The sequence below is a fragment of the Tenacibaculum jejuense genome (genome assembly GCF_900198195.1).
Lineage (GTDB): Bacteria > Bacteroidota > Bacteroidia > Flavobacteriales > Flavobacteriaceae > Polaribacter > Polaribacter jejuensis.
In genome coordinates this window covers 1,880,344-1,938,014 of record NZ_LT899436.1, presented here as the reverse complement: position 1 = coordinate 1,938,014, position 57,671 = coordinate 1,880,344, and the positions used below count along the sequence as shown (strand labels likewise).

Genomic DNA, 57,671 nt, shown 5'->3' with positions numbered 1-57,671 from the left:
TATACGGTAATAAGTTGTGATGGTGAACTTTGTGCATATCTGGTGATACTATGATGTAACTTAATATTTTATCTAACTTTCTTGGCATTTTTAAATTAGCATGGTTAAATTGAGTAAATACTAAAGATAATGATTGATAAAGCATGATAATATAAAATGGTGTACCAACTAAAAAAACACCTAGTAATGTAAATGCAAAACGAATTACACTCTCTATCGGATGATGCCTATTTGCTGTAGTAGTATCAACTTTGTGATCTGAATGATGAACTAAATGTACCATCCATAAAGGCTTTACTTTGTGTTCAACTAAATGAGCTAAATACGCTCCAAAAAAATCTAAGCATAAAACACCCAAAGTAATATAAGCCCATAAAGGCATTTCTGGTAACCAATTTATCAATCCGAATTGATTTTCATCTACCCAAAATGACGTTTGTAATAATAAAAATGCTAATGCAAAATTGATAATCACTGTAGTTCCTGTAAAAAATAAATTAGGCCAAGCATGCTTTAATTTATTATACTTAAAATTAAATAATGGTATCCCACTTTCTAAAATCCAAAAAAAAGAAATTCCGCCGACCAATAACATACTTCTATGTAATGTTGGCATATTTTCAAAATAACTTTTTATAACCTCCATAAATAACTCTGTAATTGTTTGATATAACAATGTTAGTAAAAAAATTAGGTTACAAAATTTACCTCTGTTAAGAAAAACTACGAAATTGACAATTTTCTTTGCTAAAAACTACAATATACTCACAAATACAAGTGTAAAACTAATAGAATCTTAAATTCTTCGTAGTGCAAAATGTGATCTAAAGTATTTTGTTTCTCCTAAATTATTGGTATATTCTACTAAGTACCAATAATCATTTGAAGGCAATCTTTTACCATTGTACATTCCGTTCCAAGAAGGTGACGATGGAGTTAAACGAGCTAATTCTTTTCCAAACCTATCATAGATATAAACAATATAATCGCACGAATTAAGCATTTCTAATGACCAACTGTCGTTATATCCATCATTATTTGGTGTAAAAAAGGTCTTCGTTTTAAAACATTCTATTTCATCAGGAACACATATTATATTCAAATCTGGTAGCGTTGTATTACAACCTGTATCAACATCTCTAATAAACACATTTTCGTAAATCCCTGACTTTAAACTAGAAATTACAAGATCTCCAGAGTTATTAGACTGAATCCTTAAATTTTCATTATTTCCTTCAAACTCAAAAGACACCTCAAAAAACTGATTGACAGATAGATTAGAAAATACGATTGAACCATCGTTAACTTTACAAGATGAAGAATTTGTTGCGTAAACAGACGGAGAAAAAGATATGGTATTTAAATCTACAGCTATTATTTCATCAGTACATGAATTAGCTATATCTGTTATTTCTATATTTTGATATCTGCCAGGTTCTAATGCTGAAAGTGTAATTTCTCCTACCGAATTTGAGTTATAATTATTATCAACTCGCACTCCTTCTTTTAAATAAGAAATATTATATAAGGTGTTTGATAATAATCTTGATATTGAAATAGTTCCATCTGCTACTGCACATGAAGTAGGGTTTGTTTTTTCAAATTCAATTTGAAAATTTGCTTGTTCTATTTCAATATTTCCTAACATTTTAGAACAACTAGCACCTCGTTGATTCACTTCTACGCTTTCATAATTACCAGATGATAAACCTATTAACTCAATTTCTCCCTGTGAATTAGATTGCTCTTCTATTGTAATATTATTAGTATTAAAACTGTAATTAATTACATAAAAAGTATTTGGTGTTAAATTTGCAATTTCTATTTGTCCATCGTTTAAACCACAAAAGGACTCATTCGAAGAAGTTACAGTCGCATTTAATTCAGTAGTTGTTAACTCCATAAGTCCCAAACCATCTGAACAAGGTGTGGTTGTACCAATGATCATGATATACTCATATCTTCCTGATGTTAATCCTGTTAAAAATACTTCTCCAGCAGAATTTGCTGTATAATTATTACGAACTAGAACACTATTCAAATAATAATCTACTACATAGGTTTCATTAGGTGTTAGTTTTGATATTTCAATAACACCATCAGCAGTACCACACGAAGTTGGATCAGTTTTATTATATTCTGGAATAAAATCAGCATTAAGTATTTCAATAGGATCTAAAGTACTTACACAAGTAAAACCTATTCGACTTATTTCGATATTTTCATATTTACCTGCTGACAGTCCCGCAATTTCAATTTCTCCTTGTGAATTCGATTGCTGTTGAATTGTCGTTGCGACACTATTTAAACTGTAAGATATATTATAATTAGTATTCGCTAACAATTCAGAAATAGTAAAACTTCCGTCATTTAAACCACATAGTGAAGTATTTTCAAAAGAACTTTTATACTCTTTTTTATCACCTAACTCTAAAATCCAAACTGCTCCTTTTCTTCCTCCATTTTCTCGATCTCTATATGCACCTACAGCAAAAGAAATATTTCCAGAAGTATTATTAAGTACAGATACAGAACCTCCGAAAAAATCTCCATCTTCTAAATTCCCTGTGAAGCAATTTTCTCCATAAGTATATAAAAAATCTTCTGAGACTGTTCCATCTCTATTTAATTCTATAATATAAAAACCACCTGTTTGAGTAAATGAAATATTATTTCGTTCGCGCAATGCACCAACTATTATTTCTATTTTTCCATCATTATCAATATCAGTAACTCCATCTATAGACTCACCAAACAATGCATTTGCTGATACTGTATTAGACAAACCTCCATTTAAATTAGAAATCTTTGTGTGATTTTTTACTGTTCCATCTGTATTTAGAAAAAGAATATAAAAACCTCCAGAATTAACTAATTGATCATCATCTCGGTAAGCTCCAACTGCAATATCGCTAACTCCGTCACCATCTAAATCACCAATGTTAGCGACAGAACCTCCAAAGAAATCTTCAAATTGTAATGTTCCAGAAAAATTACCTTGTGTACTACTAATCTTTTGAAAATCTTTTACAGTTAAATCAGCATTCATAAATAAAATCCAAACTGCTCCTCTTCTCGATCCTCCATCTCCATCTCTCCTAGATCCAACTGCTAAATCTTGTATTCCATCACCATCTAAATCACCAATATTTTCTATATCTGTTCCAAAAATTGCATCTCCATTGATAAAACCTAAAAAATTACCTTGCGTATCACTAATCTTCCTATGCGAATTAACAGTTCCATCATTATTAAGACTTAAAATCCAAACAGCACCATGCCAAAATCCACCATCGCCATCATAATCTGCGCCAACAGCTAATTCTATTAATCCGTCATTATTTATGTCTCCTAGATAAGATACAGCTCCTCCAAATCTATCATCATTATCTAAAACACCTGTAAAACCTCCGGAAGTATTACTAATTTTTGTGTGAGAAATTACTTGATTGTCTGTATCTAAAAATAAAATCCAAACAGCTCCTCTACTAGAACCTCCATCGTCATCTCCAAATGCACCAACTGCAATATCATTAACACCATTTCCATCTAAATCACCAATATTATCAATTGATATTCCCCAAGAATCGTCGATATCCAACATTCCTGTAAAGCCTCCGTTAACTTCATTTATTTTCTGAAACTTTGAAACAGAATATCCTTGAGCCTTTAATAAAATAGCATGTACGAGTAATAGTAAAAAAAGTATTTTTTTAATTTTCATAGCATTTATAAAATTCATGTAATATGTGACAAAGAGTAAACTTAAGATTGAGGTAATCTCTTTTTTAATTCCTCAAGAATCCTGTAAGTAGCAGGACAAACTTCTGTGTTCTTAATGGTAAGATTTGCCAATTGGATAAACTTTTTTCTATTGGTGTGTGGATATTCTGCGCAAGCTTTCGGACGAACATCGTAAATGAAACAAGAATTATCATTTAAATCTAAAAAAGGACAAGGTGAAGTTTGTAATACATGAAAATCATCTTCGTCGATACGCAAATATTGAGCAACAAAATCAGCTACTTTCATTTTTAAATGTTTCGCTATGCGTTCAATATCTTTATAAGTAAACATCGGACTCGTAGTTTTACAACAATTTCCACAGTTTAAACAATCTGTTCGTTCAAATTCTTCTTCATGAATCTCTCGAACAACTAAATCTAGACGTTTAGGAGTACGCTTTTTTAATTTCTGAAAGTATTTTTTATTCTCCTGTAGCTTTTCTTGAGCTAATTCTCTAAGATTTTCAAGGTCTTTATCCATATTGCAAAACTACAGTAATATGACCAGAAATGAGCCAAATAAACCAATAAAATTATGTAATTTTGCTACTCGATTTAAAAGAAATAAGTCAACTAATGAGCATACAATCGTTACTAGAAGCGAAGGTTAAAGAAGGGTTTGAAAAATTATACGAAACTGAAATTCCATCTGTAGAATTTCAAGCAACCCGAAAAGATTTTGAAGGAGATATAACTGTAGTAGTTTTCCCTTTATTACGATACAAAAAAGGAAATCCGGTTCAAATTGGAAACGACTTAGGTGATTACTTGGTAGAAAACGTACAAGAAGTATCTAGTTTTAATGTTGTAAAAGGATTTTTAAACTTAGTTATTGATGATAGTTTTTACATCAATTTCTTTAACGAAATCGCGACTAACGAAAGGTATGGCTTTGTAACTTCTAGTACAGATGCTAGAATGGTTGAATATTCTTCGCCAAACACTAATAAACCTTTACACTTAGGCCACGTTCGTAACGTGTTATTAGGATATTCAGTTTCTGAAATCTTAAAAGCTGCCGGTCATAAAGTTTACAAAACTCAAATCATTAACGATAGAGGAATTCATATTTGTAAATCGATGTTGGCTTGGAAACGTTTTGGTAACGGAGAAACTCCAGCGTCTACAGGTTTAAAAGGAGACAAATTAGTTGGAAATTACTACGTAAAATTCGATCAAGAATACAAAAAGGAAATCAGTGATTTAGTTGCTGACGGAATGAGTGAAGATGATGCTAAAAAACAAGCTCCTATTTTCTTAGAAGCTCAAGAAATGTTACGTAAATGGGAATCTGGTGATGAAGAAACTGTAGCACTTTGGAAAACAATGAATGGTTGGGTGTATGAAGGTTTTGATGTAACATATAAAAATATTGGTGTCGATTTTGATAAATTATATTACGAAAGTGATACCTATTTATTAGGAAAAGATATTATTGAACAAGGATTGAAAGATGGAGTATTCTTTAAAAAAGAAGATGGCTCTGTTTGGTGTGATTTAACTGAAGATGGTTTAGATGAAAAATTGGTATTACGTTCGGATGGAACTGCGGTATACATGACTCAAGATATTGGAACTGCAATTCAACGTGCTAAAGATTTCACTGATTTAAACGGAATGGTTTATACAGTTGGTAACGAACAAGATTATCACTTTAAAGTACTTTTCTTAATCTTAAAAAAGTTAGGTTACAATTGGGCTGATCAATTATATCATTTAAGTTACGGAATGGTTGATTTACCATCTGGAAAGATGAAATCGCGTGAAGGAACTGTTGTTGATGCAGATGACTTAATGGATGAAATGACAAATACAGCTCGTGAAATTTCTCAAGAATTAGGGAAATTAGAAGGATATTCAAACGAAGAAAAAGAATCATTATATCGAATTATCGGACTAGGAGCTTTAAAATACTTCATTTTAAAAGTAGATCCAAAAAAACGAATTTTATTCGATCCGCAAGCTTCTGTAGATTTCCAAGGAAATACAGGTCCGTTTGTACAGTATACTTTTGCTAGAATTCAATCTATCTTAAGAAAAGCAGATTTTGATCATTCTAAAACTGTCTCAGGAATTGATTTACACGAGAAAGAAAAGGAATTAATCAAACAATTAGAGTTATATCCTGAAGTAATTCAGCAAGCAGCAAAGAATTACTCTCCTGCGGTAATTGCTAATTACACATATGATTTAGTTAAAGAATTCAATTCTTTCTATCAAAATGTGTCTATTCTTGGAGAAGAAAATGAAGATAAAAAGATTTTTAGAGTTCAATTAGCAAAAAAAGTAGCAGATACTATTGCTTCTGCATTCCGTTTGTTAGGTATTGATGTTCCTGAAAGAATGTAAAAACTATGTATTTATGAAAAAAAGTTTTTTCCTTATGCTATGTTTTGTTTCAATATCTCTATTGAGTCAAAATAAATTAGGTTCTTCTGGTAGATATAAATTAGGCGCGTTACATCTTAAAAATGGCACCGTTCTTACTGGTGAAATTAAAATTATCAAACACCATAGAATTGTACTGAAAAAGGAAGATGAAAAAAAAGGTTTTGACCATACTCTTGTCAAGAGTATAGTTTTTAATGATTCTACGAAATATCATTACAAAAAAAGCGATAAAGTAAACTTATTATTAAAAAAAGAAGTTAGTGGTCCTGTAGAACTTTACTCTTTAGCTTCCTATTTTGCTGGTTTCTCCGATGGGTCTATGGCTTCTATGAGCATGCATTATTATCTTGGTAAAGAAGGTAACGATTTAATAGATAAAGTACCAAGAAACATAGAAGGTAGACGTTTCCGAAAATTTATTAGCAAATATGCTTCTAATTGCGAAAAACTTTTAGAAAAAGTTCAGAGCAAGAAAAGTATAAGGTCTAATTTTGACTCTAATATTATTAAAATAATACATTTTTTTAATACTAATTGTAATAATAAAACAAACAACAAGTAAAAATAAATAACATGAAATACGACATTATAGTAATTGGATCTGGTCCTGGAGGTTATGTAACTGCCATTAGAGCTTCTCAATTAGGTTTTAAAACCGCTGTAGTTGAAAAGGAAAGTTTAGGTGGTATTTGTTTAAACTGGGGATGTATTCCAACTAAAGCTTTATTAAAATCTGCACAAGTTTATGATTACTTAAAACATGTTGATGAATATGGTTTAAAGGCTGAAGCTATTGACAAAGACTTTGATGCTGTAATAAAAAGAAGTCGTGGTGTTGCTGATGGAATGAGCAAAGGTGTTCAATTCTTAATGAAGAAAAACAAAATCGATGTCATTGACGGTTTTGGAAAAATTAAAACTGGTAAAAAAGTAGATGTTACTGCTGAAGATGGAACTGTAACTGAATATTCTGCAGATCATATTATTATTGCAACTGGAGCTCGTTCTCGTCAATTACCAAGTTTACCACAAGATGGTAAAAAAGTAATTGGATATAGAGAAGCGATGACATTACCTCAACAACCAAAATCTATGATTGTTGTTGGTTCTGGTGCAATTGGAGTTGAGTTTGCTCACTTCTATAATGCAATGGGTACAGAAGTAACTATTGTTGAATATATGCCAAATATTGTTCCTGTTGAAGATAAAGATGTTTCTAAACAAATGGAGCGTTCTTTCAAAAAATCAGGAATTAAAGTAATGACAAATTCTTCTGTTGAGTCTGTAGATACATCTGGTGATGGAGTAAAAGCTACAGTTAAAACTAAAAAAGGAGAACAAGTTTTAGAAGCTGATATTGTTTTATCTGCTGTTGGTATTAAAACAAACATTGAAAACATCGGATTAGAAGATGTTGGAATTGTTACAGATAGAGATAAAATCTTAGTAAACGATTGGTACCAAACTAATATTCCTGGTTATTATGCTATTGGAGATGTAACTCCTGGTCCAGCTTTAGCACACGTTGCTTCTGCTGAAGGAATTACTTGTGTTGAAAAAATCGCTGGTTTACACACAGAAACTATCGATTACGGAAATATTCCTGGATGTACATATGCAACTCCAGAAATTGCTTCTGTTGGTTTAACTGAAGAAAAAGCGAAAGAGCAAGGTTACGATATTAAAGTTGGTAAATTCCCATTCTCTGCTTCTGGTAAAGCAAAAGCTGCTGGAACTCCTGAAGGTTTCGTAAAAGTAATCTTCGACGCTAAATACGGAGAGTGGTTAGGTTGTCATATGATTGGTGCTGGTGTTACTGATATGATTGCTGAAGCTGTTTTAGGTAGAAAATTAGAAACTACTGGCCATGAAGTATTGAAAGCAGTTCACCCTCACCCAACAATGAGTGAAGCTGTTATGGAAGCTGTTGCTGATGCTTATGATGAAGTAATTCACTTATAAGAACAAAACATAAACAATAAAAAAAGTCGAAACTCAATAGTTTCGACTTTTTTTATTTATGAATATAATCTATAGTTTTAAAATCTGTAAGTTAATCCAAGAACAATACTTGATAAATTCAAGTCAAAAACAAAAGTACTTACACCACTTATAAAATCTGATTCTGATTTAGTATACACATAACCTAAAGATCCAACAGAGGCATTTATTGAAAAAGACTTTGATATAAAGTAGTTTAGTCCTGGTGAAATATTAATTCCATACTGATTTTCATCTGAAAGTACTCCTGATTCATAACTAACATTATTGAAAAATAAATCGGCTCCTATTAGAAATGAAAATCTTTTCTGTGGAGTAAAATAATAATCTCCTCCTAATCGAAAACCAAACTCTTGCTTTTTTTCTTGCTGACCTAAAAATGAATTTTCTACAAAAGAAGAACTAAATACTACACCTAAATCTAATGCTATTTTATCTGACACAAAATATCCTACAGATGGTGCAAAAATAAACGCTTCTGAACTCCTACCAGAATCTGATAAAAACGAAACCCCATAACTTACTCTTCCTGAAATATAAACATCATTTTTTTGAAACCCTTCTACTTTATTTTCTTCTTGAGCTTTTACACTAAAAATACATATAGTAAAAGCCAATACAGCAATTATATTTTTTTTCATAAGAATTTATTTGAATTAAAAAGCAAAAGTATTAAAACATCAGATGTTTTAATACTTTTTAAAATTAATTTTTCATGAATTAATTCGATATGTTCCCTAGTTGAAAATGCAACGTTTTACACCTCCAAAACTATATCTGCATGAAATATCTCCAGGTCCTAAATACGGATGTCCTTCATAACAATCTCTATTTGTTCTGCAAGTTCTTCCTCCTGGATTGCTGAAACCTCCTTTAACTTCTTTTTGCTCTGTATTAGTAAGTGACTTACCTAAACTTTGAATATTTTTTAACATTGTACTTAATTTAACTGATTAATAATTCGATACACAAACTCTTTGATTGTATGGATCCATATACACACAAGAATAATCTCCTGTTGGATTTGAATGTGGACCAAATACAAATTGACAATCTGCTGCGGTTCTACAAGGAGATGCAAATCCTCCTTGAATGTTTAACTGCTCTTTCTTAGTTAAACTTTTTCCTATGTTTTGAATTTGTTTTAACATAAAGGTTAATAAATTTAAAATTGATTAATGGAAATTATTTAAAGAAATAACAGTCGAAACTTCAAAGAGGAACAATACCTTAATTTTGTGGCTTAACGTAAGTGTTTTTGTGGACTAGTGTTTGTAGATGTAAATCCAATTCAAGAAAATTGAAAAATCGTACTCATTAAAATTATTCGAAAGTTAAATTACTTTAAATAATCAAATGTGTTTACCATTTTATATTTCGGACTTCTACTTATAAAGTCTCTAAAGAACGCAGTATGACTAGCTCCCATTAAAATAAAAACTCGATCTTCTTTTGTTAATTTAACTCTATTCAAATTTGAATACATTCTTAAGTTTCTTTGATAGTATTTTGCTGCTTCATCTGCACCTTCAAAACCTTTTTTAGTTCCTGCATGTGTTAACATATCTGCATTCACAGTAATTAAAAAATCTAAGTATAAATCGTGATTAGAGAATTTTAATTGATTTAATAAACTTAAATTATCTCTATCTACTTTAAGGTTTGTGTGAAATGGAATTGGGTTTTGGTAATATTTATACAACATTTCCTTATCAATTTCATTGTTTATTTCACCAGCAATCTTATAATTATAACTCATTTTATGATCTATTCCGTAAATTCTTTTAGTACCAGATAATCTTCCTAATTCATAAGCTAACAACTCTACTTCGTTTGGATTTTTAAATTTCATGTTCGGATTCTTTACATATTCCTTATATAAGGCTTGTAATTTTTCATCGTATTCTGGTCTTGTTTCAACTAAAATAACTGTTGGTTTAAATTTAGCGAGCATCGCTGCTATTTTGTGTACTGCTTTTTGATTTTCTTTATCATTTTCATCAAACTCAGTTTTATTTTCATCTGAAGTTTCTCCCATATGAAAGGTTCCAAAGTTTAATACTTCTATTTTTTGAACATTACTTTCTAAACCTTTTCTATCTGCGTTGAACTTTATTTCTTGACTAAATCCTAATGTTCCTAATAATATTTGTCCTATGGTTAAAATTTTAATTAATTTCATTATTTCTATGTTTTTATTGATTTATAATTTGTTCTAATGTTGTTATTTTAAAATCTACAGAAGCTTTAGCTAAAAAATTTAAAATGGGTAAGTGTCCTGCTCCTATCAGTACAAAAACTTTATCTTCTCCTGGTGTGTTAATGTTAAGTAAGTTTTGAAATATTCTTAAATTTCTACTGTACCACCATATCGCTCTATCAGCTCCGTAATAATCATTTTTTTCACGTTCTCCCATCTTAAAATCACCGATCAAATAATGTCCATGACTTTGATTTATGACATCATCATTATTTAACACTCTAAAAAATTCTAATAAACTTACCTCTGTTTTTAACTTGTCTTCTTTTTCATATAAACTGAAATATGTTTTATCAATATTCATTTCTCTTTTTAGCATTTTCTCATCTGCTTTATCAATGAAATACGCTTGTTTTGCCTCATGTTCTTTCTTTGATAAATCACTTTTAAAATTTCTTGCAGAAGCATCTACAGCGTATATTTTTTTGTGTCCTAGCAATTTTCCCAGTCGAAAACCTATCTGATAAATTTCATTCGATTTCAGTTTAAAATTTCCTTTTATGTAAGCGTTATATAACGAGTCTAGCTTTTTTTGTTTAGAAGCCCTCCACTCTACAGCGATTTTTGTTGGCGCGAATTTTTTAATCGTTCTTAACAGCTCTTTTAATTCTTTTTGTTTTTCTTCGGAAAAAATATTTACTGCATGTTTCTGTTTGTATGTATCTAACCCTGGATTTGCAAAATGGAATGATCCTAAAATGAATACATCTGAAGTTTTGATTTCTTTAAAATGTTCTTGTATTAATTTTTTCTGACTAAAGATTGTTTGACCTAGTAAGCAGATTGTGATTGTAATAATTCTAATACTCATAAAGTCTGTTTTTAAAATTCAACACTCCAAAAGTATTTTCAATCTGACCGATATTATTAAAAATTCCATTAAGTACTTTTTCTGTAGTATCAACTCCTAGTTTTTTTACACTTTCAATTTCGTTGTATAGTTTTTGGGGTTTGTCCTAAAAAACAGGAATTAGATGCTAAACTAACTTTACAGCGTAACTTTAATAGCTACATTTGAAGTATGGAAATAAAGAATCAGTTTAAATATCACTTTCTGTTTGGTTTTGTTCTTATTTTTATGAACGTCTTCAGAAAGTATGTAACGCTTGGTCATGAGACATTTATAAAGCAGTTTAATATTTTCGGTGTTGTTTTAACTACCACTTATTTCATTACTTTTTTTAGTGTTTACATTTTAAATATTAAAGTAATTTGTCCGAAGACTTTAGCCAGAAAGAACCTTACTTATTTCTTTTTAGCACAAATTTCTTTATTCTTTGTTTTTCCAGCAATACGTTATTTTTTAGAAGAAGTCGTTTTATATGCAATTACAGGATTTCATAATTATTCAGAACAAAGTCGTGCTTTTTGGTACTATGTTTTTGATAATTCATATTACAGTTTAAAAGTTATTCTTTTTAGTACGTTTACCTATTTACTTTTTGTGTTTTTAAAGAATAAAGATAAAATTTACCTACTGGAATTAGAACAACAAAAAGCAGAATTAGGCGCTTTAAAAAACCAATTAGAGCCTCACTTCTTATTCAATACACTTAATGTATTTTATTCTGAACTAGCAGAAACACAACCAAAAACGGCTAAAGGAATTCATAAATTATCAGAATTGTTACGTTATTTAACTTACGAAGCACAGAAAGACTACATGCCATTACATCGTGAAATTAAGTTTATTAAAGATTATATGTATTTCTATGAAAAACGTTTTGAAGATAATTTATTTGTCAACCTATTTATTAAAGGAGACGTTGGAAATCAAGAAATTCCTTCACTCATGCTAATTCATTTTATTGAAAATATTTTTAAGCACGGAATAGTTAATGATCCAAGTTTTCCGGCAGAAATCAATATTGAAGTAACAGAAAATCATTTGAATTTAAAAACTAAAAATAAAATTGCTTTCGTAAAACATTATAGCTCTAAGGGAATTGGTAGAGAAAATTTAAAAAAACGTTTATCGCTTTTATTTGACAATAATTATATTTTTGATTTCATTGAAAATGATGTAGAATATAGTACACATTTACAAATCCCTTTAAAAAAGTAACTATGATGAAAAAGTTAAGATGTTTATTAGTTGATGATGAAGCTCCTGCAATTCGATTATTAGAATCGTATGTAAAGAAAGTTCCTTTTTTAGAGTTAGTTGCTGCTACTACAAATCCTATAGAGGCTTTAGGAATTATTGAAAAAGAAGAATTAGATGTGATATTTCTAGATATTCAAATGCCAACAATAACAGGAATACAGTTATCTAAAATCATAAAAGATAAAATTAATGTAATATTCACAACTGCTTACCCGCAGTTTGCCATAGAAAGTTATGAGTTAAATGCAGTTGATTATCTTTTAAAACCATTTGAATTTGAACGTTTTTATAATGCTATTTTAAAAGTAAAACCAAAGGAAGTTCAAAATACAATAACAAATAATGATGAGTTTACCTTTATAAAAACTGATGGAAAAAATAACTTTGAACGAATTTATACGAAAGATATTATTTATGTTGAAAGCCTAAAAAATTATGTTTCTATTCATACTAAAGAAAACCAAATCATTACTTATAATACGTTAAAACATTTTGAAAATGAGCTTTCTTCAAAACAATTTGTAAAAGTTCACAAATCATATATTGTAGCTTTAGCGCATGTAATTAAAACTGATTCTTTAACTGTTTATTTATCTAACGGAAATAATCTTCCTATTGGAGATACTTACAAAAAACAATTCTTCGATCGAATTAATAAGTTCATATTATAAAAAGAGGTAATACATACCATATACTACCTCTTTTAAAACAAGTTGAGTTTAAACAAATCTAAAAAATTCGGTTTTATAATTTTTGTTCCATTATGACATAATAAAAAGCTATACTTAATGGAGAATCAACGGTTATAAATCCAGATGAAGTTAACTCTGCAGAAATTTCATTAGGAAACTTTTTTCTCAATTTAGCTATTGCATCGTCTATTGCTTTATTTATATTAAAAGAATTGTAAGCATAACCTACGGTTTGATTATCATTAACTGCTGCTTCTATCAGTAATTTAATATTTGGTGTTTTATCTAGAATCTCCATGACATCATAAACTAATATTCTTTCTGTTCCATTTGATGTTTGAAATTGGACATAATCTAAATCTGTAGAATAAGGAACAGTTTTCTGCACTACATAAGGAAAATATCCAACTGAAGTAGAAGTAGTTCCTACAATCATATATATAGGTGGATAAATCGTAGCCATAGATGGAATAATTTCTATGTTAGAATAACCATCTTCATGTCCTTTAGCTACCATAGTAACTTTATTATCTTTTCCAATTCTGTATGCATACACAGATTCTGGATATAAAATTTGAGAATTCATTTTTTTTATTTGTCGGTTAATTAATTATTATCGAGATCTTTTTTTGAATTTTATAGCATCTAACTCTCTATCATATTGCTTATTATAAATTTGAAACATTTGTAATGTTTTTAGAAAAAAAAGGAGTTATCTGTATTTTTTTTGCATTTAAGCGATAAAAAAAAGAGTACAAGTGTATTTCGGCATCATTCTTGTTAACATATATTTAACTAAAAACTATTACAATGGAAGTATCAACTACTATTAATCTAGAGGGGGATATTGCTATGAACGGTTAAGAAAAAGAATGAGAAAATTAAAAACCGAAACATGTTGAATGTTTCGGTTTTTTAATGAGCAAAATTTACAAATAAAAAAAGCCACATCATACAATGTGGCCTTTTAGCAATCTTCAAATAACGATCTTATATCTACCTTCTACTTCTTACAACTCTAGATCTTGAAGTATTTCCTTTTGATCTATTAGAACTTACACTTCTCGTAACTTTAGTTTTTGTTCTTGTAGAGTTTCCTCTATTTTTATATCTCGTATTTTGAGTTCTTTTTACTCTGCTAGCTGTTCTAGTTTTAGTATAATTTCTTGCTTTCTTAGGTTGAGCTTTTCTTGTAACACTTTTATATGTTCTATCTTTAGAATTAGATCTATTTGCTATAGAACTTCTATTTCTTGTATTAACTTGAGTTCTATTTCTAGAAATGTTTCTAGTTGTTGCTCTATCTCTAGAAACTGTTCTTGTATTTCTAGCTAATGAACGAGATTTATTTGTAGTTCTATTTATATTTCTAGCTACTCTAGAACTATTTCTGTTGATTCTACTGTAATTACGATCATTTCTCTGATACATAGTTCTTCTATTATCTCTTGATCTGTATCTTACATTTCTAGCGCTTGCTACTCTTCTTCCTCTATTGAAATTTCTAACTGTTACACCTGGTCTGCAATAGTTTCTGTTTCTATAAGATCTCGCATAATACCCATTGTAATAATTATTTCTATATACTGAATAAGAAAATCTGTATGGTGCATAAAATCTTCTGTAAGGACGATTATAAACTACACATCTATCTACTACAGGAACTGAAAAATATCTGTGATAAGGCCTGTAAACATAATATCTGTTGTAATTATTGATGTAACCTGAACAGTTTAAAAAATCTCCGTAACTATTATAATTTACAAACAATCCTCCTACTCTAGATACTCGACCCCAATGGTTATATCTAATAAAAACATCTCCTGCTTGAGTAATTCTTCCATAATGATCGTAAAAAATCGGAATATCTTCAATTTGTACTACTGCTCCATAATCATCATACTGTACAAAAGGATCATAATTATAACCTGAATTAAAGCTAATATTAACTCCTGGTCCATTAACATTTACATTAACTCCTCCTCTTGAACCATTTAAATAAAAATCAAATTGTCCATCTGGATAAACAGCAAACTCGACTCCGCTTTCTGAAAAAATGAATGACTTTCCATAATTATAATAACGTGCAGTTGCATTTGTAGTTGTCTCTGATGCTTTAGCTGAAAAAGTAGCTAACAAAATTCCCGTAAGTAGTAAAACAAATTTTTTCATACTATCTGATTTTAGATGCATATCATTATTTTGATATACACTTACATAATACCAAGTAGCGTGCCAAAAATTTTAAACCAAATGATTTTTACTCAAAATATCTCTAAGATTACACACAATAATTAGGTGCTTTTAAAGATCCATTAAAGTATGTATTCTTAGCTTTTTTTCTTTAAGAGAAAGAAACCTAACAATAATATTACTAAACCTATAAAGATATATACAAGCAAATAATTCGATTGAGGTTCAATACCATTACTATTTCCAATAACAATTAAAGGTGCCCAATAATATGGTGAAGCCTCTGAATCTGAATTCGATTGTAAATAATTAAGTTTAGCTTCTCTTAAGGCAATTGATTTAGTTTTCCCTTTACTTAAATTTTCATAAAAGTTAGCTATTATTTCTGTTGTAGCTTTATCATTTGTACTCCATAAAGATGGAATTACTGCTTTTGCTCCTGTACTAAAAAAACTTCTTGCTAAGCTCATTACTCCTTCTCCTCTACTAATTTTTCCTAATGAAGTATTACAAGCACTTAGTACGACTAAATCTGCATTATTACTAATAGAATTTAATTCTTGTAAGTTTACTTTCTGATCGTTAAAAGCAATCCAAGGATTTTTGTCATCAGAAGCATCCGCATGTGTTGCTAAGTGAATAATTTTATAATCTTTAGCATTTTTTATAAAACTATCTTTTGAAGCTTTATCCTTTTTTAGAAGATCACCACTGTAAAATTTCTCTCCAAGTTCAATTTCTTTTCCACTGTTTTTAAGTGAAGCTAAATCCTCTGTAAAATTTTCTGGAGCTATTCCTAAAAACTGCTTAGTCGCATCTCTTACTATATTTTCATTTTCTTTCAAGAAGGTTAGTGAATAGTCGTAAGAAATTTCATTATTTTCTATGAAATATTTTATAGTATCTGAGTTAATTACTAGAGCTTCAAAAGGAATAAAATTGATGATGTGGTCTCCCAATACAGTAATTTTTTTATTTCCTAACTCATTCTGAATTTCATTAGGTATTAATGTATTATAAATTGAATTTGATACTTCTTTGTACGAAGTTATATCTTCTGTAGTCGTAAAAGGTTTTTCTAATTTTTCTCTTAATAACTGAACATTAGAGATTAACTTTTCCACTGCTTTAATTTTTAATACCTTTTTCTGTTCTTTAGAAAGAAAGATTAAATAGGTATCTGGAATTTCACCCGTTAGTCTTTCAGCCATTACATAATGTAAAATAATTTCATCTTCATTTAATTGTACATCATCTAATGGACGAATTTTTGTTTGGATTGGATTTTTAAAGTAATTCTTTACACTAACTGAAGTGGTATCTTTTTTTAATTCATTTTGTTTTCTAACATCTTCAATTAATAGTAAAGCTTTATTTTTTTCTGCATAATAAAATGCTCTTTCTACATCTTTAGATTGATAACAAGCTTCTAAAGCAAGAATATAAATTTCAGACGCTAAATCTCTAAGTAATAACTTTGTACTAAAAGACAAATCTTCTTTTAGCATAAGGTTTACTAGTCGATCACTAGTAATTGCTTTATCTAAAATTAATTTTGTTATTTCTTTAGATGGTTTTTCTGCTGCCCAACGATCCCAATTTTCTATTTGACTTCTAAATAATTCTAGTAAAACTTCTTTATCTTGAACTTGTATCAATTGCTGATCTGAAATTGCATCTGTCTCTTTTATTTGTTTAATGTTTAAACAATGAGATAACGATTTTAAAAAGTAGCTTTGTGCTGTTTTATAATCTTTACTTAAAGATGCATTAATTCCTAAACCTATATATGTTCTAATTAAAAAATTCTGGTTAGCTTCTTTAAATTCTAGAGATTTTTCAAAATACATTTTAGACTTCTTTAAATCTATTTTCTCGTAAGTAAATCCTAGATTTAAATAAAATAATTGAGATTGATTAGGATCATTTAACCTTTTCAAAACTTTATCTGCTTTATCATAATACAGAAATGTTTTATCGGAATCTGTACCATACAAAGAATATAATCCTGCTAAATTATTATAAATTGTAAACTCAGCTTGATCTTGTTTCTCTGCAAGTAAATTGTATAATGAATCTGCCGTATGAAGGTGATTAATAGCTTTTTTTCCTGCTTCTTTGTTTCTAATGTTTTTATACGCTTTTGCTACATCTAAATGCGTATTAATTATATCTACTTTGTTGTTTGAATTAAAGTTATTTAATGCTTCTTCATAATTCAAACTCGCTAAAAAATAATCTTTAGCTTCAAAATAGCGTACTGCTAACCTTAAATAAGATTGCGCTAAATTTCGTTTTGCGTTTGCATTAAAGTCATCACAATTATCAAATTGTAAAACTTTCTTATAACCTTCTATTGCTTTTTTAAACGCTTTATTTTTTTTGTTGTAGAAACCTGCATTATAGTAACTCTTTTTTAGAGAACATGAATCTAAAGGTTTCACTTTCAATTTAGAAGCTATTGCTAGTTCATTGAAAAATACTGATTTGTTAAGATCTTTCTTATATATTTTTTTAGCTAATTCATGACTTTCATCACCTAACTGTTTAAAGTTGTTGTTCTTTTCATAGGTTTTAAATAAGGTATCGAATAAGCTTAATTTTTCTTCAATGGTAGATGATAATGAAATTATTGAATCAAATTCTTTCGATATTTCTTGACCAAAACTAATTTTATTTAAGAATAGAAAATAAAAGAAGAGTATCATAAGGATACTCTTCTGTATTTGCATTGTATTTCTATTACTTTTTAATTTTATTTCATTTATCATCATTCTGCTTTCTATTTGTTAGATATTACATTCAGAATTCTAAATATCTTATTTTTTTATTGATTAAAAAGTAAACTTATCAATTTTATTGATATTTCGACACATCAATATCTTCACAAGATCTAATATTTGGAACATAATTGTATTCTTCTGGTCCTTTTGGCCCATCATCATCTGAATCTTCAGTATTACTATTACTACCGCTTCCTACATTACCGTTATTATTATCTCTTAATTTCGATTCCGAAGCTACAATTAAGTTCTTAAGTCTATCTTTACCTTTTCCTCTATTTGGAATATACCAAGTGTCTACATCTTGACAAGTATCTAAAGTTACAAATATACTTCCTCTGTAATATTCATTCATACTCTGATAAAATGCTAATTTATCTGTCCCAGACCAGTATAAAGGATAAACTACATAAACTTTACTAAAAAAAATATCGCCTTCCAATTTATTGAAATCTACAAAACCTTTATTTGAAAGTTTTCCTTGTCCAGTTTTAACTTTTAAATCATAAATAATTTGATCTAAACTGATTACATCTTCAGGTAACTCAGTTATCAAATTCTCTTCTGCAACATCTTCTAACATGTCGCTTTCCGATTTATCAGTACAACTAATGGTTAATGAAAATAATAGGAGGTAAAAGAACAAATAACTAATAATGTTTCTCATAATGGTATTTAAAGTTTAATCATTTTTATTGTTGTATTAGAATTTCTTCGCAAGAATTATAGTAGTCTGCTTGAATAGGAACAGTAGGAGTCGGTAATTGTGGACCATCTTCATCTTCATCTTTTGTATTTCCATTCACACCTGAATTAGAAGCTACAATTAAGTTTTTTGATCTATCTCCTGTAGGATTTATAGGATCAAACCTAGATTGAATAGGTATATACCAAGTTTCGATATGATCACAATTGTTTGGTTCAGATTTTATTCCATACCCATACTTTGCGAACATTGTTTGTATAAATCTAAAGTAATCTATTGGCGTCCAATCTTTTGGATATACTATAAAAATCTTCCTAAAACTGTCTGCGCTAAAATCAAATACATATGAACTTGAACCTTCATTAAACATTTGATTCAGTTTAGGTTTTATTCCTAATTCTTTTTGTTGTCTAGCAATAATGTCTTTTAAATCTTCTACATTATCTGGTAAATCAGACAATTGGTATTCATTTATAACAACATCAGAATTTTCTCTGTCATCTACAGTAATTTCATCGGAACAACTCACAAAAAAAGTCAATATCATAAAAATTATTCCTGAAGCGTATACTTTATTCCCCATAATTACTTGTATATTCCATTATCACCTGACAATCCTAAAATAACCTCTTCACAAGAGTGGTAGTAACGTTCTTTAAATCCTGGAGGTAATTGAGGGTTATCTTCATCTGACTCTGCATTATTACCACTTCCACCACCACTTAAGCCTGAATTTGAAGCTACAATTAAATTCTTTGCTCTATCTTTTATTCCACCAATACGTATATTTATATCTACAGTTACAGGAATATACCAAGTTTCAACATTTATACAACTATTAGGTATAACAAAGATTGAACCTCCAAAATCTCTTGTTTTACTTTGATAAAACAAAAGTCTATCTATAGCAGTCCATTCTTCTGGATATAATACAAAAACTTGTTTATAAGAAATAGGTTCTGAATTTTCTTCGATAGGTTGATCTGGAACTTCTTCATTCTCAGGTTGATCTGGGCTACTTACTTGTCGGTTACTTGTTGGTGTTTTTCCTAATTCTTCAGCAAGATCATTGATAACTTTTTGCAAACTTATTGCGTTATCAGGTAATTCTAATGCAATATTTTGTGATTGTTCATCAATTACTAATTCCTTTTCATTAGAACAGCTTATATTTGACAATAGGAATATTGCTGTTACAATTTGTACAGTTATTTTTTTCATGTTATTTTGTTTTTCTTATAGTTCCCCGTAAACTAAGAAAGTTACCGCAAAAGTATAAAATTAATAATAATGTCATTTTTATTAGGATGCAAGAAAACCCATCTGATATTATAAAAGAAATTACCGTAGGAAATAGAGCCGTTATTCGTAAGCTATACAGTACTATTTTTCCAAAAATTAAAAGTTATGTATTGAAAAATAATGGTAATGTAGAAGATGCAGAAGATATTTTTCAAAAAGTATTAATTCAAATTATAGCTCGTTATAAGACCAAACCTTTTGTTATAAAAAGTACGCTTGACGGTTTTTTGTACATCGCTGCAGCAAATTTGTGGAAGCGCGAATTAAATAAACGAAAAAACAGAGTAACAAATACAAATGTTTTTGAACTATTAAGTGAAGAAGAAGATTTAACCCTTTCTGTACTAGAACAAGAAAAATGGGAATTGTTTCAAGAAATGCTAAATGCTATTTCAGGTAATTGTAAAACATTGCTACAGTTATTTTTTAAAAAGACTCCCTATAAAAAAATAGTTTCTCAGCTTGGTTACAAATCTGATAATGTAGTGCGACAACGTATATTTAATTGTAAATCTCAACTTGCCAAAGCCATTCAAAATGACACTAGGTATAAAGAATTAAAAGAATTATGAAAGATTTTTTAAAAGAAATTGATCGATATTTAGATGATGAAATGAATGCTGATGAAAAAGCAACTTTTGAAAATCAACTTACCGTAGATAAGAACTTAAATGAAGCGTTTCTTTTTGAGAAAGAAATGAGATTAATTTATGATGATCAAGATTGGTTATTTAACGGTAAAGCTACTCTAAGAAATCAAAGAGCTAAAGACATACAAGATTATTTAAAAAGCGATGAAATTAAGCATGTTACATCTGCTATAAAAGAAGTTATTGAAGACCAAAAAGATGTGAAAACCTCACAGAATCGAAAATGGTATGTACCTTTAAGTATAGCGGCTTCTATAATTGTTGTAATTTCTATGTCATATTCGATTTTCTTTACTTCTTCTGAAGATAATTCTATTCTTTTTGACACATATTATAACGAAGCAATAACTGCTTTACCTTCTACCATAAATCGTAATGAAACCAACAATGCTCTTCAAAAAGGACAAACCTTTTTTGATGAAAAAAATTATACTGAAGCTATTAATTCATTGTTAGCTTATCAGAAAAATAATACAGAAGTTATTAATCCCATTGCTTATTCTCTTTGTGGTTTTTCTTATTTAGCTTTACAAGATTTGAAAAAATCTGAAGAGCAGTTTTTATTATTAAAAAACTCTAATACTTTACAAGCAAAAAAAGCAGATTGGTATTTGGCCTTAACATATTTAAAAGGCAATAAAACCAAAAAATTAAAAGAAGTATTAAAAAAAATAACATCAGATTCTAAAAACTATAATTTTAATACTGCTAAAATACTTTTGGATAAGCTTGAATAGGTATTCTAAATTATCTTTTATGATGTATTAGATTTTAATTTTTTAGAATTGTCCACATAAAAAAACTCAGGAAAATTTCCTGAGTTTTTTTATGTATTTGTGAAATAATCACAACTAAATTCCCCTAATTTAAATTATCGTAATATATCTTCAACTATAAGATTTACTAAATAGTTTTCTTTTTAGTTGAAGTTCTATTTTTAAATATTGTTCACTTACATTTTGATTTATTGTAATCCAATAACTTCTTTTGAAATCGTAATTCATGACCCAAATTCGGTTCTAAATCACATAATATGTTTTTTATTTTTTCTAAGAACAATTTAATGGTTTTGTAGCTTTTCATAATAGATTTATTAAGGTTACTATGTTTTTATACATCTGTTTTTCTGTACACAAGTAGTAATTCTATTGTAAATGTATTGGATCTCTACTTCTTTTAGATGAATGACTTTACCAATAGTACTTTATAATTTCCTAAAGGATTTTTTGTGATGTATTATTTACTTTTTAGTACCCTTTTATTTTTCTAAAACACAAAAGAAATCTAGTGTTTGTTCTGAATAAGAATGTAAAGTGTAATCTTCTGAATTCATATCAATAACTTCTGACTTGTATTGCTCTAGAAGCTTTTTTCTATTCATTCTATTCAATAATTCGTACGGAATTTTTAGTATCCAAGCAGGTAATTTTTCGTGTAAATTGAAAATATCTAACTTCAAAATTTTTAATACAGAAGTCTCATTATTTTTATAATACACATCTGTTTTACTATTTCCTACAATTCCTTTTATTGAGATAGTAGTGAACACTTTACTTAAAACTCCTTTCAACTCTTCATACTTATACTCTCTGTAATGCCAAGGATTTCTAACAATGGTTTTATCTGCATTTGGTGTAGTTATTATCGAAAACTGTGCTTGCGATGCAACATTATCTGTTGGTGGTGGTGTACTAACAAAACAAAAAAGTCCTAAATTATATCAAAATATTCCTAATCCTTTTAGCAGTACTTCTACTATCAAATATTTTTTACCTCATGATATTAATAGTGCTTACATGATTTTCACAAATACTGTTGGTAAGATTATTTCTAAAATAAATTTAGAAGATCGTGGGGAAGTAGAATTAAATATTAATAGCGATAAATTACCTGTTGGTGTTTATCATAACACACTTATTATAAACAATAAAAAAGTAGACAGCAAGCGAATGATTATTAAGTAACTTGTTCAATTACGTAGTTTTTTTCAAACGAAAAGCATCGCAAAATCGCGATGCTTTTCTATTTAAAAAAGAAACAACTAAAATTATAATGCTGTTATTACCATACTAAATATTTGTAAAACAAAACCAAGTAATAGCAACATTAAACCATATTGTGACATTACAAAAATTTTGGTTTCTTCATTTTCTTCTAATGTAGAAGCTGCTTTAAGAGCATCGTGTAATTTTTTATTTGGTACTCCATACTTCGAAATGAGTAATACTCCTAACATTTGTATAATTATAGCTACTATACTAAAAATCATATTTTATTTGCAAAATTACTTTGAAATGATAGTGTAATGCATAGAGTAAATTATTTTGAATTTATTTAAAATTACTCTAAAATAGGTTCTTTTATTTTCTATAAAAAAAGCATCAATTCAAAAATGAATTGATGCTTTTTCGCATTTATAAATTTAAATAATTACATCTTCAGAATTATAAACTCTGATCTTCTGTTCAACTGATGTTCTGCTTCTGAACATGGTACACCATTAGTACACTTATTAATAAGTCTACTCTCACCATAACCTTTAGCACTTTCTATTCTATTGGTAGCAATGCCTTGACTAATTAAATATTCTCGGGTAGACTTTGCTCTTCTGTCAGATAACGCTAAATTATATTCGTCTGTATTTCTAGAATCTGTATGCGATTCAATTTTAATGACCATTTTAGGATACTGAGTCATTAGAACTACAATTTTATTTAACTCAATAGCAGCATCGTTTCTGATGTAAGATTTATCAAGATCAAAATAAATAATTCCAATTTTTATCTTCAATAAACCTCCTTCTTCAACTATTAATTTGTCAACAGTTTGTAAACCTAGAGCAACCACTGTTTCTCCTGTGATTTTATCTGTAAGTAATGGTTTGTTCTTTTCACCGTAACCTGTTTTTTCTGCTAACACTTTATACTTTGTATCACAATTTAACACTTTATTGAATCGATAGGCTCCATTTAAACCTGTTGTAGTTGTTTCTAACTTCTCTCCTGTTTCGCTGTATAAAGTTACTGTTACATTTGCTATTCTTTCTCCAGTTACTTCATTTGAAACGAAACCTCTTACAATTTGATCACATTTTGGTTTTTCTTCTTTAATAGGAACCCTTACGAAAGAGTAAATATCATCATCTCCTTTTCCTGTAGTTCGATTAGAAGAAACAAAACCTCTATTTAAATCTTCTTTTATAATGAATGAAAAATCATCTAATTTACTGTTTAGAGGTGATCCTAGATTTTTAGGATTATTAAATGTTTTATCATTTATTTTACTTTCATACACATCTAAACCTCCTAAACCTAAATGACCATCTGATGCAAAATATAATGCTCGGTCTGTTATGAAAGGAAACATTTCTCTTCCTGCTGTATTGATTTTTTCTCCTAAATTTCTAGGTTTTGAATATCTAGTAGATGAGATACTATCATTTTCTTCATCTTCAAAAACATCAACAACAAAAATATCAGTTCCTCCGATAGATCCAGGCATGTCAGAAACAAAGTACAGTAGTTTACCATCGCTACTTAATGTAGGATGACCAACAGAATACTCATCACTATTAAAAGGTAATTCTTTTATATTTCTCCACTCTTCTTCATCTTCTTCATTTTTTACTAGATCTGCACTGTATAATTTCAAATGGTTTGTTCCTTTTTTATCTCTCTTCAGTTTACCATCATAATTATTTCTAGTAAAATATACTCTTTTATGATCTGGTGTAAATGTTAGAATAGCTTCGTGATATCTTGTATTTATTGTTGAAGAAAAATCTTCAGTATTATCAATATCAGATTCAATTGCGTTAAGTTCTCCAACATATACATTCAGGAAAGGTTGTTCATTCCAATGATAAATTCTTGTATGATAATTAGAAGAATCAACAGCAGAAGAAAATACTAATTTGTCCTTGTAATACATTGGTCCGAAATCTGAATACTCGGTATTTATAGATAAATTATGCAATACAAATTGAGGTTGAATATTTAAAACATCTTCAATTGTTTGATCTATTTGATCATAATATTCTGATCGATCATCTAACTTTTTAGTCTTTTTTGCAAACTCTTTCATCCAGCGTTTGGCTTCATTATATCTTCCGATACCTTCTAAACTATGTGCATATCTAAAAATATACTCTGGGTTGATGTTTGGATAATAAGTTGAAATTAATTTATCGTAAACTCTATATGCATTTTCCATATCTGTGTTGAAGAAATATGCATCACCAGTTCTTTTTAAAACACGTAAATAATTATCGTCTTTCTTATCTTTTTTTCTATTTAAGCTATTCAGCTCTGTTTCGTAAGCTTGTGCTGCTTCTTTGTACCACATTCTTTTGAATAACTTATCAGCTTTAGGAGTAGAACTCTCTATTTCTAAGCTATCTGAAACAAAATTTTGTGCATATGAGAAGTTAAGTACACTTAAAACGAATATTAGTATAATTGATTTTTTCATTGCCATAAACTTTAAAAGAAACGTGGTGATTTTAATTGCTTTTCTTTGGTCTTTAATTCAAACCTTAACATGATTTCATGTGTTCCAGAATTAAAATCTCCAAGTCGAGTTGTGGTTAAATCGTAAGCATATCCTAGTAATAATTTAGGTGTTAATTGTAGTCCTAATAAACCACTAAAGGAATCATCCCAACGATATGCTGCTCCTAATCTCAACTTTTCATAAATTAAAAAGTTAGCAGAAATATCAACAATTGCAGGAGCTCCAACAACAAATTTACCTAAGAAAGCTGGCTTAAATTTCACATTATCACTTAAATCGAAAACTTTTCCTGCGATAAAGAAGTAGTGTAATCTTTCGGCACTTACATCAAAGTTTGTACTACTAAAGGTATCACGATCAAAATGTTTATTGGTTAAAAAGTTAGGAACTGAAATACCAATATACGATTTATCGTTTCTCCAATATAATCCTGCACCAAAAGTGGGCAGGAATTTATTGTTAATTGATCCAACATCTGGATTATTTTGGAAGCCATCAAATAAATCTACATTTAATAATCTTCCTCCTCCTTTTAATCCAAAAGATAATCTACTTTCATTATTCAAACGAATTGTATATGATAAGTTGGCATCTAGATATAATTCTCTAGATGGCCCAAGCTTATCGTGAACAAACGCAAGTCCTAATCCAAGGTTATTACCAATTGGAGACTCTATTGTTAATGATTGTGTTTGAGGAGCTCCGTCTATTCCAACCCATTGAGTTCTATGTAAACCAACCACAGTTAAGTGACCTCTAGAACCAGCATAAGCAGAATTTACAGATAGCGTATTAAACATATAATTAGTGTACTGTGGGTCTTGCTGTGCTTCAGCACTAAAAGCACTGAAGACTAGAAACAAGACTAATACTATTTTAAATTTCAAGTACATTTTCAATTTTTATTTTTAGTTTTTATCTGATTTTGATCTTATCTTACAATATATAACCAACCTACTCTAGCTTCAGAACCGTCGCCTAAATCTAATACATAATAGTATGTTCCGATTGGTAATCTTTCATCTTTATTGATTACCGCTCTTCCGTTAGATATTCCGTTAAAGCTGTTATCATAACCTTGCTTTTCATAAACTATATTACCCCATCTGTTATAAATTTCTAATTTATTATTAGGGAAATTGTTTATACAATCTATGTAGAACACATCATTTTCTCCGTTTCCGTTTGGTGAGAATTTGTTATGAATAGTTAAACATATTGGTGTAATTGTCGCACTGTTACTATCGTTATTTGGATTTCCATCGATTTGATCTAAAGATTGTAAAGATGCTGTATTCTCATAATCGTTTACATCTAAAACTCTTACTTCAATCTCTAGTAATTCAATTGCTCCTGAAGGAACAGATGGAATTGTCCAAACTCCTGCAGCTGGATCATAACTACCTGCTGTGGCTACTGAAGTTATATACTCATATCCACTTGGTAAAGCTTCTGAAATTACTACTGATGTAGCATCTAAACTTCCTTGATTCGTTACAGATATTGTAAAGTTAATCACATCGTTTATTGCTGGTTCAGCAGTATCTACATCTTTACTAACTGCTATATCGGCTGTTGGTGTGTTAATCGTAATTGACGATTCATCGTTTTCACTTTGATCACCATCATCATTGTTAGGTGTACTATTAGGATCGAACTGATCACTTGCTACGATTTGCGCAATATTAAGATATTCTCCTGCTTGTAATGTTGGCATATTCACAGTTGCATCATATGTAATTGTTAATCCTGTTAACGGTACATTTAATGCAGACCAGCTTATAGTATTTCCTGTTAATACTCCTCCATTACTGATATTTGTAATATTACTATATCCTATCGGAACAATATCTTCAAGAGCTACACCTGTTGCCATATTTGGTCCTGCATTATTAATTTGAAGTGTAAATGTAATTACATCTCCAACATTTGCATCTACATTACTTACAGATTTGATTAATTCTAAATCAGAAATTCCAACTTGAACTGTGAAACTTGCTTCATCATCATCTGCAATTCCATCACCTAAATCATCAACTGTGTTATCTGCTGAAGGATCACTATCAGGATCGATTTGATCTGCTGCTGTAATTTCAGTTTCGTTTGTAAATTCTCCAGGCACATCTGCTGGTGTATTTACAATAACATCAATAAATAATGTTTGTGATCCATTAGCTGGAATATCATCTACAGTCCATAATCCTGTAACAGGATCATAAGTTCCAGATGTTGCACTAAATTGTTGATAAACAAAACCAGATGGTAATAAATCTAGTACTTCTACATTTGTAGCATTATCTGGACCTGCATTACTTACATTGATTTGGAAACGTAAAGCATCTCCTGGCTGTGCACTAATAATACCTCCTACAGTAGTTTTATTAATCGAAAGATCTGCAACTGTTTGAACTGGTACTGTAACTGCCTCTGCATAATCATCTTCAGTAGTTACACCATTTCCTGGTGTTGAATCGCTATCTACAACATTAGATGCTGAAACTTCTGCTGTATTTAAATATACTCCTGTTGGGTTTACTCTTACATCTATTAACAATGTTTCTACATCTCCAGTAGCTAAATTACCAACAGTCCAAACTCCAGTAGTTTCATTATAAGTTCCTGTTGAAGAACTAAATGTTTGGAAATCGTATCCTGAAGGTAATAAATCAGTTACTTCAACTCCTGTGGCAGTTTGTGGACCATCATTTCTAACTGTTAATACAAAAGTAATTTCATCACCTACTAACGGAGTTGTATCTCCATCTACAACAGCTTTTGTTAATGATAAATCTGCCATTGAAATTATTGGTGTAGTTATTGCACTATCTTCATCATCTTCACTTTGATCTCCATCATCATTGTTTGGAGTAGAATCAACATCAGCAACATCTGAAGCACTTATTTGCGCTATATTCAGATAATCACCTGCAGGATTTACAAGAACGTCAATCAATAACGTTTCTGAAGTTCCGCTCGCTATATTTCCTACTGTCCAAATACCTGTTGCTTCATTATAAGTTCCTTCTGTAGAACTAAATAATACAAAGTCATATCCTGAAGGTAATAAATCAGTTACTTCAACTCCTGTAGCATCTTGTGGACCATCATTTGTTACTGTAATCTGGAATGTTATTTCAGAACCTACTAATGGAGTAGTATCTCCATCAACAACAATCTTTGTTAATGATAAATCTGCTATTGAAATTACTGGTGTAACAATTGCATTATCTTCATCATCTTCACTTTGATCTCCGTCATCGTTGTTTGGAACAGAATCTATATCAAATACATCTGAAGCTGTAACTTCTGCAATATTTAAATAATCTCCTGTTGCATTTACTAAAACATCAATTAATAGTGTTTGTGATTCTCCTGATGGAATATTACCTACTTCCCAAATACCAGTGGTTTCGTTATATAAACCAGCTGTAGAACTATATAATACAAAGTCGTAACCAGATGGTAATAAATCTCTAACTTCAACTCCTGTTGCATCTTGAGGTCCATCATTAAATACTCTAATTTCAAAAGTAATTTCTGAACCTACTAACGGAGTTGTATCTCCATCAACAACAATCTTAGTTAATGATAAATCTGCTTGATTAATTACAGGTGTTACAGTTGTTTCATCATCATCATTGATTCCATCTCCATAATCATCTGCAGCTGCATCACTTGTTGGATCACTATCTGGATCAAACTGATCACTAGCGCTAATCTCTGCATTATTCGTATAACTTATTCCTGCTCCTGGGGCATTAACCGTAGCTGTATAACTTACAATAATACTTCCATTGTTGTTTGGAACACTTAAACCTGTCCAGTCTATGGTTGTACCACTTGCTATACCGCCGTCGTTAATCACTCCAATAGTATACCCGTTCGGTACTACATCACGAAGTGCAACTCCGGTTGCTGGGTCTGGACCTGCATTGGTAACCGTTAATGTGAAGGTAACTACATCTCCTACATTTGGGGTACTATCACTGATAACCTTAACAATACTTAAATCTGATTGTTCTGGAACTACTGCAATACTATCCTCATCATCATCTGCAATACCATCACCATTATCATCTGTATTAGCATCACTTGTTGGATCACTATCTGGATCAAATTGATCGCTCGAGGTAATCTCGGCTACATTTAAATATTCATTCGCTGTTCCTGTTGGCGCATCAACTACTGCTTCAAAAGTTAACGTAATTGAACCTGAATTTGGAACACTTAAACCTGTCCAAGTAACTGTGTTTCCGCCACTGATAACTCCAGTAACTCCTCCAACTGTATTTGGATTAGTTAATCCGCTATATCCTGCTGGTACAACATCAACAACACTTACTCCTGTGGCATTGCTTGTTCCTGCATTACTGATCACTAAGCTAAAAGTAACTGTATCACCAACATTCGGTGTGCTATCACTTACTAACTTCTCTAAACTTAAATCTGATTGCTGTGGGGTAATTAATGAAGAAACTTCATCGTCCTCACTCTGATCTCCATCATCGTTATCTGGTGTACTGTTTGGATCAAACTGATCACTCGCCGTAATCTCTGCAACGTTGTTGTAACTTACTCCTGCTCCTGGCGCTAAAACGGTAGCCGTGTAGGTAACAGATAATGTGTTACTTCCTCCTGTAGCTGATACGGATAAACCTGACCAGTTTATAGTGTTACCTGTCTGTACTCCTCCATTATTTATAGTAACTACTTGTAATCCGTTTGGAACCGTATCTGCAACAGATACACCTGTAGCATCACTTGTACCATTGTTAGTAATCGTAACAGTATAAGTAATTACATCCCCTACATTTGGTGAACTAACACTTGGTGATTTTGATAACTCTAAGTCAGCCTGACCTGGAACAACACTCGCATTATCTTCATCATCTTCACTCTGGTCGCCATCATCATTGTTTGGACTACTATTTGGATCAAACTGATCGCTTCCGGTTACTTGAACTACATTGGTATACTCGCCTGCTGCTCCTGTTGGAGCATTTACAGTAACTTGGTACGTTAGATTTAATCCTGTTAATGGAATCGTAAGTCCGCTCCAGTTGATAGTCGTAGCTCCTGCGTTATAAATTCCGCCATTGTCTATACTACCTGGTACAATGCTATAACCTACTGGTAAAACATCGGCAACACTTACTCCTGTGGCTACATCTGTACCTGCGTTACTTAAAGCAACTGTGAACGTAAGAACATCACCTACTTCTACATTGTTTCCATTATTATCTGTAAAACTCTTCGCTAAACTTAAATCTGATTGCTGTGGAGTGATGTTGAAATTCGTCTCATCATCCTCACTCTGATCACCATCATCATTATTTGGACTACTATTTGGATCAAACTGATCACTCGCTGTAATCTCTGCAACATTTAAATATTGGGTTGGATCTGCTGGACTGACTGGGGCTAACACTGTAGCTTCATAAGTAACGGTGATTAATCCTCCACTTGGAATACTTAAATTACTCCACGTAGCTACATTTCCAGCTGCTGTTCCGCCATTGTTAACCGTACCTAAAGTATATCCAGCCACTGGTAAAGTATCAACGATCTCTACCCCTGTGGCATCACTTGGTCCTGCATTGGTTATTGTTAATTCAAAGACTAAAACATCACCTACATTTGGGGTAGCACTTCCGCTTGCTAAGCCTTTACTAACACTTAAATCAGCTTGCTCTACAACTGGAGTAACACTAGTCTCATCATCATCTGGTAAACCATCGGTTTTATCGTCAACTCCTGAATTGGCTGTTGGATCACTATCTGGATCAAATTGATCACTAGCGCTAATCTCTGCATTATTCGTATAACTTATTCCTGCTCCTGGAGCATTGACCGTAGCTGTATAACTTACACTAATACTTCCATTGTTGTTTGGAACACTTAAACCTGTCCAGTCTATGGTTGTACCACTTGCTATACCGCTATCGTTAATCACTCCAATAGTATATCCGTTTGGTACTACATCACGAAGTGCAACTCCGGTAGCTGGGTCTGGACCTGCATTGGTAACCGTTAATGTGAAGGTAACTACATCGCCTACATTTGGGGTACTATCACTGATAACCTTAACAATACTTAAATCTGATTGTTCTGGAACTACTGCAATACTATCCTCATCATCATCTGCAATGCCATCTCCATTATCATCTGTATTGGCATCACTTGTTGGATCACTATCTGGATCAAATTGATCACTCGAGGTAATCTCGGCTACATTTAAATATTCATTCGCTGTTCCTGTTGGCGCATCAACTACTGCTTCAAAAGTTAACGTAATTGAACCTGAATTTGGAACACTTAAACCTGTCCAAGTAACTGTGTTTCCGCCACTGATAACTCCAGTAACTCCTCCAACTGTATTTGGATTAGTTAATCCGCTATATCCTGCTGGTACAACATCAACAACACTTACTCCTGTGGCATTGCTTGTTCCTGCATTACTGATCACTAAGCTAAAAGTAACTGTATCACCAACATTCGGTGTGCTATCACTTACTAACTTCTCTAAACTTAAATCTGATTGCTGTGGGGTAATTAATGAAGAAACTTCATCGTCCTCACTCTGATCTCCATCATCGTTATCTGGTGTACTGTTTGGATCAAACTGATCACTCGCCGTAATCTCTGCAACGTTGTTGTAACTTACTCCTGCTCCTGGCGCTAAAACGGTAGCCGTGTAGGTAACAGATAATGTGTTACTTCCTCCTGTAGCTGATACGGATAAACCTGACCAAGTAATTACATTACCTGTCTGTGTTCCGCCGTTATTAACTGTAACTATTTGTAATCCGTTTGGAACCGTATCTGCAACAGATACACCTGTAGCATCACTTGTACCATTGTTAGTAATCGTAACAGTATAAGTAATTACATCCCCTACATTTGGTGAACTAACACTTGGTGATTTTGATAACTCTAAGTCAGCCTGACCTGGAACAACACTCGCATTATCTTCATCATCTTCACTCTGGTCGCCATCATCATTGTTTGGACTACTATTTGGATCAAACTGATCGCTTCCGGTTACTTGAGCTACATTGGTATACTCACCTGCTGCTCCTGTTGGAGCATTTACAGTAACTTGGTACGTTAGATTTAATCCTGTTAATGGAATCGTAAGTCCGCTCCAGTTGATAGTCGTAGCTCCTGCGTTATAAATTCCGCCATTGTCTATACTACCTGCTACAATGCTATATCCTACTGGTAAAACATCAGCAGCACTTACTCCTGTGGCTACATCTGTACCTGCGTTACTTAAAGCAACTGTGAACGTAAGAACATCACCTACTTCTACATTGTTTCCATTATTATCTGTAAAACTCTTCGCTAAACTTAAATCTGATTGCTGTGGAGTGATGTTGAAATTCGTCTCATCATCCTCACTCTGATCACCATCATCATTATTTGGACTACTATTTGGATCAAACTGATCACTCGCTGTAATCTCTGCAACATTTAAATATTGGGTTGGATCTGCTGGACTGACTGGGGCTAACACTGTAGCTTCATAAGTAACGGTGATTAATCCTCCACTTGGAATACTTAAATTACTCCACGTAGCTACATTTCCAGCTGCTGTTCCGCCATTGTTAACCGTACCTAAAGTATATCCAGCCACTGGTAAAGTATCAACGATCTCTACCCCTGTGGCATCACTTGGTCCTGCATTGGTTATTGTTAATTCAAAGACTAAAACATCACCTACATTTGGGGTAGCACTTCCGCTTGCTAAGCCTTTACTAACACTTAAATCAGCTTGCTCTACAACTGGAGTAACACTAGTCTCATCATCATCTGGTAAACCATCGGTTTTATCGTCAACTCCTGAATTGGCTGTTGGATCACTATCTGGATCAAATTGATCACTAGCGCTAATCTCTGCATTATTCGTATAACTTATTCCTGCTCCTGGAGCATTGACCGTAGCTGTATAACTTACACTAATACTTCCATTGTTGTTTGGAACACTTAAACCTGTCCAGTCTATGGTTGTACCACTTGCTATACCGCTATCGTTAATCACTCCAATAGTATATCCGTTTGGTACTACATCACGAAGTGCAACTCCGGTAGCTGGGTCTGGACCTGCATTGGTAACCGTTAATGTGAAGGTAACTACATCGCCTACATTTGGGGTACTATCACTGATAACCTTAACAATACTTAAATCTGATTGTTCTGGAACTACTGCAATACTATCCTCATCATCATCTGCAATGCCATCTCCATTATCATCTGTATTGGCATCACTTGTTGGATCACTATCTGGATCAAATTGATCACTCGAGGTAATCTCGGCTACATTTAAATATTCATTCGCTGTTCCTGTTGGCGCATCAACTACTGCTTCAAAAGTTAACGTAATTGAACCTGAATTTGGAACACTTAAACCTGTCCAAGTAACTGTGTTTCCGCCACTGATAACTCCAGTAACTCCTACTTATTTATTAGTTTTTTCCGCTATAACTCTGCTTCAAAAGTTAACGTAATTGAACCTGAATTTGGAACACTTAAACCTGTCAGTAATGTGTTTCCGCCACTGATAACTCCAGTAACCTCCATGTATTTGATTAGTTAATCCGCTATATCCTGCTGGTACAACATCACAACACTTACTCTGTGGCATTGCTTGTTCCTGCATTACTGATCACTAAGCTAAAAGTAACTGTATCACCAACATTCGGTGTGCTATCACTTACTAACTTCTCTAAACTTAAATCTGATTGCTGTGGGGTAATTAATGAAGAAACTTCATCGTCCTCACTCTGATCTCCATCATCGTTATCTGGTGTACTGTTTGGATCAAACTGATCACTCGCCGTAATCTCTGCAACGTTGTTGTAACTTACTCCTGCTCCTGGCGCTAAAACGGTAGCCGTGTAGGTAACAGATAATGTGTTACTTCCTCCTGTAGCTGATACGGATAAACCTGACCAGTTTATAGTTACCTGTCTGTATCCTCCATTATTATAGTAACTACTTGTAATCCGTTTGGAACCGTATCTGCAACAGATACACCTGTAGCATCACTTGTACCATTGTTAGTAATCGTAACAGTATAAGTAATTACATCCCCTACATTTGGTGAACTAACACTTGGTGATTTTGATAACTCTAAGTCAGCCTGACCTGGAACAACACTCGCATTATCTTCATCATCTTCACTCTGGTCGCCATCATCATTGTTTGGACTACTATTTGGATCAAACTGATCGCTTCCGGTTACTTGAACTACATTGGTATACTCGCCTGCTGCTCCTGTTGGAGCATTTACAGTAACTTGGTACGTTAGATTTAATCCTGTTAATGGAATCGTAAGTCCGCTCCAGTTGATAGTCGTAGCTCCTGCGTTATAAATTCCGCCATTGTCTATACTACCTGGTACAATGCTATAACCTACTGGTAAAACATCGGCAACACTTACTCCTGTGGCTACATCTGTACCTGCGTTACTTAAAGCAACTGTGAACGTAAGAACATCACCTACTTCTACATTGTTTCCATTATTATCTGTAAAACTCTTCGCTAAACTTAAATCTGATTGCTGTGGAGTGATGTTGAAATTCGTCTCATCATCCTCACTCTGATCACCATCATCATTATTTGGACTACTATTTGGATCAAACTGATCACTCGCTGTAATCTCTGCAACATTTAAATATTGGGTTGGATCTGCTGGACTGACTGGGGCTAACACTGTAGCTTCATAAGTAACGGTGATTAATCCTCCACTTGGAATACTTAAATTACTCCACGTAGCTACATTTCCAGCTGCTGTTCCGCCATTGTTAACCGTACCTAAAGTATATCCAGCCACTGGTAAAGTATCAACGATCTCTACCCCTGTGGCATCACTTGGTCCTGCATTGGTTATTGTTAATTCAAAGACTAAAACATCACCTACATTTGGGGTAGCACTTCCGCTTGCTAAGCCTTTACTAACACTTAAATCAGCTTGCTCTACAACTGGAGTAACACTAGTCTCATCATCATCTGGTAAACCATCGGTTTTATCGTCAACTCCTGAATTGGCTGTTGGATCACTATCTGGATCAAATTGATCACTAGCGCTAATCTCTGCATTATTCGTATAACTTATTCCTGCTCCTGGAGCATTGACCGTAGCTGTATAACTTACACTAATACTTCCATTGTTGTTTGGAACACTTAAACCTGTCCAGTCTATGGTTGTACCACTTGCTATACCGCTATCGTTAATCACTCCAATAGTATATCCGTTTGGTACTACATCACGAAGTGCAACTCCGGTAGCTGGGTCTGGACCTGCATTGGTAACCGTTAATGTGAAGGTAACTACATCGCCTACATTTGGGGTACTATCACTGATAACCTTAACAATACTTAAATCTGATTGTTCTGGAACTACTGCAATACTATCCTCATCATCATCTGCAATGCCATCTCCATTATCATCTGTATTGGCATCACTTGTTGGATCACTATCTGGATCAAATTGATCACTCGAGGTAATCTCGGCTACATTTAAATATTCATTCGCTGTTCCTGTTGGCGCATCAACTACTGCTTCAAAAGTTAACGTAATTGAACCTGAATTTGGAACACTTAAACCTGTCCAAGTAACTGTGTTTCCGCCACTGATAACTCCAGTAACTCCTCCAACTGTATTTGGATTAGTTAATCCGCTATATCCTGCTGGTACAACATCAACAACACTTACTCCTGTGGCATTGCTTGTTCCTGCATTACTGATCACTAAGCTAAAAGTAACTGTATCACCAACATTCGGTGTGCTATCACTTACTAACTTCTCTAAACTTAAATCTGATTGCTGTGGGGTAATTAATGAAGAAACTTCATCGTCCTCACTCTGATCTCCATCATCGTTATCTGGTGTACTGTTTGGATCAAACTGATCACTCGCCGTAATCTCTGCAACGTTGTTGTAACTTACTCCTGCTCCTGGCGCTAAAACGGTAGCCGTGTAGGTAACAGATAATGTGTTACTTCCTCCTGTAGCTGATACGGATAAACCTGACCAAGTAATTACATTACCTGTCTGTGTTCCGCCGTTATTAACTGTAACTATTTGTAATCCGTTTGGAACCGTATCTGCAACAGATACACCTGTAGCATCACTTGTACCATTGTTAGTAATCGTAACAGTATAAGTAATTACATCCCCTACATTTGGTGAACTAACACTTGGTGATTTTGATAACTCTAAGTCAGCCTGACCTGGAACAACACTCGCATTATCTTCATCATCTTCACTCTGGTCGCCATCATCATTGTTTGGACTACTATTTGGATCAAACTGATCGCTTCCGGTTACTTGAGCTACATTGGTATACTCACCTGCTGCTCCTGTTGGAGCATTTACAGTAACTTGGTACGTTAGATTTAATCCTGTTAATGGAATCGTAAGTCCGCTCCAGTTGATAGTCGTAGCTCCTGCGTTATAAATTCCGCCATTGTCTATACTACCTGCTACAATGCTATATCCTACTGGTAAAACATCAGCAGCACTTACTCCTGTGGCTACATCTGTACCTGCGTTACTTAAAGCAACTGTGAACGTAAGAACATCACCTACTTCTACATTGTTTCCATTATTATCTGTAAAACTCTTCGCTAAACTTAAATCTGATTGCTGTGGAGTGATGTTGAAATTCGTCTCATCATCCTCACTCTGATCACCATCATCATTATTTGGACTACTATTTGGATCAAACTGATCACTCGCTGTAATCTCTGCAACATTTAAATATTGGGTTGGATCTGCTGGACTGACTGGGGCTAACACTGTAGCTTCATAAGTAACGGTGATTAATCCTCCACTTGGAATACTTAAATTACTCCACGTAGCTACATTTCCAGCTGCTGTTCCGCCATTGTTAACCGTACCTAAAGTATATCCAGCCACTGGTAAAGTATCAACGATCTCTACCCCTGTGGCATCACTTGGTCCTGCATTGGTTATTGTTAATTCAAAGACTAAAACATCACCTACATTTGGGGTAGCACTTCCGCTTGCTAAGCCTTTACTAACACTTAAATCAGCTTGCTCTACAACTGGAGTAACACTAGTCTCATCATCATCTGGTAAACCATCGGTTTTATCGTCAACTCCTGAATTGGCTGTTGGATCACTATCTGGATCAAATTGATCACTAGCGCTAATCTCTGCATTATTCGTATAACTTATTCCTGCTCCTGGAGCATTGACCGTAGCTGTATAACTTACACTAATACTTCCATTGTTGTTTGGAACACTTAAACCTGTCCAGTCTATGGTTGTACCACTTGCTATACCGCTATCGTTAATCACTCCAATAGTATATCCGTTTGGTACTACATCACGAAGTGCAACTCCGGTAGCTGGGTCTGGACCTGCATTGGTAACCGTTAATGTGAAGGTAACTACATCGCCTACATTTGGGGTACTATCACTGATAACCTTAACAATACTTAAATCTGATTGTTCTGGAACTACTGCAATACTATCCTCATCATCATCTGCAATGCCATCTCCATTATCATCTGTATTGGCATCACTTGTTGGATCACTATCTGGATCAAATTGATCACTCGAGGTAATCTCGGCTACATTTAAATATTCATTCGCTGTTCCTGTTGGCGCATCAACTACTGCTTCAAAAGTTAACGTAATTGAACCTGAATTTGGAACACTTAAACCTGTCCAAGTAACTGTGTTTCCGCCACTGATAACTCCAGTAACTCCTCCAACTGTATTTGGATTAGTTAATCCGCTATATCCTGCTGGTACAACATCAACAACACTTACTCCTGTGGCATTGCTTGTTCCTGCATTACTGATCACTAAGCTAAAAGTAACTGTATCACCAACATTCGGTGTGCTATCACTTACTAACTTCTCTAAACTTAAATCTGATTGCTGTGGGGTAATTAATGAAGAAACTTCATCGTCCTCACTCTGATCTCCATCATCGTTATCTGGTGTACTGTTTGGATCAAACTGATCACTCGCCGTAATCTCTGCAACGTTGTTGTAACTTACTCCTGCTCCTGGCGCTAAAACGGTAGCCGTGTAGGTAACAGATAATGTGTTACTTCCTCCTGTAGCTGATACGGATAAACCTGACCAAGTAATTACATTACCTGTCTGTGTTCCGCCGTTATTAACTGTAACTATTTGTAATCCGTTTGGAACCGTATCTGCAACAGATACACCTGTAGCATCACTTGTACCATTGTTAGTAATCGTAACAGTATAAGTAATTACATCGCCTACATTTGGTGAACTAACACTTGGTGATTTTGATAACTCTAAGTCAGCTTGACCTGGAACAACACTCGCATTATCTTCATCGTCCTCACTCTGATCGCCATCATCATTGTTTGGTGTACTATTTGGATCAAACTGATCGCTTCCGGTTACTTGAGCTACATTGGTATACTCACCTGCTGCTCCTGTTGGAGCATTTACAGTAACTTGGTACGTTAGATTTAATCCTGTTAATGGAATCGTAAGTCCGCTCCAGTTGATAGTCGTAGCTCCTGCGTTATAAATTCCGCCATTGTCTATACTACCTGCTACAATGCTATATCCTACTGGTAAAACATCAGCAGCACTTACTCCTGTGGCTACATCTGTACCTGCGTTACTTAAAGCAACTGTGAACGTAAGAACATCACCTACTTCTACATTGTTTCCATTATTATCTGTAAAACTCTTCGCTAAACTTAAATCTGATTGCTGTGGAGTGATGTTGAAATTCGTCTCATCATCCTCGCTCTGATCACCATCATCATTATTTGGACTACTATTTGGATCAAACTGATCGCTCGCTGTAATCTCTGCAACATTTAAATATTGGGTTGGATCTGCTGGACTGACTGGGGCTAACACTGTAGCTTCATAAGTAACGGTGATTAATCCTCCACTTGGAATACTTAAATTACTCCACGTAGCTACATTTCCAGCTGCTGTTCCGCCATTGTTAACCGTACCTAAAGTATATCCAGCCACTGGTAAAGTATCAACGATCTCTACCCCTGTGGCATCACTTGGTCCTGCATTGGTTATTGTTAATTCAAAGACTAAAACATCACCTACATTTGGGGTAGCACTTCCGCTTGCTAAGCCTTTACTAACACTTAAATCAGCTTGCTCTACAACTGGAGTAACACTAGTCTCATCATCATCTGGTAAACCATCGGTTTTATCGTCAACTCCTGAATTTACTGTTGGATCACTATCTGGATCAAATTGATCACTAGCGCTAATCTCTGCATTATTCGTATAACTTATTCCTGCTCCTGGAGCATTGACCGTAGCTGTATAACTTACACTAATACTTCCATTGTTGTTTGGAACACTTAAACCTGTCCAGTCTATGGTTGTACCACTTGCTATACCGCTATCGTTAATCACTCCAATAGTATATCCGTTTGGTACTACATCACGAAGTGCAACTCCGGTAGCTGGGTCTGGACCTGCATTGGTAACCGTTAATGTGAAGGTAACTACATCGCCTACATTTGGGGTACTATCACTGATAACCTTAACAATACTTAAATCTGATTGTTCTGGAACTACTGCAATACTATCCTCATCATCATCTGCAATGCCATCTCCATTATCATCTGTATTGGCATCACTTGTTGGATCACTATCTGGATCAAATTGATCACTCGAGGTAATCTCAGCTACATTTAAATATTCATTCGCTGCTCCTGTTGGCGCATCAACTACTGCTTCAAAAGTTAACGTAATTGAACCTGTATTTGGAACACTTAAACCTGTCCAAGTAACTGTGTTTCCGCCACTGATAACTCCAGTAACTCCTCCAACTGTGTTTGGATTAGTTAATCCGCTATATCCTGCTGGTACAACATCAACAACACTTACTCCTGTGGCATTGCTTGTTCCTGCATTACTGATCACTAAGCTAAAGGTAACTGTATCACCAACATTCGGTGTACTATCACTTACTAACTTCTCTAAACTTAAATCTGATTGCTGTGGGGTAATTAATGAAGAAACTTCATCGTCCTCACTCTGATCTCCATCATCGTTATCTGGTGTACTGTTTGGATCAAACTGATCACTCGCCGTAATCTCTGCAACGTTGTTGTAACTTACTCCTGCTCCTGGCGCTAAAACGGTAGCCGTGTAGGTAACAGATAATGTGTTACTTCCTCCTGTAGCTGATACGGATAAACCTGACCAAGTAATTACATTACCTGTCTGTGTTCCGCCGTTATTAACTGTAACTATTTGTAATCCGTTTGGAACCGTATCTGCAACAGATACACCTGTAGCATCACTTGTACCATTGTTAGTAATCGTAACAGTATAAGTAATTACATCGCCTACATTTGGTGAACTAACACTTGGTGATTTTGATAACTCTAAGTCAGCTTGACCTGGAACAACACTCGCATTATCTTCATCGTCCTCACTCTGATCGCCATCATCATTGTTTGGTGTACTATTTGGATCAAACTGATCGCTTCCGGTTACTTGAGCTACATTGGTATACTCACCTGCTGCTCCTGTTGGAGCATTTACAGTAACTTGGTACGTTAGATTTAATCCTGTTAATGGAATCGTAAGTCCGCTCCAGTTGATAGTCGTAGCTCCTGCGTTATAAATTCCGCCATTGTCTATACTACCTGCTACAATGCTATATCCTACTGGTAAAACATCAGCAGCACTTACTCCTGTGGCTACATCTGTACCTGCGTTACTTAAAGCAACTGTGAACGTAAGAACATCACCTACTTCTACATTGTTTCCATTATTATCTGTAAAACTCTTCGCTAAACTTAAATCTGATTGCTGTGGAGTGATGTTGAAATTCGTCTCATCATCCTCGCTCTGATCACCATCATCATTATTTGGACTACTATTTGGATCAAACTGATCGCTCGCTGTAATCTCTGCAACATTTAAATATTGGGTTGGATCTGCTGGACTGACTGGGGCTAACACTGTAGCTTCATAAGTAACGGTGATTAATCCTCCACTTGGAATACTTAAATTACTCCACGTAGCTACATTTCCAGCTGCTGTTCCGCCATTGTTAACCGTACCTAAAGTATATCCAGCCACTGGTAAAGTATCAACGATCTCTACCCCTGTGGCATCACTTGGTCCTGCATTGGTTATTGTTAATTCAAAGACTAAAACATCACCTACATTTGGGGTAGCACTTCCGCTTGCTAAGCCTTTACTAACACTTAAATCAGCTTGCTCTACAACTGGAGTAACACTAGTCTCATCATCATCTGGTAAACCATCGGTTTTATCGTCAACTCCTGAATTTACTGTTGGATCACTATCTGGATCAAATTGATCACTAGCGCTAATCTCTGCATTATTCGTATAACTTATTCCTGCTCCTGGAGCATTGACCGTAGCTGTATAACTTACACTAATACTTCCATTGTTGTTTGGAACACTTAAACCTGTCCAGTCTATGGTTGTACCACTTGCTATACCGCTATCGTTAATCACTCCAATAGTATATCCGTTTGGTACTACATCACGAAGTGCAACTCCGGTAGCTGGGTCTGGACCTGCATTGGTAACCGTTAATGTGAAGGTAACTACATCGCCTACATTTGGGGTACTATCACTGATAACCTTAACAATACTTAAATCTGATTGTTCTGGAACTACTGCAATACTATCCTCATCATCATCTGCAATGCCATCTCCATTATCATCTGTATTGGCATCACTTGTTGGATCACTATCTGGATCAAATTGATCACTCGAGGTAATCTCAGCTACATTTAAATATTCATTCGCTGCTCCTGTTGGCGCATCAACTACTGCTTCAAAAGTTAACGTAATTGAACCTGTATTTGGAACACTTAAACCTGTCCAAGTAACTGTGTTTCCGCCACTGATAACTCCAGTAACTCCTCCAACTGTGTTTGGATTAGTTAATCCGCTATATCCTGCTGGTACAACATCAACAACACTTACTCCTGTGGCATTGCTTGTTCCTGCATTACTGATCACTAAGCTAAAGGTAACTGTATCACCAACATTCGGTGTACTATCACTTACTAACTTCTCTAAACTTAAATCTGATTGCTGTGGAGTTGGGATAGTTAAAGCATCTTCATCTGGTTCACTTTGATCACCATCATCGTTATTTGGTGTACTTCCATTATCATTTTGATCTGCATCAGTAACTTGAACCACGTTTTTATATTCATCTGGAACTCCAGTTGGCGCATTTATAATAGCATCGTATGTTAGTACAATACTACTTCCTGAAGCTATAGTCAAATTATTCCATGTTATTGTTTTTCTATCAAAACTGGCAATACCACTATTAGATATTGTTCCTGTTTGTAATTCATAACCAGGTGGTAATAAATCTTGAATCTGAACTCCTGTAGCTGTAGATAATCCACCTGCATTAGAAACTTCTATTTCAAAAGTAACTGTACTACCAACCGTTGTTGATGTTAAAACAGGGTTTGTTCTTTTATCAACTGATAAAGCTATCTCATCTAATGTAAATGTAGCATCATCTTGATCATCTTCTGCTGCTATTGAATTTCCTGGTGTGCTATCTGGATCTGGTAAATCTGAAGCTGTTACTTGAGCAGAATTCACATATATACCAGTAGAATTTACTGTAGCGTCAAATGTTAATACAGTATTTCCTCCGTTAGGAATACTTAAGCCACTCCATGTAATAATTCCAGAACCAGCATTGTAAGTACCTCCTGATGAAATTGTTCCAGGTGTTAATGTATATCCTGATGGTAAAATATCTTGTACTTCTACTCCAGTTGCATCTCCTGTTGTTGCTGCACTTGCAACATTATCCACTTGAATCGTAAACGTAACTGTATCTCCTGCATTTCCTGATGTTGGTGCAACTGATTTTGTTAATTCTAAATCAGCTTGCTCTAAGGTAATAGCTGCATCATCTTGATCATCTTCAGTTGCAACCTTATTTCCCGGTGTACTATCTGGATCTGCTTGATCTGCAGCCATTACTTGAACTGAATTTGTATATTCATTTGCAGCTCCTGTTGGTGCATTCACAATGGCGTCAAAAGTTAATACAACCGAATTCGCTCCAACTGGTACACTAGCTAAGCTCCAAGAGATTTCATCTCCTGTACCGTTTAAGGTACCACTACTACTAATAGCTGTTATATTACTGTAACCAACAGGTATAATATCTTCAATAACTACATTTGTAGCTATATCTGGACCATCATTACTAACATTTATTGTAAATGTTACTGTATTTCCAACACTTACATCTGTTGGAGAAACTAATTTTTCTAAAGATAAATCTGCTGATTGAATTGTTATAGTTTCATCATCTTGATCATCTTCTGCGATAATATTATTATTCGGTGTACTATCTGGATCAAACTGATCACTAGCTGTAATTTGTGCTACATTTGTATATTCACCTGCTGCTCCAGTTGGCGCATTTACGGTGACATCGTATGTTAAATTTATCGTACTTCCATTTGCAATATTTAATCCTGACCAAGTAACAGTTTTACTTCCTAAATCGAACGTTCCTCCATTACTAACCGTACCTGGAACTAAGTCAAAACCTACAGGTAAAATATCTTGAACATTAACTCCTGTTGCATTTGCATTAGTAGACGATGAATTATCATTAAATACAGCTACTGTAAAAGTTATAACATCTCCTACATTAACTGAGGTTAAACTTGCAGACTTGTTTAATTCTAAATCAGCATTAGCTTTTATTTCTATGGTAACACGATCACTAACTGGTGTACAAGTACCATTATTTACTGTCCATTCAAAAACATATATTCCTACTCCAGCTCCTGTTACTGCTGTATTTGGATTGTCATTATCAATAAAATTTACCGTTGAAGGCCCAGATACTTGCGTCCAAGTTCCAGTTCCAGAAGAAGCTGGAGTAGCTCCAAGTGTTAAACTTGAAAACTCAGCAATACACTGATCTGGTCCTGCTTCTGCAACAAGAGGATCTGAAACTACTTCTATAGTTACCGTATCTTCAAATGAACAACCATCATCACCTGTAGTAGTAGTTCTCCATCTAAACTCATAAGTTCCAGTTACTAAACCTAGAACAATACTATTAGGATTATTTGGTGCTGTTATTGTTGGACTGTTTGGTCCTGAAACTAAACTCCATGTTCCAATACCAGATGAAACAGGTGTTGCTCCCAAATTTGTTTGAGTAGCATCACATAATACTTGATCTGGCCCTGCTTCTGCTTCTGTAGGAGGAACATCGTTAAATGTTATTGTTACACTATCTGGTTGTGGTTCACAAGCAGAAGGATTAGTGAATGGTCCATTAGAAACAGTCCATGTAAGAACATATGTCCCTACTTCTATGTTTGATAATGTTGTATTTGGATTATTCGGGCTATCTATAGTTGTTGAAGAACCTGCTGGTGCACTAGTTATAGACCATGCTCCAAGTCCTACTGTTGGGAAAGTTGCATTAGTTTGAAAATCTAACTGACACGCATTTGGCTGGTCTGGTCCTGCTTCAATTGGTGTTGGAGCTTCAAAAACTTCTATCCTCATTACATCAGCTAACTTCACACAATTTCCGTTAGAAAAAGTCCATTCAACTACATAAATACCTGGAGTACTTAATCCACTTATTGTGGTTGTAGGCGAAGTTGGTGAATCTACAACAGCTGTATTACCTGATGGACCAAATGTGATTATCCATTCTGCAGTAGTACCATCTGCTGGCGGTGTATTTCCTGCCATTGTTGCCGTGGTGGTATCTGCATTACATATATCTTGATCGGGACCTGCATCTGGGTCAAAGCTTGGTGTTCCACTAACTATTACTTGAACTGTATCGTTAGTACTTGGACAACCTCCACCAGAAGCAAAAGTATGTGCATCTGTTGTATATTGAAATACATATGTTCCAGGACCTGAAGTAGAAATATCTACATTAGCTACTGGTCCATTAGGTGATGGAGACTGTGAAATTACTTCTCCTGCTGGTCCAGACACTTTAGTCCAAGTACCTGTAGAATTTTCATTTCCTTCTAAAAATATACTTGTTACATCACATAAATTTTGATCTGGCCCTGTATTTGCACTTGTGTAAACTTCAACTATTACATCATCGAAAGACTCAGGACAAAGAGGGTTATTAATACCTTTAATAGTCCATCTAAAAGTATATGTTCCTGTTATTAAACCAGTAACATTTGTATTTGGGTTACTCGCATCTGCTATATTAGGACTATTAGGCGCTCCTGCAAGTAATGACCAAGTACCTATTTCTGTACCGGAATTAAAAGTATTTCCCCCAAGTGTTACATTTGATAAGTTACAAACATTTTGGTCTGATCCAGCATTTGCTGTTGTAGGTGGAATTCCTACATCTATTGTAATTTGATCAGAATCAGTTGAACAACTTCCTGCTTCTACTGTCCATTCAAAAACATATGTTCCATTGCTTATAAAACTAACAGTAGCTGTTGGATCATTTATATCACTAAATGAAAAACCTCCAGGACCCGATACATATGACCATGTTCCTGTAGCTCCCGATGAAGTAGTAGCTGTCATTACTGTAGAGCTAGCACAAATAGACTGATCTGGTGCTGCTGATGCTGAAGCTGGGACTGCAATAACTACATCTACATCATCCATAGTTGCGGTACATGTACCAGAATCATCGGTTATTGTCCATGTAAAAGTATAAGCTCCATCTGAAGGAACAGTGGCCGTGGCATTAGGATCATTTGCATTAGGCGCAAAAGATACACCAGCAGCAGATGAAGCTGTCCATGTACCAGTTGTACCGATATCTGCTGCATTAGCACCTAAATTAAATGATAAAGTTCCAGATGACAAACATTGATCTGGACCAGCATCTGCGGGTGTTGGTGCTGAATCTGCTGTAGTATTTACTGTTATATTATTAGAGGTAGGTGTAGCACATCCAGAAGGCCCTGGATTTGTGTAGTCTATTGTCCAAGTAAAAATATATGAACTAGAAGGACTAGTTAAACCTGTAATTACAGCATTAGGGTCATTAATGTCTGAAAATGTCACAGTACTTGGATTACCAGGATCTGCCGTCCATGTTCCAATTTCTCCCGCTCCTGGTTCATTTGCTGCCATAAAAACTGGAGCTCCAAAACAAACGTTTTGATCAGGTCCTGTAGCTGCAGCTGTTAAGGAACCACTAGAAACATTGACTGTTACGGTGTCTGGTGTGATTGGACATGCCGAACCACCACCTTGAAAAGTATATTGAAATTCGTATGTACCTGGAATTAAACCAGAAACATTTGCAGTTGTGACAAAAGGGTCTGCGATTGTTGCTGTATTTGGACCACTAATTTGACTCCAAATTGGAGTACCTGCAGTAGGTATATTACCTATTAAACTTGTAGATGCAGTACCACACGATTCACTAAAGTCTAAACCTGCATTTGGTGAATTTGTATTTGCTGAAACTGTTATGTTAATAGTATCAAATCCATCTGTACATCCACTAGATAATTGTCCTCCTTCTCTTCTAACAAATTCTAAAACATAAGTACCTTCTTCTACTAAATCTACATTAAGGTTGGTTCCTCCTGCATTTGAGAGGGCGTTTGGGAATGGTCCTAAAGGTGAATCAGCTGGTCCACTTACAATTCTATATTGATTAAAACCTGTTCCTGTAGATGCAATTGGTATATCAAAATTAGTTTGCCCACAGGTTCCGAATATATCATTACCACTGTTTACAGTAACTGTTCTAGATGAACCTCTAAAAATAACTCTGTATTCTCTAAATGAATCACATCCTGTAACTGAATTTACTAACCTATATCTAAAAGTATAAGGATCTCCTGCTGGAGATAAATTGCTTATTACCGTAGTTGGACTTGTTGGTGATTGAATTGAACCACCTGGTAATGCTGTACCTCCAGTTTGCGTCCAAGAAACAGTTTCTCCAGCAAATTGTGGTTGCGCTCCTTCTAATGTTATTTCATTGATACCTGTATCACATATAAAATAATTTAATCGAGATCCAGATACGTCAGTTACATCTTGTGTTGCAGCCGGTACTGTTATAGTTACTGTATCTTCAGCAGTTGAACAAGGACCTCCTACGCTCCATCTTAACACATAAGTTCCTTCTCTTAAACCACTAATACCTGTATCTGCGTCATTAATATCTGCAAAATTTGGAATACTTGGTCCACTAACAAAACTCCAAGATCCAACCTGACCATTTAAACTACAACCTCCAAAAGTTGCATCTAAATTTGTTCCTGTAGTAGTTGTATAACAATTACTCAATGTTTGATCGAAACCAGCGTCTACGGGTTGAACTCCACCATAATTGGTTACTTGGATATCAGATTGTGATCTACAAAATAACCCCGGTGCATATTCTCTTTCTATAATCCAAGAAAGTGTAGATGTACCACAACTGGTTGCTGGCATTGTTAATGTTGTTGTTTCTGAATTTGGAAAATCTATAGTTACACCAGCAGGGTTTGATGCTGATGTGATTTCCCATCTTCCTGTTTCTCCCGCAACCAAAGGCGCATTACCTGAAACGGAAACATTCCCCATACTATCTGGACAAAATTCTATGTCCATTCCTCCATTGGCTTGTGTTAGGGGTTCAACAATAACTTCTACTTCTTGAGTTAATGGTGTACAGTTGGCGGAAAAACTAAAACGATACGTATTTCCTCCTACCATTCCAAAAACTGCAGAAGTAGGATCGTTAACATCATCGATGATAACAGACGGACCTGCAATTTGTGTCCAAGTTGTTTGATCTGGTGGTGTTAAAGCTTGCCCAGTAAAATTAAACGGTGAACCTTCACAGATTCTAAAATTAAGATCTCCCGCATTAATTGTACATGTTTGAGCTTCCGCATTGAATTGTATTAATGTATTTACTAATACAAACAATAGGAACACCTTTACTCTTAAAGCACTGATAATGGAGTACTTTTTTTTCATAAAAAATGACTTATTTAGGTTAGTTAAAAACTATTTAAAAGGATAAAAACGAAGATGAGTTGTAAAATTACTTTACCAGAATACAAACACTACAAAAAAAACCGTTACTAAATGCTTCTTTAGAATGCTAAATTTAGATTAGAAGAAATTGGCTGGCTCGGGGAAACTTACATGTGAATTTCTAAATCTTTGTATTATGTGATTTGAACTAGAGCGTAATTTAATTCATATACGTTATTATACTTTATACTGATTATTATAAATAACAGTAGTTAGAAATTCGAAATGTTTGGTTAAGTTGTTATTCTTAAATGAGGTTTAACAACAGTATAAATATAAAAACTTTTAACAATTATTAACACATAAACTATTTTTTTTACAAAAAAAAGTAGTTCTGAATCAAAAAATTTAGTGATTACAACTTCTACAGGAGAATAATTTTTATCAATATAACACAACGTTAACATTTGTCTTGTATATGATATTTGTTTTTCTATTGGGAAAATTAAAAATGTTAATATTATCTAAGATTAAATCCTCTTAAATTATCAGTCTTGGTACTTTTGGGTACTAAAAGTGTATTAAAAAATATTTCGAGATTAAAGTTATTATACACAATAAATATAAGTACTATTCAGAAAGAACTCTTTTAAATAAAATTTCTAAGTTTAAATATTCTTTTCTCTTTGCATAATCTTTCTTTCTTAAAAAACTATAAGATTTAATTTCTCCCAATCCTTCCTTTTCGAAATAGTTTAAAAATTGTAATAATGAATTATAATCGCCTCTGATAGTAATTGGATAGATTTGGCATTTAATACCGTTATCTATTACTTCTGTATAATTTTTAAATGTTACAATTTCAACAGCGTGTAGCTCTCTGTAGAAATTTATCTTTTTTAACAAGATTTGTTGAAATGAATTGTTCAATAGAACATTTTCACTTTTAAGTATAGAATCTATATACTTTTCCTCTTGTTTTAAACCTAATAAATTTGCGCTAATGTTATCGGCAGATTGTTTTTCTTTTTTTAAGTTATTATATTTTTCTTTAAGTTCTAATGTATTACTAAAACTAAGTATATATAATAATGGTAAGGAAATTACAAAACCAATTAACAGTAGTATGTTTTTCTTTTTAAAACTCATTACTCAATTAGAATTAAAATATGAAAATTAGAATTCTTTTTTCTTTTGGCTTTCTCTGTCGTTAATTCTAATAATTGTTTTACCCAGTCTTTCTTTTCAAGATTATCTATCCAACTTGTAAACTCTATATAATTATTGAATACTCCTTTAACTTCAATCTCTTTTATTTTGAAGCTTGTTTCTTTTCCTTTTTTTAATACTCTATTTAAAGGTTGATATATTAATTCGCTTAAAAGTATTGATTTTGGTATTTCACTAACAATTTGATCTGAATATTTGGCCACAGAAAATGCAGAAGAGTTTTGTAATTCTGAAAGTAACTTCCTCTTCTTTTTAACATTAGATTTTAGATCGATTAACTTACGCTTACCATCTTTTTTAATTTCTAGTTGTTGCGTTAATCTGTTTACTTCTGTATTGTAATTATTGAAATAAATAAAGTTCAATAGTACCAAAAAGAAAATGATTCCTAAAATTATTTTATAGCCTAAATTAAATTTCTTCTTTTCTAAATATGCTGTAAAATATTCTTGTTTATAACTAACTTCTTTATTTAGATAGAAATATACTATGGCACTTAAACTTAATATGTATTGATTATTAATTTGTAATCCATTGATTTTGTAATCTTCATTAGTAAACTTTTTAGTAGCAACTGAAGTTACAGCACTATTTGCTAATGTAAGTTTAGTATTTGAAGTTGATATTTCTCCATTTTCAATAATAGAAACTAAGGAACTGAAAGCTGTATTACCTAATAGTACATCTAAAACATTTATATTGATATTCGCAAACTCTTTAATTACTGAAGCTACATAACTTTCACGCACAACAGACAAATATGTTCCTGTATTTGTAGGAAGTATCCTTTTGTAAAATTCTTTGGAAGGTAAAGATGGAAAAGCCCTTTTAAAAATAATTTCTTCAAGCTCGTTTTTTGTTTCGATCGATTTAGATAAAACTTGCTTATTATTTAAAACAAGTATCGTGTGACGGATACTAGATTCTTTTAAAAATTGTAACAGTTCATCTTGATTAAAAAAACGTCTTGAATCTTTTATTTCTAACTTTTGCTTTTTCTTTTCTAGCTGCAAATGAATATAAATTTCATTCCCATCCGAATCAAAAGAATATTCAACCGCAGATAATATATTTCCAAAAAACAAACGATCTTTCATCGTTACTTTATTATAGTAGGTTTAATTAATACCGATAACTTTTTCTTGGAATCGATTCTTGTTTTTTTACTGAAAAGCCATTTTATTACAGGAATTCTAGCTAAAAAAGGAACACCAGAACCAGAATCGTTCTTCAAATTTTCTTCTAAACCGCCTAGAATAACAATATCTTGATCTTTTACTCTGACAATAGAAGTAAATTCTCTTGAATTTATACCCGGAGGTGCTTCATCATCTATTCTATCACTTTCATTAAAACTAGACTGAAGTACATTAATACTTAAAGTAATTTGTTTATCTCCTGCTACCATGGGTCTTATAGAAATAGATAAATCTGCATCTATAGGAACATAATTTCTAATCTCTGTAGTTTGCGGATTTTGTGTACCAATAATATCTCTTCTTACTACAGCATAGTAAGATCTTGCACCATTAGATAAAACTGCCTCATGACCATTTAAGGTAGCTAATTTAGGAGTTGATCTTATTTTTATGTTACCGTTAGTTTCCATTGCTTGAATTTTAGCATAAAAATTTGGTACTACTCTACCAACATTTAAAGAACCAAAACCATTAAAACCTCCTATAATTTTATTTAAAGTATTTGCTCCTAAAGTAAATTCTGAAGAAGGAAATAACTTACCACTACTATTCACAGGTGCGTCTCCTAAACCAAACTCAACTCCAGTATCTACTGTAGATGTTTTGTTGACCTCTAATATCATTACTTCAATAAGAATTACAGGAATAGGTTTATCTATTTTTTTTATAAACTTTCGAAACTTGTCAATTTTTTGGGTATCTCCAGCTACAATAAAACTATTGAGTTCAGTATCAACTTTAATATCTAAATCTGTTAATAGTCCTTTAGGAACTATATTTAATAATGCCTCTACTTTATTATTGTAATCGGAAAAAGGTGCCTGACTCCTTTGATTCACCTGCCTCCTATTCTGATTAAAGCCTTGGGAAACTGTATTTCTATTGTTAAACGAATTTGGAGAATTAAAAGAATTATTTCCGTTTATAATGCCTCCTTGATTCCCGAAACCTCCGATATTACCAGAACCCGAAAACGAATTGAAATTATTATTGTTATTTCTGTTGGTAGAAGGAGTAGTCATAATTTCTATAGAACGATGCATTAAAGGAATTGTAACATAGCTTTTAATAGCTTCTTTCTTACTTCCTGAAAAATAATAAATATTGTTCTCCTTCTTGAAAGTTAATGTGCTATTATCTTCAAGTATTCTAGTTAATAATTGATCGTATGTTATTTCTTTGGCTTTAAATGTAACTTTAGATAAACCTGATAAAGCCGTATCTGTATACATATCAATATTTAATTGAAGCCCGATGTCTTTAATTATAGAACCAACATCTGTATTATCAAAATCGACTTCTAGAATTTGTTTTATAGAATCTTTAACCTTGAAATAAAAGTTTGAACTTCTATATCGTGTTGGTCTTTGAATTTGTTGTTGATTTTTTCCATTTCTAGTTGAGCTATTTACTTGAGCTGTTTCCAAAGATTCAAATAAATAATAGCCATCTTTGGTTTTTGTAACAGTTAAATTATTTGTGTAGGCTATTTTATCAATGGCTCCTTCTAGAGGTTTATTTTTTATGTATGCTGTTATTTTTTTTGATCCAGAACCAATACCATACAACATATTTTTACCTGTAACTTCCGTAATTCTTCTTAATGCAGTTGATAAACTATCATTTTTTAAGTCAATAGAAAACAAATTACTATTTAAATCATATTCTATTGGAATTACTCGCTTTTTTATAACTACTTTTTTTTCAAACTTTCGAATCGAAATAATATTACCAATTGCATCAAAAGTAAGTGAATATTCACTACATAAATGCAGTAAAACATCTTTTATAGTTACGTTTACAAAGTTATTCGATACTCTGTAATTACTTAACTTTGTACTAATACTAAAATTTACTTTCTTTTTTTCTGCTATAGTATTTAACAATGTAGGTAAGTCTACATCATTAATATTATAATCTACTGTTTCTGCTAATGCCGGTATTACTCTTGTTAAACTATCTAACTTCCTCTCTAATACTTTAATTCTATCATCTTTAACCTGTGCAAAAAATGATATGTGTATTAAAGTTAATAGAATAAAAACTATACTCCTTTTCAACTTCAATTATCTTATAGTTAATATATTAATTTCCTCTAAAGTTTCGTACTCAGAATTTTTTCCTATTACAGACCATTCATAATCTCCAGTCGTTAAATCTTCGCTAAATGATCTTCTTGTAATAATTGTATCTAACACTATTTGATTTGCATTTAAAAAATTAGGTGTTGCAATTTTTAAGTGATATTCATCTGCACCTTCTAACTCTTCCCAAGAGAAAACAACAGGTCCTTTATCTAGTTCGTTACCTGTTTTGGGGGCCAAAACTTGTACTATTTTATCACTAATATTTTCAACAAAAATTGCTTCGCAACTTAGCAATGTTATCGAAAATATAATTAATACTACTATCTTTTTCATAAGGTCTTTATTAAATCGGGTATAAAAGTATAAAATAATTTCTTTTTTATAATTTTGTATTTGTAAAATATAATGGTATTGATATGAAATTGAAATTTTTAAAGAAGAAAACTGATGCTTTTAACCTACAGGAATTATTAGTTGTTATGGTTATTGTTGGAATACTAGTTTTAATTGCTCTTCCTAATTTAATGAAACAAGTTACTAAGTCTAAGAGTATGGAAGCTAAAATTCAACTTACACATTTACATGGGTTACAAAAAGACTACTATTATATCAATTCTAAATACTCTAATAATTTTAATGATATAGATTTTGAAGCTCCTAACGCGAATGGTTCAGGGAATAATGTATATTATAGTTATGAGATTATTGAAGCATCTAAAAATTCATTTAAAGCTAGAGCTACTGCTATTGAAGATTTTGACGGTGATGGTGTAAAAAACGTATGGGAAATAGACCAAAATAAAAACTTAAAAGAAATAGTTAGAGATTAACCTATTACCGTACTTAAATTAAACATAGGAATATACATTGCGATTAATATCGTAGCAATAATTACGCCTAAAAATAAAATAATTACTGGCTCTAAAACAGAACTAAGCATTTTAGATCGATACTCAATATCTTTGGTATATTGTTCTGTAAGTCGTTGAAAAATCACATGGTTTTGGTTTGTTTCTTCAGCAACTTTAATTAAAGCTCCCATTTTACTGTCAAATATGTTATGATTACTAATACTTTCTGATAAAGATTTACCCAATAAAATATCTTTCTCTATTGTTTTCAAAGCTTGTTGTAAAGGATAAAAAGTAATCATTTTTTGAGTCAGTTGAATTCCATTTAATAAAGGAACTTTAGCACCTATTAATAATGTTATAGCCTGTGTGAATTGAGCTATTTTCACTTTCCTGAAAAATTCTCCTACAAATGGCGTTTTTAATACCATAAGAGAGGACATTTTCTTATACCATGTTTTTTTTGAAAATGCCCTACGGAAAATTAGAAAACCTAATAATAAGATTAATAGAATCCAATAATAATCTCTAAAGAAATTTGAAGCACTAATTATTTTACTTGTAATCCATGGTAACTCTACCTTATTCTGTTTAAAAATATCAGCAAACATTGGTACAACAAATTGCATCATGAATACAACTGCAAAAAAAGCTGTAAAAAGTATAATTAAAGGATAAGAAAGTGCATTGATTACATTTCTACGTTGTTCATTTCTTTGCTTATAAAAAATGCTTAATTCTTCAATTACCTTTTGTAAAGTTCCTGTTTTTTCACCTATTTGTACTGAATAGAATTCGTAATCTGAAAAAACCTTTCTAGCTCGTAATGCATCAGAAAAGTTTTTCCCTCTAATTAAATCATCTATAATGTTTTGAAATAGATTGATATCCAATTCTTTTTTTTGTTCTTTAGCTATTAAATCTAAGGCATCTTTTAACTCTAAACCAGCTTGAAGTAATACATAGAGTTCGGTGTAAAAAGCTTCCCTTTTTTTATTTGAAAATGCATTTCCAAATAATGTAATCTCCTTTTTTAAAAGACTATCAATATCAAAACTACTTTCCTTTTGGTTTTGTTTAGCTTTATTAATTTCGAATCCCATAGTTTATTGATTTAGATAAAAAGTAGCATCTTTTTTTGAGAAAACAAATGTAGGTCTATTCTTTAATTCTTCTATTTCAAAACGTATTGCATCTACAACTCCATTTTTTACTTGAATTCCATCTAAAAATAGACTTGTATTCTTCAAGCTTAATAAAAAAGAGTCTTTATCTCGTAACACATAATTTTCTTCTAATTTATATGTGACAGAATCTAAAGCATTTTTAAAACTTAAAAATGAGTTTTGTTTTTCTATTTTACGATACGTATTAAAATCTTTGGTAAGTACTTTTTCAAATTGTGTTAATTCTTCTTTTAGATAAAGGCGTTTTTCTATACTTCTAATTTGTCTTCTTACCATAGATAAAGCTGTAAATGCCAATGATATTACTATGGTAGATATTACCATTACCACAATTAATTCTGTAAGCGTAAAAGCATTAATCTTTTTCATTTACTATAATTTTTTTGACTACAACCTTATTTGTTCTTTTTGAAGTAATTTCAAAATTTAACCAATTCATACCATTTTCATTCTCTAAAAAAACAGCATAACTGAATTTACCATCACTTGAATTGTACGGAACTTTTACTTTATCATTTTCGTATTGATATACCAACTCATTTAATACTGTATGTTGTTCATGAGTTTCTTTCATTGCTAAACCTCGCATTAGATTTGTGAGTATAGCCATAGCGATACCAAATACCAAAATTATAATTATTGTGGCTACAAGTACTTCGTTTAAAGAAGAAGCTCTAATTTTTTTTAATACAGCCATTTTGCAACAGATTTTTGATTGGATTGTAAACCTAAACCAACATATTGATTTACTAAGTTATTCGCATTAATACTTCCATTATAAATATGATTAATGTATTTGCTTCCAAATTGAATTGTTATAAAGTTTTTGGCATAAACTTCTCCTGAAACATTCCCTAAAAGCTCTAAATTCCCTTCACAATAAACTTCACCTGTGATATGAACTTGGCTGTCTAATTTTATTTGAGGTTGATAATTTATTTTAGTATCATCCTTTTTTAAAAAAGCTAATACTCCTCTTATGTCACTTCGGCTATTTATAAAAATTCCGTCTTCACTTTCTATTTTTTCTTTCTTGTAATTTAATATCAAAGCAGATGGATATTGGAGTTTTACACTTTCTTCAACTTGTATTTTTTGATTGGCAAAAACTTGTATATTTCCTTGAAATCCAGATTCTATTTTTACCTCTGGTGCTATTAAAATTATATCTTCTAAAGTTGCTGTCTTCTTTACAATTATCTTTGAACTTGAAGTTATTATTATATTCCCTTTCAATGAAATATCTTCTAGTTTAATTGTAAGATAATCTTGATAAGATAATGTTTTACTGTAAAACGATTGCACTATTTTTAAGCCTTCTCTAAGTTCAAAATTAGGTTGTATTTTATTTAAAAATGAAAATCTTTCAGAAACCTCTTTTATACGTTTATTTTTAGGCAAACTAGTCTCGCTTTGTTGGGTAGTTCCTTGAATTAAAGTATTTCCATAAAAAGAATTTCCAGCAATATTTCCAGGTTTAACACCACGTTGTGAAAGATATGATTTTCCGATTATTTTAGTGTGACCTACTAATACTAAAGGCACATTATTTTCTACCAAATAAAGCGCTTTTTTATCCTTTATTCTATTCCCAATTAAAGCTACTTTTTTAATAGTTTCTTTATTGACTTTAGAAGTGATTTTAGCAACATCAAAAATCCCCCAATACTTTTGTTCTATAGTGACTTCTTCTTGATCATTTTCAGAAAACTGAACCTTTTTTATCGTATTATTTTCTATACTTTTTGATGCTAGATAACGAAATCCATTGTCTGCTTGTAATACTGCTTTTTGATATAAATTCTTCTTTACACCTAGCTTCTGTTGTAAATTTATTAATTGAACAAAGGCAAATAAAACAATGAAAATAATAATTGCAATAACCAGTACATACTGCAATGCTCCTGCTTTCACTTTACCATTCCAATGTTTCATGATTACTTTTTAATCGTTTTATACTTTCCTTTATATAAAACTTTGATTTCTTTTTTAGTTCCTGATATTAATTCTACATCATCTTTTTTTACTCGTGTACGCATGATATATTGTTTCCCATTAATTGTTATAATAAACGACGTATTGTCGTTACTACTTATCATTCCTTTGTATTGAATGTTTGGAAAAACTACAGGTACCTTTTGCGTTGTTTTTTTCTTTTTTTTAGTCTTATTTTTTGCTGAATTATGTAACGTTCCTAAAAAAGGATCTCTTTCGTGAATAGAAACCTTGTACGTTTCTTTTTTTGCAGTAATATTAGGCTGAAACTTTTGATAATTAATTTCTGGTATTTCTTCTTCATATTGATGAGAATATCTAAAAAATTGAATTCCTACAACACTCCAAACAATAATAACAATTACCAATAAAATATATGTTTTTTGTTTTTTTTTCATTGCTAAGATATTAATAATGAGTATACTTCATCAATTGAGGTTATTCCTCTCTTCACTAAATCTAAAGCATTAACTTTTAATGTATTAATACCATTCTCTGTTAAATACTCATCTATTTCAGATTGTTCTTTTTTAATTGCTTTTTCTATAGGTTTTGTCACTGGAATAATTTCATAAACTGCTTTTCGTCCTTTGTAACCTGTTTGATAGCAATGTTCGCATCCAACAGCTTTATAATGCGTTTTTAAAAGTTTATTTTCTAATATTTCTTCAGGAACGTCTTCTTCATTTACAGCTACTTCTACTTTACAATGATCACATAATTTCCTAACCAATCGTTGAGCTATACTCA

The 57,671-nt window shown here is 32.5% G+C and carries 40 protein-coding genes (2 of these 40 only partly in view); 9 read left to right on the top strand and 31 right to left on the bottom strand.

Features of this window, described 5'->3' with window-relative positions; translation table 11 throughout:
- From AQ1685_RS08600 to AQ1685_RS08590, 3 genes are all read right to left on the bottom strand, one after another.
- Positions 1 to 646 carry the 5' portion of a sterol desaturase family protein gene (locus AQ1685_RS08600; RefSeq protein ID WP_095075035.1) on the bottom strand. The gene continues 191 nt to the left of window position 1, outside the view, so the window shows 646 of its 837 coding nt (coding positions 1–646); its start codon is at positions 644 to 646; the stop codon falls past the left edge of the window.
- A gap of 150 nt (positions 647 to 796) precedes the next feature.
- On the bottom strand, positions 797 to 3,724 hold the full coding sequence (locus tag AQ1685_RS08595; RefSeq protein WP_162288569.1) for a T9SS type B sorting domain-containing protein: 2,928 nt from the start codon (positions 3,722 to 3,724) through the stop codon (positions 797 to 799).
- Between the two features lie 41 nt (positions 3,725 to 3,765).
- Positions 3,766 to 4,266, bottom strand: a complete 501-nt coding sequence (locus AQ1685_RS08590; protein WP_095071264.1) for a YkgJ family cysteine cluster protein — start codon at positions 4,264 to 4,266, stop codon at positions 3,766 to 3,768.
- A 95-nt stretch (positions 4,267 to 4,361) separates the two neighbouring features.
- Here AQ1685_RS08590 and argS point away from each other — a divergent pair, with 95 nt between their 5' ends.
- The 3 genes from argS to lpdA are packed head-to-tail and all read left to right on the top strand — an operon-like array spanning position 4,362 to position 8,138.
- Positions 4,362 to 6,134: an arginine--tRNA ligase gene (gene argS, locus AQ1685_RS08585; RefSeq protein ID WP_095071261.1), complete on the top strand. Its 1,773-nt coding sequence runs from the start codon at positions 4,362 to 4,364 to the stop codon at positions 6,132 to 6,134.
- 13 nt (positions 6,135 to 6,147) lie between these two features.
- On the top strand, positions 6,148 to 6,738 hold the full coding sequence (locus AQ1685_RS08580; protein WP_157730160.1) for a hypothetical protein: 591 nt from the start codon (positions 6,148 to 6,150) through the stop codon (positions 6,736 to 6,738).
- An 11-nt stretch (positions 6,739 to 6,749) separates the two neighbouring features.
- A complete protein-coding gene (lpdA, locus tag AQ1685_RS08575) occupies positions 6,750 to 8,138 on the top strand; it encodes a dihydrolipoyl dehydrogenase (RefSeq protein WP_095071255.1) in 1,389 nt (462 codons plus the stop codon).
- A 77-nt stretch (positions 8,139 to 8,215) separates the two neighbouring features.
- Here lpdA and AQ1685_RS08570 read toward each other — a convergent pair whose 3' ends face one another.
- From AQ1685_RS08570 to AQ1685_RS08550, 5 genes are all read right to left on the bottom strand, one after another.
- Positions 8,216 to 8,818: an outer membrane beta-barrel protein gene (locus AQ1685_RS08570; RefSeq protein WP_095071253.1), complete on the bottom strand. Its 603-nt coding sequence runs from the start codon at positions 8,816 to 8,818 to the stop codon at positions 8,216 to 8,218.
- Between the two features lie 96 nt (positions 8,819 to 8,914).
- Positions 8,915 to 9,112 (bottom strand): hypothetical protein, encoded by a 198-nt coding sequence (locus tag AQ1685_RS08565; protein WP_095071250.1) that lies wholly within the window; start codon positions 9,110 to 9,112, stop codon positions 8,915 to 8,917.
- 18 nt (positions 9,113 to 9,130) lie between these two features.
- The gene (locus AQ1685_RS08560; RefSeq protein ID WP_095071247.1) at positions 9,131 to 9,328 is read right to left on the bottom strand and encodes a hypothetical protein; all 198 of its coding nucleotides are present in this window, start codon (positions 9,326 to 9,328) and stop codon (positions 9,131 to 9,133) included.
- A gap of 188 nt (positions 9,329 to 9,516) precedes the next feature.
- Complete coding sequence (locus tag AQ1685_RS08555) at positions 9,517 to 10,359, bottom strand: DUF5694 domain-containing protein (protein WP_231970283.1); 843 nt, start codon at positions 10,357 to 10,359, stop codon at positions 9,517 to 9,519.
- 13 nt (positions 10,360 to 10,372) lie between these two features.
- A complete protein-coding gene (locus tag AQ1685_RS08550; RefSeq protein ID WP_095071243.1) occupies positions 10,373 to 11,248 on the bottom strand; it encodes a DUF5694 domain-containing protein in 876 nt (291 codons plus the stop codon).
- Positions 11,249 to 11,458: 210 nt separating this feature from the next.
- On the opposite strand from AQ1685_RS08550, the gene AQ1685_RS08545 reads away from it, so the two are divergent.
- Both AQ1685_RS08545 and AQ1685_RS08540 read left to right on the top strand, forming a co-directional pair.
- Positions 11,459 to 12,502, top strand: coding sequence for a sensor histidine kinase (locus AQ1685_RS08545; RefSeq protein ID WP_095071239.1), 1,044 nt, complete (start codon positions 11,459 to 11,461; stop codon positions 12,500 to 12,502).
- A gap of 5 nt (positions 12,503 to 12,507) precedes the next feature.
- Positions 12,508 to 13,215, top strand: a complete 708-nt coding sequence (locus tag AQ1685_RS08540; protein WP_095075033.1) for a LytR/AlgR family response regulator transcription factor — start codon at positions 12,508 to 12,510, stop codon at positions 13,213 to 13,215.
- Positions 13,216 to 13,288: 73 nt separating this feature from the next.
- Here the strand turns inward: AQ1685_RS08540 and AQ1685_RS08535 are convergent, their stop codons facing one another.
- The 6 genes from AQ1685_RS08535 to AQ1685_RS08510 all read right to left on the bottom strand — a co-directional run bounded on the left by AQ1685_RS08535 (position 13,289) and on the right by AQ1685_RS08510 (position 20,139).
- A complete protein-coding gene (locus AQ1685_RS08535) occupies positions 13,289 to 13,822 on the bottom strand; it encodes a hypothetical protein (protein ID WP_095071237.1) in 534 nt (177 codons plus the stop codon).
- A 410-nt stretch (positions 13,823 to 14,232) separates the two neighbouring features.
- Complete coding sequence (locus AQ1685_RS08530) at positions 14,233 to 15,408, bottom strand: hypothetical protein (RefSeq protein ID WP_157730159.1); 1,176 nt, start codon at positions 15,406 to 15,408, stop codon at positions 14,233 to 14,235.
- Between the two features lie 158 nt (positions 15,409 to 15,566).
- Positions 15,567 to 18,137, bottom strand: a complete 2,571-nt coding sequence (locus AQ1685_RS08525; protein WP_162288568.1) for a CHAT domain-containing protein — start codon at positions 18,135 to 18,137, stop codon at positions 15,567 to 15,569.
- A gap of 148 nt (positions 18,138 to 18,285) precedes the next feature.
- A complete protein-coding gene (locus AQ1685_RS08520) occupies positions 18,286 to 18,879 on the bottom strand; it encodes a hypothetical protein (protein WP_157730158.1) in 594 nt (197 codons plus the stop codon).
- Between the two features lie 25 nt (positions 18,880 to 18,904).
- Positions 18,905 to 19,501, bottom strand: coding sequence for a hypothetical protein (locus tag AQ1685_RS08515; protein WP_095071226.1), 597 nt, complete (start codon positions 19,499 to 19,501; stop codon positions 18,905 to 18,907).
- Positions 19,502 to 19,503: 2 nt separating this feature from the next.
- A complete protein-coding gene (locus AQ1685_RS08510) occupies positions 19,504 to 20,139 on the bottom strand; it encodes a hypothetical protein (RefSeq protein WP_095071223.1) in 636 nt (211 codons plus the stop codon).
- 86 nt (positions 20,140 to 20,225) lie between these two features.
- Here AQ1685_RS08510 and AQ1685_RS08505 point away from each other — a divergent pair, with 86 nt between their 5' ends.
- Positions 20,226 to 20,792 (top strand): RNA polymerase sigma factor, encoded by a 567-nt coding sequence (locus tag AQ1685_RS08505; protein WP_095071220.1) that lies wholly within the window; start codon positions 20,226 to 20,228, stop codon positions 20,790 to 20,792.
- Positions 20,789 to 21,607: a hypothetical protein gene (locus AQ1685_RS08500; protein WP_095071217.1), complete on the top strand. Its 819-nt coding sequence runs from the start codon at positions 20,789 to 20,791 to the stop codon at positions 21,605 to 21,607. The genes AQ1685_RS08505 and AQ1685_RS08500 overlap by 4 nt, the downstream gene beginning before the upstream one ends.
- Before the next feature lie 521 nt (positions 21,608 to 22,128).
- Here AQ1685_RS08500 and AQ1685_RS08495 read toward each other — a convergent pair.
- Entirely contained in the window at positions 22,129 to 22,440 is a 312-nt protein-coding gene (locus tag AQ1685_RS08495) for a hypothetical protein (protein ID WP_095071215.1), read from the bottom strand.
- Between the two features lie 43 nt (positions 22,441 to 22,483).
- Between AQ1685_RS08495 and AQ1685_RS08490 the strand changes: the two genes are divergently transcribed.
- The gene (locus AQ1685_RS08490; protein ID WP_095071212.1) at positions 22,484 to 22,834 is read left to right on the top strand and encodes a hypothetical protein; all 351 of its coding nucleotides are present in this window, start codon (positions 22,484 to 22,486) and stop codon (positions 22,832 to 22,834) included.
- A gap of 83 nt (positions 22,835 to 22,917) precedes the next feature.
- Here the strand turns inward: AQ1685_RS08490 and AQ1685_RS08485 are convergent, their stop codons facing one another.
- The 10 genes from AQ1685_RS08485 to AQ1685_RS08440 form a co-directional block, all read right to left on the bottom strand.
- The gene (locus AQ1685_RS08485) at positions 22,918 to 23,139 is read right to left on the bottom strand and encodes a hypothetical protein (protein WP_095071209.1); all 222 of its coding nucleotides are present in this window, start codon (positions 23,137 to 23,139) and stop codon (positions 22,918 to 22,920) included.
- A gap of 161 nt (positions 23,140 to 23,300) precedes the next feature.
- Positions 23,301 to 25,340, bottom strand: a complete 2,040-nt coding sequence (locus tag AQ1685_RS08480) for an OmpA family protein (protein WP_095075032.1) — start codon at positions 25,338 to 25,340, stop codon at positions 23,301 to 23,303.
- 11 nt (positions 25,341 to 25,351) lie between these two features.
- Entirely contained in the window at positions 25,352 to 26,275 is a 924-nt protein-coding gene (locus AQ1685_RS08475; protein WP_095071207.1) for a PorP/SprF family type IX secretion system membrane protein, read from the bottom strand.
- A 38-nt stretch (positions 26,276 to 26,313) separates the two neighbouring features.
- Positions 26,314 to 33,561, bottom strand: coding sequence for a T9SS type B sorting domain-containing protein (locus AQ1685_RS08470; protein WP_262509597.1), 7,248 nt, complete (start codon positions 33,559 to 33,561; stop codon positions 26,314 to 26,316).
- Positions 33,562 to 34,012: 451 nt separating this feature from the next.
- Entirely contained in the window at positions 34,013 to 34,138 is a 126-nt protein-coding gene (locus AQ1685_RS20635; protein WP_394341876.1) for a hypothetical protein, read from the bottom strand.
- A gap of 206 nt (positions 34,139 to 34,344) precedes the next feature.
- The gene (locus tag AQ1685_RS08460; protein ID WP_095071199.1) at positions 34,345 to 48,372 is read right to left on the bottom strand and encodes a DUF11 domain-containing protein; all 14,028 of its coding nucleotides are present in this window, start codon (positions 48,370 to 48,372) and stop codon (positions 34,345 to 34,347) included.
- Positions 48,373 to 49,002: 630 nt separating this feature from the next.
- Complete coding sequence (locus AQ1685_RS08455; RefSeq protein WP_095071197.1) at positions 49,003 to 49,521, bottom strand: hypothetical protein; 519 nt, start codon at positions 49,519 to 49,521, stop codon at positions 49,003 to 49,005.
- Positions 49,521 to 50,699, bottom strand: a complete 1,179-nt coding sequence (locus AQ1685_RS08450; RefSeq protein WP_095071195.1) for a hypothetical protein — start codon at positions 50,697 to 50,699, stop codon at positions 49,521 to 49,523. The genes AQ1685_RS08455 and AQ1685_RS08450 overlap by 1 nt, the downstream gene beginning before the upstream one ends.
- A gap of 2 nt (positions 50,700 to 50,701) precedes the next feature.
- Positions 50,702 to 52,861: a type II secretion system protein GspD gene (locus AQ1685_RS08445; protein WP_095075030.1), complete on the bottom strand. Its 2,160-nt coding sequence runs from the start codon at positions 52,859 to 52,861 to the stop codon at positions 50,702 to 50,704.
- 6 nt (positions 52,862 to 52,867) lie between these two features.
- Entirely contained in the window at positions 52,868 to 53,221 is a 354-nt protein-coding gene (locus AQ1685_RS08440; RefSeq protein WP_095071193.1) for a hypothetical protein, read from the bottom strand.
- Between the two features lie 83 nt (positions 53,222 to 53,304).
- On the opposite strand from AQ1685_RS08440, the gene AQ1685_RS08435 reads away from it, so the two are divergent.
- Positions 53,305 to 53,718 (top strand): type IV pilin protein, encoded by a 414-nt coding sequence (locus AQ1685_RS08435; protein ID WP_095071191.1) that lies wholly within the window; start codon positions 53,305 to 53,307, stop codon positions 53,716 to 53,718.
- Here AQ1685_RS08435 and AQ1685_RS08430 read toward each other — a convergent pair.
- The 6 genes in view from AQ1685_RS08430 to AQ1685_RS08405 are tightly spaced (at most 3 nt apart) and all read right to left on the bottom strand, a layout consistent with a single transcriptional unit that may run on beyond the window.
- Positions 53,715 to 54,842 carry a type II secretion system F family protein gene (locus AQ1685_RS08430; protein WP_095071189.1) on the bottom strand — a complete coding sequence of 376 codons (1,128 nt, stop codon included), beginning with the start codon at positions 54,840 to 54,842 and terminating at the stop codon, positions 53,715 to 53,717. The genes AQ1685_RS08435 and AQ1685_RS08430 overlap by 4 nt on opposite strands.
- Before the next feature lie 3 nt (positions 54,843 to 54,845).
- Positions 54,846 to 55,295 (bottom strand): PulJ/GspJ family protein, encoded by a 450-nt coding sequence (locus tag AQ1685_RS08425; RefSeq protein WP_095071187.1) that lies wholly within the window; start codon positions 55,293 to 55,295, stop codon positions 54,846 to 54,848.
- Positions 55,282 to 55,623, bottom strand: coding sequence for a hypothetical protein (locus AQ1685_RS08420; RefSeq protein WP_095071185.1), 342 nt, complete (start codon positions 55,621 to 55,623; stop codon positions 55,282 to 55,284). The genes AQ1685_RS08425 and AQ1685_RS08420 overlap by 14 nt, the downstream gene beginning before the upstream one ends.
- Positions 55,611 to 56,861: a hypothetical protein gene (locus AQ1685_RS08415; RefSeq protein ID WP_095071183.1), complete on the bottom strand. Its 1,251-nt coding sequence runs from the start codon at positions 56,859 to 56,861 to the stop codon at positions 55,611 to 55,613. The genes AQ1685_RS08420 and AQ1685_RS08415 overlap by 13 nt, the downstream gene beginning before the upstream one ends.
- A gap of 2 nt (positions 56,862 to 56,863) precedes the next feature.
- A complete protein-coding gene (locus AQ1685_RS08410) occupies positions 56,864 to 57,319 on the bottom strand; it encodes a hypothetical protein (RefSeq protein WP_095071181.1) in 456 nt (151 codons plus the stop codon).
- A 2-nt stretch (positions 57,320 to 57,321) separates the two neighbouring features.
- Positions 57,322 to 57,671, bottom strand: partial view of a GspE/PulE family protein gene (locus AQ1685_RS08405; RefSeq protein ID WP_095071179.1) — the 3' end only. The gene runs 1,060 nt beyond the window's last position; 350 of the gene's 1,410 nt are visible here — the last part of the coding sequence; the start codon falls outside the window, past its right edge; the stop codon is at positions 57,322 to 57,324.

Coding starts and splice junctions, on each gene's coding strand:
- AQ1685_RS08595 (WP_162288569.1), bottom strand. CDS start 3,724: ATGAAAATTAAAAAAATACTTTTTTTACTATTACTCGTACATGCTATT.
- AQ1685_RS08590 (WP_095071264.1), bottom strand. CDS start 4,266: ATGGATAAAGACCTTGAAAATCTTAGAGAATTAGCTCAAGAAAAGCTA.
- argS (WP_095071261.1), top strand. CDS start 4,362: ATGAGCATACAATCGTTACTAGAAGCGAAGGTTAAAGAAGGGTTTGAA.
- AQ1685_RS08580 (WP_157730160.1), top strand. CDS start 6,148: ATGAAAAAAAGTTTTTTCCTTATGCTATGTTTTGTTTCAATATCTCTA.
- lpdA (WP_095071255.1), top strand. CDS start 6,750: ATGAAATACGACATTATAGTAATTGGATCTGGTCCTGGAGGTTATGTA.
- AQ1685_RS08570 (WP_095071253.1), bottom strand. CDS start 8,818: ATGAAAAAAAATATAATTGCTGTATTGGCTTTTACTATATGTATTTTT.
- AQ1685_RS08565 (WP_095071250.1), bottom strand. CDS start 9,112: ATGTTAAAAAATATTCAAAGTTTAGGTAAGTCACTTACTAATACAGAG.
- AQ1685_RS08560 (WP_095071247.1), bottom strand. CDS start 9,328: ATGTTAAAACAAATTCAAAACATAGGAAAAAGTTTAACTAAGAAAGAG.
- AQ1685_RS08555 (WP_231970283.1), bottom strand. CDS start 10,359: ATGAAATTAATTAAAATTTTAACCATAGGACAAATATTATTAGGAACA.
- AQ1685_RS08550 (WP_095071243.1), bottom strand. CDS start 11,248: ATGAGTATTAGAATTATTACAATCACAATCTGCTTACTAGGTCAAACA.
- AQ1685_RS08545 (WP_095071239.1), top strand. CDS start 11,459: ATGGAAATAAAGAATCAGTTTAAATATCACTTTCTGTTTGGTTTTGTT.
- AQ1685_RS08540 (WP_095075033.1), top strand. CDS start 12,508: ATGAAAAAGTTAAGATGTTTATTAGTTGATGATGAAGCTCCTGCAATT.
- AQ1685_RS08535 (WP_095071237.1), bottom strand. CDS start 13,822: ATGAATTCTCAAATTTTATATCCAGAATCTGTGTATGCATACAGAATT.
- AQ1685_RS08530 (WP_157730159.1), bottom strand. CDS start 15,408: ATGAAAAAATTTGTTTTACTACTTACGGGAATTTTGTTAGCTACTTTT.
- AQ1685_RS08525 (WP_162288568.1), bottom strand. CDS start 18,137: ATGATACTCTTCTTTTATTTTCTATTCTTAAATAAAATTAGTTTTGGT.
- AQ1685_RS08520 (WP_157730158.1), bottom strand. CDS start 18,879: ATGAGAAACATTATTAGTTATTTGTTCTTTTACCTCCTATTATTTTCA.
- AQ1685_RS08515 (WP_095071226.1), bottom strand. CDS start 19,501: ATGGGGAATAAAGTATACGCTTCAGGAATAATTTTTATGATATTGACT.
- AQ1685_RS08510 (WP_095071223.1), bottom strand. CDS start 20,139: ATGAAAAAAATAACTGTACAAATTGTAACAGCAATATTCCTATTGTCA.
- AQ1685_RS08505 (WP_095071220.1), top strand. CDS start 20,226: ATGCAAGAAAACCCATCTGATATTATAAAAGAAATTACCGTAGGAAAT.
- AQ1685_RS08500 (WP_095071217.1), top strand. CDS start 20,789: ATGAAAGATTTTTTAAAAGAAATTGATCGATATTTAGATGATGAAATG.
- AQ1685_RS08490 (WP_095071212.1), top strand. CDS start 22,484: ATGGTTTTATCTGCATTTGGTGTAGTTATTATCGAAAACTGTGCTTGC.
- AQ1685_RS08485 (WP_095071209.1), bottom strand. CDS start 23,139: ATGATTTTTAGTATAGTAGCTATAATTATACAAATGTTAGGAGTATTA.
- AQ1685_RS08480 (WP_095075032.1), bottom strand. CDS start 25,340: ATGAAAAAATCAATTATACTAATATTCGTTTTAAGTGTACTTAACTTC.
- AQ1685_RS08475 (WP_095071207.1), bottom strand. CDS start 26,275: ATGTACTTGAAATTTAAAATAGTATTAGTCTTGTTTCTAGTCTTCAGT.
- AQ1685_RS08460 (WP_095071199.1), bottom strand. CDS start 48,372: ATGAAAAAAAAGTACTCCATTATCAGTGCTTTAAGAGTAAAGGTGTTC.
- AQ1685_RS08455 (WP_095071197.1), bottom strand. CDS start 49,521: ATGAGTTTTAAAAAGAAAAACATACTACTGTTAATTGGTTTTGTAATT.
- AQ1685_RS08450 (WP_095071195.1), bottom strand. CDS start 50,699: ATGAAAGATCGTTTGTTTTTTGGAAATATATTATCTGCGGTTGAATAT.
- AQ1685_RS08440 (WP_095071193.1), bottom strand. CDS start 53,221: ATGAAAAAGATAGTAGTATTAATTATATTTTCGATAACATTGCTAAGT.
- AQ1685_RS08435 (WP_095071191.1), top strand. CDS start 53,305: ATGAAATTGAAATTTTTAAAGAAGAAAACTGATGCTTTTAACCTACAG.
- AQ1685_RS08430 (WP_095071189.1), bottom strand. CDS start 54,842: ATGGGATTCGAAATTAATAAAGCTAAACAAAACCAAAAGGAAAGTAGT.
- AQ1685_RS08425 (WP_095071187.1), bottom strand. CDS start 55,295: ATGAAAAAGATTAATGCTTTTACGCTTACAGAATTAATTGTGGTAATG.
- AQ1685_RS08420 (WP_095071185.1), bottom strand. CDS start 55,623: ATGGCTGTATTAAAAAAAATTAGAGCTTCTTCTTTAAACGAAGTACTT.
- AQ1685_RS08415 (WP_095071183.1), bottom strand. CDS start 56,861: ATGAAACATTGGAATGGTAAAGTGAAAGCAGGAGCATTGCAGTATGTA.
- AQ1685_RS08410 (WP_095071181.1), bottom strand. CDS start 57,319: ATGAAAAAAAAACAAAAAACATATATTTTATTGGTAATTGTTATTATT.